A 43,658-nucleotide genomic window follows, 5' to 3' on the forward strand; every position below is an offset into this window, starting at 1 on the left:
TCAATTATTACCCTTAACTTAGTGTCCCACCAAATGTAGCAAGATCATTATTGTTGTATTAGAAAATTAAACAGTTCTGATCTGGGTAAGTTTATACATTATTTACCGCAAGTACGGCAGTTAATAATATAAAAATTGGTATAAGTACAGAAAATTTGACTTTAACCGGCTAATTAAATTAACATCTTGACATTCAAACCGTAGATCTCCTATAAGTCAACAATTTTAACATTTATTTTAACTTCATTTTTGATAAATCGAACCAAAAAAGCCTTCAAAATCAATGAATTTGAAGGCTTTTGATATTGTAGTGACCCCTATGGTACAAAATTCGAACCAGTTAATAGAAGATTTAAAGCTTTTAGCCGACATGCTGGCTGCTTAAAAACATTCAAATCACTTATTTACAATAGATTAAATATTTCTTAGAGGTAATTGCATCTTTATTGCCCCTTTAGAGGCCTTTTTACTCCTTTATTGCCCCTTTGGAGAATATAGTAGGTTCCCTTTCCTTTGGAACCTATTTTAGTTATAAAATTCCTATCAACAAGCATTTGTAAATCATAAAATACCATCCTTTTTGAGATTCCAAAAAGTTCTTGATATTCTTTATTATTAATCCTGCCATTTTTTTGTCAATTGTCAATTCTTCTGGTAAAGTTCGGATTCCATAAGCATAATCGATCATCATAAACACGAAGAAAAGTATAAGTACTTGAATAATCTTTATGAATAATAGCATTCAATACTGCTTCCCTTAAGGCCGTTTCAGGATATTCTAATGGTTCCATCCGTTCCAATCCTTTATAAGAAATAGGCCTAACCAAATATTTGGTTTTAAGGATTTCGATTACCTTATCAGCCATCTCAAAAATATTGGTTTCAACTATGTCTTGGAATAAAAGATCATGGCTGGACTTTCCAAATCGCCCAATCTTGAAACTGGCCGTTACTGACACTTTAATTAAATTTTTTCCAAAATAATAGGACGGCAGCATTTGTTAGTTACCCTTGATCTGTGAGAAGTCCAAGATTTTTAAATAAAGTTTTTTTGCCAATGTTTAATGTATTCGGAGGAATTCGATCTTTTTTAATCGCCTTTATAATAAATGTTTGGATACTATTATCATTAAGGTCGGAAAAAGTTATTTCTTCAACAGCCATATCCTCCCATTTCTTTCCCATTTTATTCAGTAACAGATTTTGCAATGCAATTCCTTTAAGTTCTTGTTTGGAGTCGTAACCGAAGGGACGGCTGGGCGGTAACTCAAAGCCTCATTTTATGTAATACTATTATTGTGAAACTTTAAAAATAAAAAACTATGTTGATTTAGTCGAATACTTTAATCAATAAGTTTCATTATCGAACGGCCGAAGACGAGACCCGGACGCACGGTGATGTGAAAAGCGCATCCTGTCAATTACTGGCGGAGCCGTCTACTCGATTACCTGACGCCATCTTTTAGAAATTTCTTTTTGATATTCTGTAAATGTGGTTTTCGTAAGTTCGAGACTACCGTTCCACAGATCTTTTTGAAAACGCCTGTTGTAAGAATCAACTGATGTTTTAACCACTTTTCCGTCAGAGAAATAAATTCCTTTTAAATCTTTGTATTTCTCAGAATACGCAAGGTTTGCTAAATTTTTACCTGCTTGTGCTGGTGTATGGACATTGCTTTTGAATAAGGTCAGAATAGGGAAGACATTATTCCATAAAAATCGCATAACAGGGGTGTAAGTTCTTGCAAGCCCCGTACCTGGTGTTAACCCTGGGTCATAAGCATTTACCCTGATATTTGTAAGCTTTAAACGCGCTTGTAATTCGTATGTCGTCATTATGTTGCACAACTTTGACGTGGAATACCTTCTTTGCCCTACAATATTTTGTTTTTCGGAAGTTTCTTTTGGGAAAGCAAGTTCTTGAGTACTTGTGTAGATTGGTGGTTCTATAGGTGTTTTTAATGCAGGATCGTGAGTCTCGCTGGATGTGAATGTTATATGTCCATCATTTTTCATAAAGGGCAGTAATTGTATTGTCAAGGCAAACGCACCTAAATGATTTACACCAAACGTCTGTTCGAATCCGTCTGTGGTATATTGCGTTTTACCAATATTCTGCACGCCTGCATTGTTTATCAAAATAGAAATGGATAGATTTTTTTCTCTTGATAATTTCTCTGAAAATTGACGGATAGATTGTAATGAAGCCAAATCCAATTCCAAGGAAATTAGATTTTTATGGCGTGTTTTGTCCTTTATCTTTTCAATCACTTTTTTTCCTGCCTTTACATTCCTAGCAGGAATAATAATTTGTTCGTTTTTGGCAATTTCAGCCATTCGTAAGGCACATTCAAAACCAATTCCGCTGGTTGCACCTGTGATAACTATTGAATTCATAATTTTTTGCTTTTTATTTAAATGATGAAGTAAAGTTCAGCACTTCAAAAGCAAAAACTTTTGCCATTTGGCAAATAATGAATTCAGATGCTTTTTCTAATTCTACTTAATGATGATTGTGTGATTCCCAAGTAGGATGCGAGATAGGAAAGTGGAACTCTATTAGCCAAACTTGGGAATTTCTCTAAAAAATTTAGATACCTTGTTGTGGCATCTTCGGCTAACATTGGGCTTAGTTTATTTACTTTTTCAACCAATGCTTTTTCGGTTATTTTGTTGATAATACCGTCCCATTGAATAATAGTAGCTGATAAATCATTAAGTGATTCTGTAGAAAATACAAGCAGGGTACAATCTATTACGGCCTGTACGTATTCCGAAGATGGGATTTTTTGATTGAAGCTGTTTATGTCCACTGCAAAATTGGTTTCATCAACAAAGTATTTAGTGATTTCGTCTCCTTCGCTGTTGTAGTAACATACCCGTAAAATACCTTCTTCAATAAAAGCAACTTGTTTTGGTATTTTTCCTGCTTCGGAAAAATAATTGCCTTTATTCAATTTCAACACCTGTGCTTTTCTCGTTATCAAATCAATTTGTTGTTGATTTAGCTGCCCAAATGCCAACAGATAGTTTATTAATTTGTCCATGGTCACAAAGTGGTAATTACATTTTAATCGAAATTTGTCAAATGGTAAAAAATGGTTGATGATTTTGGTATTGTTACATTGGAATTGGTTTTCCGTTTGCAGGTAACAGTAATTATAAAAATAGTATCGAATTAATAACCAGTTGTTTTCGAATAACAAAATACTTAATTAAAAACAAAAAACGGCTTGAGTATGCGCCCACCCTACTATTACTTTTATACATCTTTGTTAGCAACTAGCTATTTAAATGTTTTCTTCATAAATGCTCTATTTTTTTTCGATAATTTCAGTTCCATCTTCTTCCAAGCAAAATATCCTTTATTATAGATATTATAGTCTAATTTTTTACATCTTTTTTGAATGCTTCAGCACCTTGTTCTGGAAAATATTCATCGTTTTTCCCCCATACGATAAGCATTGGTGGTTGATTATCTCGCAAGTACTTTTGCCATCCAGGTTTATTTTATGTGCATTAGGTCTGGACATTCTTAGATAATCCAAGTGCCAAGTATCAGGATTTACGGTTTCCGGATTTCTGGCTCCATGGGTATATTACCCCCTTAAACCATCCAAAGTAAAAGCAATATCTTATTTCTTTTGACCTCCCAATTGATTCCTTTTTCTAATTCAATTTTTCCTCCGAGAGCTCTGATATATGATATTGTGAGTTATTATATTACAAATTGTAAAATAGTGAACAATTTAACTATAATCATGTACCCTAATTCATAAATGGTAGCACTTCGATAGTAATTCAAATGTGAATGACAGTAAAAAATACTTTAATATCTATTTTCATTAAATTTTAATTCATTTTACCCTGGCACTTAACTCAAAAATTTGTTAATATCTCCTTCTAAAACTTCATTTTGGATAATAAGTCACTCCATTTGCCATTTTTTAAGGGGTTTTTTATAAAAATGAATATTTCTCAAATTATTTTTTTCATCGGATGAAGAAAAAGATATAATCGTAAGAATAATTGCAAATTAAGATATTCTTCATTTTAGCGAATATTTAAATATAACCCTTGTCTAAAAAATATAGTTTAAAAAAGCAATTTATCAAAAAAAAGAACCTGCATCAGCATCAAATGCATCAGCAGGTTCTCGCACAAACTAAACTAAACACAGGTTTTTATTTTGGCTCTTCTAACCTATAACTACTTGTAGCAGTATGAGTATTGCCAAACATATCAGTGGCTTTTACTTCAATTTTATGTTCTCCGGTTTCCAGTTTATAGGGAATATCACCCCTCCACAAATGTTCACTCTTTATGGGGTTTGATGATCGTCTCCCAGGCATCAAATCTTCCGCGAGATCCCATTCGTATACCATTTCCAGGTAAGAAGGATCGTAGTCTTCTACATAATCCATTTTTTTCCATTTTCCATCATCTATTCGGTACATCACTTCATCCCCCTCGGTTCCCATAAAGAAATTTACAAATATTCCTGCCTGCGTCCGGCGGTTATTTGCCACAACTTTAGGCGCGAAAATTTCCATTTGGTAGGAATTAGGCTTTCCGGCAACCTTATAATCTATACTGTACTTATTTCCATCAAAATTGATAAAGGCGTAACCCTTTGGCGTTCCATCACGCATTGTGGATATCGGGATGTTATTTTCATCTAGTTTTCCGGAATACCAGTCGCCAGAGGTGGTTCCTACGTTGTAATGGTGATGTAATTTTTCCTGTTGCCATCCTTCTTCTTTTCCGAAGAAATCCTGCCGCTGAATATGAGTGTGAGCTGAAAGTGAAAGTGTGTGTGGAAAATCTTTTAGAAGCTTAAAAAGCTTTTTTCTATCTTCATCCCGAAAGGTATCCTTCCCACCGGGTTCGCTAAGCGGAATATGCATCGCAATAACTATAAGGTGGTCTTTTGGAACTTGTTTTAGATCGTTTTTTATAAACTCAAACTGATCTTCCCTAAAACCTCCCCAGTATTTTTTGCCGTCACGAGGGTCTGGGTAGAGCACATCATCTAAAACCAAAAAATGTACTTTGCCATAATTAAATGCATAGTTGGCAGGACCAAAATGTGCTTCGTAAGTTTCATCAGAGAGCATATCGGTTTCCACCTCAAAATTGATATCGTGGTTCCCCAGTAAATTGTACCATGGAATACCTGCCTTTTTCACAGCCTTTATGTAGGGATTGAATAGATCCAGGTCATTTCCCACCAAGTCACCAAGACTTAATCCAAAAGGTACATTTTTAATATTTTCTACTTCGGTTACAATTCCTTCAGCAAAATAATCTACTTCTTGTTGCGTATAGGGCTGCGGATCCCCAAAAATTAAGGCGGTAAATTCTTCTTTTTCTTCAGAAATTACTAAAGCAAAATCAATAGATTTTGGCAATTTTCCTGTAGCCTTAACACCTTTGAATTTGAGAGCTGGCGATCCTTTTGGTTTATGGATATAGAAAAACTGTGGCAGGTTATCTTCATTGGAGCCAATCTTATAACCGGAAGGTTTTATTACCGAGATAATATCATCTTCCCCCACAGGCAATTTATACTTTCCTTTAGAATCTGTTAGCACTACTTCCCGTCCATTGCTAACAGCTACATTGGTAATTCCTTTTTCACGGTGGTCCTTTTTGCCATTTTGATTATTGTCTTCAAATACATAGCCTGTAGCATGATCCTGGGCGGATAAGATTGAAGAAAAGCCCAGTACTAAAAGGGTTATTAAAATTTTCATGTTATTTTATTTAAATCTGTTTATTATTCAGGGTTTGACTACCTGAAAAACCTGCTATCAGGCTAAAAGCATTGACAGCAAGTTTCATTTAAATTCTTTTTATTTTAGAAAAATTTAATTTTGAAAAACTATGTCCTCATAGTTTTTAGAAAGTCTAATATGGTCATATCCTATTGAAGCATTATTCCTATAGTTATTCCCAATTCTAATCCTGTTAAATCCTTCACTACCGTCAGGCCATGGAAAATCCAGGTCGGCATCTTCTATATTAGGTTCACTGTTAGGATCAGGATTTCTCCATAAGTAAAAATGCGGAGTACCTCCGGCACCACTCATTTCCATTTTGGCTACAAACCATGTCTTGTCGCTGGAATTACTTCCCTCAATAGTTAAGTTAGGACCTTGCATACCAGCCACTCCCTGCTGTTCTGTATTATAAGGAGTTCCAATTAATGCTAAAGAGATGTCTCCTTTATAAAGCCCAAGTCCAGACCAGGATGCTGGTTGCTCTGGGTTAACATAGAAGCCGAGCCAATAGGTGGTATTCTCATAATTACCCCAGTTATCAGCCAGGGAACGGTAATAGTTTATGTTTTCTTCTCCAGATGTAGTAACGGCATGGTTCCCTCCGTCTTCTCCATCGGTGGGGATGTTACCGTTTTGTAACAGGAAACTACCAGAATCTTTTTCCCAGGAGTCTCCCCATCCATTGCTTGCATTTCCGAGACCATTTAGATCTGTGCTTTCTCCGGCCAGGTCGTAAGTATCAAAGTCTTCGGTCACCAGATAATTCATATCAGGATTTTCCTCCTCTTCTTCTTCATCTTCATCCTCTCCTGAACAGCAAATCCCCGGTAATAATTTTAGTTCTTCAAAATAATTCCTGTAGGCTTCAAAAAATTGATGATCCTGAAACATAAGAGTTGTTTCATTATTATATTTATAGGCGTTATTAGTGAAATTCTGACTGCCCATTAAAACGAGGTCTGTCTGCTGACCATTCCAGTTACCTTCAATAATCATAAATTTTGAATGAATGTTGATATCGTCATATATTTTGACAAAAGCTCCATCGCTGGCAAAATTTCTTAACTCTTCCTGAAGTGATGCGTTTAAATTACTTTTAGTTATAATCTCTACTGTTGCCCCTTCATTATGTAGCTCTTCGAGTTTACGTAAGATAGATATACGTGAAGGAGACCAACCGGACATACCAATCTTAATACTGGTTGAAGAGGGATTGGTAATATTATTCAATACCCCAATTATGTTATCGTCCCCTATTTGCCCTCCATTTCTGCGCGGGTAGAAAAATGCTGTTATATCTTCTTCATATTCCCGGTATTCATAATTTTCCATTCCCTGCCCCGCTAATTGTTTGGTATCATTGTAATAATCGAGATAAGCATTATACAATCCTTCATTAGAAAGGGTAACAGCATCCTGAATCCTGCGGGTATCATATTCTGTAAAATTGTGTGAGGATTGGTGAACAATATTATTTATGCTTCCACCTTCTGCTTCAATTTCAGAAATCAACATAAATTTGTTGTGATTAATCGCTATAGCACCGGCAGTGTTATTTACTCCAACAAAGTTAACGTTAGCAAGATTCTCCATTTCTTCCATATAAGTTCGATTGTTCTCTACATGATTTTGATCATGCGCACTCACATCTACCATAATATTGACAGATACCCCTCTGCTATCTGCTCTTTCTATGGCGCTTACAAACTGTGGGAAATCGTGAAATGAATAGACTGAAATATGAATAGTTTCTCCTGAAGGAGTGGCATCTACCAATTCAATCATCCTGTTCATAATAGTTAATGAAGGATTTCCTGCAGCAATTTTGATGGGATCTGTAAAGGTTACTTCTGGAAGATCAATCACTATTTGTTTTACAGGGTGATCTATTACCTCTTGTTCCTCAGTACCTTCTTCTGTATTAAAACCATCATCGGTCTCACATGATGAAAAAAATGTGAGTACTAAAAACAGGTAGAAATAATTTCTTGTGATAATTCGTTTAATGTTCATAATTCAGAATTTTTAGTAACCAGGATTTTGAGTTAAGTTTGGATTAGCATCTAATTGTGGTCTTGGTATTGGAAAAATATTTACATGATCGTTGGGATCTGCTTCTTTCTCCCACCACGCATCATTAAATTTATTAAACCGAATAAGGTCTGTCCTGCGCTGTAATTCCCCAAATAATTCCCGACCTCTTTCAGCCAGCAAGTTCTCTTCGGTTAACTCTGAAAACAAGTTATTATCCAGTCCTGCCCTTATTCTTATGCGATTTACAAGTTCAAGTGCTTCCCCGGTTGTTTCCCCTTGCCAGAACCTGGCTTCCGCTTTCATCAAAAGAATGTCCGCATACCGGAATATTGCAAAGTCGTTGTTTAGATTTGCTGTTGAACCTGGTGCTATTTCCCATTTGCCTATTCTAGCACCCTCTTGTCTTAAAGCATCATCTAAAGCGGTAATTTCTGGTGTAAAAGTTATTGGAGGACCATCGGGATCACGTGGCTCTACTCCCGGATCTGTCAAGCGTTCTCCTGTTGAAGAATACTGAGGTCCTACAATAAATCCTTCTTTTCTAATATCTTCTTCGCTATAAGAATTATAGAATTCCTCTAAAGTGGAGAAGCCATTCCAGGGTTGGACCGTTAAATTATAGGTGTCCTGATTTTCATAGTGCAGGCTAATTCTGTGATATTTAAAAACCGGCATAAAAATTTCATCGTATGGAATGGCAAAAATAAACTCGGGAGAAGCTTGATTATTTGTAACAAAATTGTTGAAAAAATTGTCAGCCAGGCTAAATTCACCGCTATTGATAATTTTATCGCATGCTGCTTCAGCCTTGCTCCACTCTGGAGTATTTTTGTATACTTCAGCATTTAGGTACAGCTTAGCCAAAATAGCCTGCACAGTATAATAATTAATCCTACCGTAAGCATTACCTCCAACATCCTGTGTTACTAAATCCTCAATTTCCATAAGTTCACTCTCAATAAAATCAAATACTTCTTCCCTGGAATTTGTTTCCGGAGCAAAATCATCGGGAACATCAAATTCAGTTACTATAGGTACATTCCCAAAAAGATCAATTAATTGCCAGTAAAATAATGCTCTCAGCCCTCTGAGTTCTGCTATGTATCGATCAGAATTTTCAACATCTTCCAAATTTTCGAATTGAAAAATTAGACGGTTCACTGTACTAATGCCTCCAAATAAAAAATTCCAGGTTCTATTCGGCCTTACGGCATCTATATTCCATTCATGCCTATGCAATCTTCTATGACTTCCGCCATCGTTCCAATCTGAGCCTCTTGTAGGAACCACCATTTCATCTGTGGTAACTTCCTGTAATGCAATTAACCTGTTGTGGTCTGCCCATAAATCAAGATTGGCATATGCTTGGCCCAAAGCTGAAACAAATTCTTCTTCGGTATTGTAAAAATTTTCGGGAGTTGCATCGCTGTATATTTCTTCGCTAACATCCGTACACCCGTGATTAATTACAAACAAGGATGATATAAATAGAAAGCGCGTAAGTGTTTTATTAATCAAATTCATAATTAATTAGCTTTTTAAAATTGTACTTGTAATCCTAGGGTATATGTTTTACTGCGTAACCAGGTATTTCTCCCGTCTATTCCAGCTGCCAACGGATTATCTTGTCTTACTTCCGGATCCACTCCGGTATAGTCTGTAATAACAAATAAATTCTGTCCGGTGAGATATAAGCGCAAATTAGAAAAGAAAGAATTCGCTATTGAAAAATTATATCCCAGGGTAGCATTATCCAGCATTACAAAATCCCCATTTTCAACATAGAAATCGCTAAAGGTTGGCACGTCTTGTAGCTCTTCATTGAAATACTTTGTTTTTACAATATTATAGCCTCCGCCAGACTGGTTCTCATAAAAGGCTCTGTTGGCATTAACTAGATCGTGACCAAAAGACCCTCTGAAAAAGACATCCAAATCGAAGTTGCCCCAAGTAAATGTATTTCTAAAACCTAAATGAAAATCCGGTAAACCATTCCCGATAATAGTTTCATCATCTCCATCGATTATCCCATCTCCATTTAGATCCTGCATTTCCCATAAGCCCTCTTCGTTTAAACCGTTGTTGCGATAGCCCCATAATAGACCAAGTTCTTCGCCTTCAATAGCTATAGTAGCAGGAACGTTACCTAATCCCGGTACTCCCAAAGTTGAAGTATATCTTCTTCCTCCAAAATCAAGACCGGCTTCTTCATCTGATAGGGAAACTAAAGTATTCTCCAAAAGGTAAGCTCCGTTCAAACTTGTAGTCCAGCTAAAATCTGTGCTCCTAATAGCATCATATTCAATTAATGCTTCTAAGCCACTTCCTGTAATTTCTCCAATATTTAATTCAGTTATATCCACCAGGTTCGGTGGTACCGGGACACTAAGCGGATAAATAAGGTCTGTGGTAGATCTTTTGTAATAATCAAATGATCCTGATAATCTGTTATTTAACAACTGGAAATCGACTCCAACATCAAATTCGGCTTTTTTCTCCCATCGTAAATTTGGATTTGGATTCGAGGATGGTCCATAAGTAGGTATCCATTCTCCATTATAGTAAAAGTTACCTTGCGGACTTAAGGTTTGTAAAGAAAGATAAGGGCTTGAAGGAGTATTTCCTGTTACCCCGTAGCTAGCTCTCAATTTGAGGTTATTAATTTGTTCCTCATTAATCAAGTTCCCAATATCTATACCACCGCTAACAGCAGGGAAATCGCCCCATTTATTTCCCTTTCCAAACATGGTTGAGCCTTCTCTTCTCAAGCTGGCCGTTAAAAAATAAGTATCTTGGTAATCGATATTTAACCTACCGAAAAAACCAATTATTTTGCTTGAATTTTGATAACTATAGCCATTCGCCAACCCGTTTTCAAAATCTAATGCCGCGCCTAAATTATGATATCTAAAAATGTCGGTAAGGAAATTCCCGGCATTTACGTTAAAACCATTGTTTACAAATTCTTGGTAAGAGTAGCCTACTAAAGCTTTAACATCAAAATCACCAAATTCATCATCAAAGGTAGCGGTAGATTCGAAAAGATAGTTATTACTTTTATCTTCGTCTCTCGAGGCGTAACCATTTCTATTTAACCCGGTGCCTAAACTAAACTTTGAAGTATAGCTAGCATTTTCCCTCATATAGCGCTGCCGGCTATAACGTGCCAGGATGGATAAATTATTCAAAGGCTTTAACTCAGCTTGTAGATTTAGGTTTAATAGGTTAGTTTGTCTCTCATTTCTGTCTTGCTCCAAGAGCGCTACTGGGTTAAAGTAGTTGTACAAGGTTTGCTGAAAGTAACCCCCATATTGTTCGTATTCTGGATCATCAGAACGTACCGGTGCTGTAGGATTATATATAGTTGCCTGTCTAAAAGCTCCAGTATTTGCACCCTCCGAAGTTAACATGGTACCTGTAAAATTCATGGTGACTGCAAGGCGGTCATCCCACGCGTTATGTGTGAGATTTAGTCTTGCATTTAACCTGTCAAATCCTGTGTTTAAGGCTATACCCTGAATATCGCGATAATTTAAAGAAGCGCGATAAACTGTTTTTTTACTTCCTCCTGTCAAAGCCAAATTATGAGAATGGCTTATCGCCGTTCTCGAAATTTCATCGGTCCAATTGGTATTGTAGCCAAAATCTGGACCAATTTCACGCTCTCTGTATTCCTGAGCGCTCATAACAGGAATGGTATTGGCAACTTCCTCTACAGATACGTATGTATTATATTCTATTCTATCTTTGCCTTCTTTTCCTTTTTTGGTAGTGATTAAAATCACCCCGCTTGAAGCCCGACTACCATATATTGCAGCTGCCGAGGCATCTTTTAGAACTTCTACAGATTTAATATCGTTAGGGTCTACCCCGTTTAAATTCATGCCTATAACCCCATCTACTACTACTAAAGGCTCAGAATTGCCTCCTAGGGTAGATACGCCTCTAAGCCTTATAGTTGATCCTGCATTAGGATTGCTGCCTACTTTACTAATGCTTAATCCAGGTATTTTACCCTGCATTAAAGTATAGGCATCGTTTACATTTCCCCTGTTAAATTCTTCTTCTGAAATTGATGATACAGCACTTGTAACTTCTGATTTTTCCTGGGTTCCATAGCCCATAACTATCACTTCCCCTAGCGCATTAACGTCTTCCTGTAGAACTATTTCTATTTCTCTATCGGAAGAATTAGTTACAGTGTACTCATGCCTTTTATATCCAATCATGGAAAAAACCAGGGTATCCTGAAGTGACGCCTCAATTTCAAAATAGCCCCCCATATTGGTAATGGTTCCTTGCGCTTTATTTTTTATAGAAATATTTACACCTGGAAGAGGCTCGTTCTTTTCCTGAGTTTCATAAACTCTTCCTCTAACCTCAATTAATTGTTGAGGATTGGTAGCAGATATATTAATATTCCTTCCTTCTATCCAATATTTAAATCCAGCTTCCCTGGATAAATCGTTCAGAATAAATTTTAGGGATTTATCTTTAAAGATGGCATCATATCTGTTATTGTTATTGTTTACATTATTTCCGTAGTTGAAAGTATAACCGGAAATAGTATGTAGTTCTGAAAATATTTCTTTCAGCAGTGCTTTTTCTAATTTAATATTTAATTTTGCTATATTAGAATTGGCCTGTGCATAAGAAGTGTACATAGTAATACACGTCAGTATCAGGTAAAAGGATTTTCTGATATTCATAATTGTTTTTAAATATTGTTTTCTACATTCAATGTTTAATTTGAAGGCCTGTTCCCGCAGGCCTTTGTTATTGATCTTTGACTTTTATCTCATTTTTTTCGTTTTTTATTATTTGAATTTGACTTATGTAATTAAACCTTTTTAGTACCTGTTCTAAGGTGTCCGACTTATTTATTCGTATTGATATTTGATTTTCTTTAAAAGATTGACTGGGTTCTGACAGCTCTATATCAAATCTTTCTGAGAGGAACTTCATAAAATCAGAAACATTGATATTTTCAAGTTTAACTTCTTCCTTCCACCAGCTGGTAAATAAATCGGAATTTATTTTTTCTTTAATAAAAACGCCGGAACCGCTCACTTCTACTTGTTCTTCCGGAAGCAATAAAATGTCATCTTTGTTTTTCTTATTTACCACTTTTACCTTTCCAGAAACCACTGTCACCCTTACATTATTACTTTTTTCCTGAATATTAAAAGAGGTACCCAATACGATGGTTATAATATCTCCATTGGATACTAAAAATGGTTTGTCTTCATTCCTTGCGACATCAAAAAAGGCTTCTCCCGTCAATTTCACCTCTCTGGCTTTCTTATTGTATTTACTCTCATCGTATTGAATCTGGCTTCCTTTATTTAGGATAACCTTAGTCCCATCCAGAAGCCTTATATGTTTTACCTGAGTGATGTTATTCCTGTAAGTTTTAATATGGGAAGTAGTACCAAACCATAACCCCAGGATTCCAAGTCCAACTACAATTAATACGGAAGCGGCTATTTTAAGCCATTCGCTGTTCGTACCAAATAAATCCTTTCGAATATTGCTAAAAATCCTGTCCCTGATTTCCTGAACAGGTTCACCATAATCAAGAGTGGTGGATTTTTTCTTTAATTCTTTTTCAAACTTTTTAATAAGTTCGACTTCTTGCTGAGAAGCTTCCCCTTTCAAATATTTCCTAAGTAAGAATTTAAATTCTTTTTCTTTCATTGCTGTCTTGCTGTTATTAGTATATACCATCTTGCATAGCATACACCTACTCTAAAGTGCAAAGACAACAATTGGTTAATACGGGTAGGGCTTTACTAACATTTTAATAACAAACAGTGGCTGTTTTGTTAAATAAAGAAGAAGATGTAACTCAAATTTTGTTTCATCTTTTTGATCGCCTTTGAGATATGGTTTTCAACCGTTCGCTGGCTTATATCAAGATGAGCTGATATTTCATCATTTTTAAGGCCTTTGAAACGACTCAGTATAAAAATCTCTTTGCATTTCGCAGGGAGGGTCTCCATGATATTTTCAATTTTTTTTCTGGTGTCGGCCAAATAAAGTTCATGATTGGACTCCAGGGGAGTAGGCAATTGTTCTAATATTTCAAGTTGTGAGGTTGTAAATTTAGTATCTCTAAGTTCCTTATAAACCTTATATGTAACTGCTTTATAAAGATAAGCTTCTACATTGTCATTATTAATTTTATCGCGGCGTTTCCAGAAATCTATCCAGACGTCCTGAACAATATCTTCAGCAATATTTTTTGACCCCAGCAGTTTAAGGGCATGGGTAAATAAGGACTCCCAAAGTTTGTCAAATAGGATGGCAAAAGCATTTTCGTCTCCTTGCCTAATCAAGCCCATTAGTGTTCCAACACTTTTTTTATCTTCTGAATTTTTTTTCACGACAGCAAAATAAGAGAAGAATTTTTGCAGAGGTATTAATTAAAAGTAAATAAAGTTTAAAGTTTTAGTTGTGGATTTCAGGTTTAACTCCCAATCAGAAGCAATTTCTGAATAATCCTGCCAAGAGTTTTCTTAAATATTATTTCCAGGTTTAAATTCTCGTCAAAATAGGCCTTAACATCAAATTACCACCGACATAATAAGTTGCGCTAATTCCTTTTCATAAAAATACTCCAATGCTTTTTGATAGGTTTTAGTACGTAACCCTTGATGATGTATGAGGGTTATCTCCTCAGTCATCTCAAAAGTTTCTTGTTCTTGAGTGTATAAGAGGATGAAGCCAACAAATATTGTGGGATACGTTGTATAAATTGCGGATAATTGTTGGTAAGATGCAGGTACAATTTTCTCTTGATGTATATTTGTTCAATAGAATATCCTCAATGTACATTTCCAAAAACCTACTTGAAAATGGGCGTGCCGTGTCTTAAAAATGAGCAAGAGTGTGTTTTATTATACTCCTCTCCCTAAAGATGACAAGCCTATAGAAGAAGCCTTACAGCAAAAGGCAGAGAAGTATAGTGAAGAAGGCTTTTGGATGGCTTATGAGCGACTGCGCAAGGAAGGGAAGCCATGGAAATCCATTTGGTATTGTTTTCTTGGAATGGGTAGAATTTCTGATAGGAGATCAGCCCCAAAAACTAGCATGAATAGTCTTGGGAAGTTTCCTTGAGCCTATAGGGCACCTTTGTTAAAAAATAGAAATAATTTGATCTAGATATAATCAGGAAGAAACTTTAAATTTTAAAAGGAAATCACCCAATTAATGCCGGGGGAGCCCGAAGCTGAAATAATCGAAATGGAAAAGGATTTACTTTATCTTCAAGAGAAACTATATAAATATCTTCCTTTAGGGGAATGCATAAAGTATAAGAAAAGAATTCAGGGAAATCGGAAGTAGTAAGGTGAAACAAACACAAATCACAATCTCCTTTGGCATCCATTTCGGAATAAAGTATTGAACTTATATCTTTACCGCCAAAAGATGTTTCGTGGGAAAGCGAATGTAACGCAGGTAAAATGCAGGCAGAAAGGATAATACCTCCCAGTAGTAAGCATATTTTTGTTCTCAACTTTCCCACAGATCACAAATCTAATCAACTGGTTCGTATAAAACTCCATTTCTATTCATAAATTGTATATAATCTAAGAAGTTTTCATTGGAAATATATAACAAAATGATTTATGATATCTCCCTAAATTATCGCTGAAAATGTGTGAAATTTTCTTTCAATTGAGATAGCACTTAAAATTTGACTTTAAAAATGTCGTCAAGGTTTCAAAAAAAAGTTCCTATTTCTTTGAAGTATTGTCATTGTTATTAACTGGGACTTGATTCGAACCAATGACCTCGGATTATTATTATAAATTGGCTTATTAACCTCTTGGTATTCGAAACACTAAACTACTCACTTCAATAATTTAATATTTACACTAATTTCATTTTTCATATTTCGAACCAAAAAAGCTTTCAAAATCAATGACTTGGAAGGCTTTTGTAATTATAGTGAGCCCGGCAGGATTGAAACCTTTTTACGCTCTTCCTAGTATTAGCAGCATATTCAGCCGATTAGATGTTGTAGGTAACCTTTTAGCTATCCTTAAATTTGAACTTGTTTGGTTCTGATTAGCTTCAATTGTATAAAAATACACATTTTTAATTCCTGAGAAAAAATTTCCTGCAGTAATCGAGGCACCAGTAATTTTTAGCCGATCATCATTGCCTTTCCCCCACCAGAAACAGTTTTTAGCACTTGCTGTATTCTCATTTATAATTATGTAATTTCATTTTAAGAATTTTGTCTGCTTTAGCCAATAAAGAACACCCAGGTTATGAAATCATCAGAAAATTCAATAAACCTATTTTCGTCCTGGGCGGGCACATAGAGAAAATCGCCAGGTTTAAAAGCTGCTTCCTGATAAAGAAGTTGAAATTTTCCCTTTCCTGATATTACCATACAAAATTCATCACGATTATGGGGAGTTTGTTTATCGATCAGGTTTGGTTTATAAATTTCTACGGAAAGTATATCTTTTTGAAAGAGGAGATAAATTCTTTTCCTGATGGCTCCAACAACTTTATTGCCTGGTGTTTTTCAATCCTATTAGTAAAATCCATAAATAATCAGTATTTACAAATCTTCTGTATAATGTCTTTTTATTTTCTCCTGGGAAAATTTCCTTTTATTATAGTCATTGGTTTATTCCGTGGAATGGATAAACTTTCCCACTTATCATTTATGGCCATTTACCTATATAATAATTTGTCCTATATGATATGGGTAATGTGCAAGTTATCGGTTAAGTGCCTCCATAATTGTATGACCATCATTTCGGATATATACTATATCTTCTAATTGTTCATCTTTAAGATTTGCGAGGGTACTAAGTAAACATTTCCACCCTTTATTCCAGTAATCTAGCAGTTCTTCCCAGGTAGTAATATCGTTTTCAAATTCGGCATCCCGATTAGGCTAGGGTTTTTCGCCGTCCGTAGTTCAAACTATTTAACAGTACTGGATAAATAACTTGTTTTCATAATAATATTATCAAAAACTACTCTGCGATATTTTGCTGGACAAACAAAATGGTAGAGCAATACCGAAACATTATTCGATTTGTGTATATACTTGCTCTCTGACATACACAAATAATATTACTTACGCTGCAAGCAGCGGGGAATTAAACCCTCAGAGATTAAATTTTAGACATAGGTACTACATATTTAGTTGCCTCCTGTTACAGCGATAAAAGTTCCGGTGGAATAGGATGATTTTTCAGAGGCTAACCATAATATAGCTTCTGCAACTTCTTGGGCCGCCCCTTCTTTTCATAGGAACATTGTTTTTAATTCTTTCTACACGCCCGGACTCTCCACCATCTGCATGGATGTCTGTGAAAATAAAGGCAGACCTTACGCCATTCACGCGTATTCCTTCAGAAAGTCCTATTGTAAAAACATCAATTGCTCCTTTTGAAGCCGCATAGTCTATGTATTCATTAGGTGCTCCCGTTTTAACCTTTTAAGTGTCTAAATTTGAACTTTTTTAGTGCCGGTCGATTTCATACTGTATAATAACATAATTAATAAATCTCCTTCAATATTTTAATCCTGAAATTCTAAATAATCTATACCGAAATTCTCACGCAGTAAACCTGGCACATTCTTCATGAATTTAATTTCAATAGTGTTAACTCCTTTCAACAGCTGAATTTCTCCCAAATATAACTTTTCCGTAACTAAATTAGGAGAATATCCATTCCAGGTCACTGGAGTACCTCCATTTACAGTAATAGAAAATTTCCCATAATCTTTTGCTTTCGTTAATTGTGCCATAGTACGTCTCTTCTCCTTCTTATCATACTCAAAACTCAATTCAAGAACTTTATCTTCTGCACTGGCAGGCCATAGAATTTGAGTATCCCCCCCCATTCCAAATTTGGATTATACTGGTAGATTAGTGCTTCTCTATTCCCATTTAGAACCTTTGTATCTTCCGCCTCCAGTCTTTTACCCGTCCATTTATTAGAAAAAAGCTGTGAACGGACTATGGTAACCTTACGTTTGGCACCGGATGGGTCTGGCTTTACCCATACTTCAGCCTGCGGATCCAGATAATAAAAGGTAGTCGGCGCATAATCTATCCGGGCAGCCTTGAACCAGTGCCACATTTCCATATCTAACTTCAGATGGTTATTGAAAGGAATCGCATCAAGTCCCCTCACCCGCAAATTCACCACGTAACCAGGTTTCATATTCCCGCTTCCATCTGGCTGACCTATATAGGGATGGGAAAAAATCTTTTCCCAACGCGACCAGGCGTACCCATAGTAATCTTCTGTTCCTGTCCCAAAATGGGAAGGGAATTCCTCGCCGTCTATATATATTTTTTCATCACCTTCTCCCCACCAGCCATTCAGGGTATTAAAAAGCGTAAGTACATCTCCAACATATACACCTTTCCCTTGAATTTCGGTATAATTAACATCAAAATGTTCTTCGTTTTTGCTGGTATAGAGCCCAGGGTAATTTTTCCAACTTGTCCCAAAATAAAGGCTGCGATTATCCCAGGCCCAAGTTTGATGCGACAGCTCAAAATCGATTAAATTCACAGTCTGATTGCCCAAATTGTGAATTTCAATTGTCGCTTTTTCCCTAAAAGGCATTATCCAGAAACAACTCAAATACCCTTCAGCATCTACCTGTTGATACCAATTTCTAACAGGCCGAACGTTATATCCTGTGCCGAAAAAGTCCCCAACCGGCGACCAGGTAGTTTTTTTGCCATCAAACTGAAATTTTACTACCGTGCTCCGAAGTCCCTGACTGAGGTCTTCAGCATCAAGTTTAAATCGAATTTTATTGATAGCCCGGCTTCCTTCAATATTCATCTTATAAGTTTCACCAGGCTTTATCCGAATATTTTCTGTCTCTTTATTTGTTTGTGTTCCATCGGCCGGGACATATTGCTGAGTATGTAAAATATCATTAGTTTTTTGAACCAGCTTAGTATTCTTTTCAAGGATCTCTTTACTGAAGGTTTCAATTGAGGTTCCTTTAGGATAACTCCGATAGTTTATATTATAAAAAGCAGCTTCATAATCTGGTGATTGCACTTTAATATCTACAAATTCGCTTTCATAAGTGATTTTACAGCTTTTCTCGTAAGGCAAAGGCAAATACAAATTGAAGCCCCTGAGCTTATAGGTAGATTCCTGCGGTTCTGAAGCGCTCAACGGATAGCCCACTAAAGTCGATTCCCCCAAAATCATTCGAGGATCTCCTTCTATTTCCGGAGTATCAGCATCGTCAAAGTAAAAGCGTAAAGTTCCATTTCCTCCGGTTTTGTTTCCGAAGGTGGCCCAAAACCTGACAATAGCATCGGGTCCTTTCTCATCTAAAAGCACATGTTCAGTCCTGCCATTATTGGTTTCCTTCCGAATAAAATTTGAATTATCCTTGTTGGCATACCACTCGCTACCTTTAGGAACTTTAGATCTCCGATCATAGCTACTGGCCTGACCCAGTTTAAACTCTGGGTTAGGAAATCGTGCTACAGATTCCCGGTGAGTCATTTCAGATAATAAACTCTGAAAACTAATTCTTTCCTGACCCAGAAAATCTGCAGAATAAAAAATAAAAAGAAAGAATATAAAAATTTCAATGAAGTGTTTATGCATGAATTGTATGTTTTATAAATCTGACTATGAAATTTTCATAAGAATTTATGCATTTAAAGAGCTCTGCTTATATCAAAATGAGCTTTTCCGTGAATATCAGTAATCTAATAATTTTCTTCCCCTGTTTTATTCTCATTAAACTGGTAGCCCAGCGACGGCAATTTATTTTCTCCAATCTCCTTGTTTTCCTCAGTCAGTGCGGCATTGTAACAGGCATGAAATCCAACAGTTTTCTCAGGCAAATTTTTCATTTCAACATAATCATAAAATCACTTACTATTTAAATTACCGCTTGATTCCAAAATTTCTTTTATTAGCATTTTCATTTCTTTTACCACCTTTGGATACTTTTCATAAACATTTATAGATTCATAAGGATCTTTCTCTAAGTCATAAAGTTGTGCGGGAGGGGCATTGTCCTTAATTATACCATTTTCGATATCACTGTTTTCTTGTCCTGTAAAAGGAAAGGCAGCAGCCCCGCCGAATGCATGGGCTCCAACCTTCTGCGCTGCAAAACCACCACCACCCTGTCCATCTATAAACATCCATTTACCTTTGCGAACAGAAATATGGTTTTTACTGGAAGGGCTTATTAGAAGTTTATTACGGATAGGTTTAGAAGATGCCCCCATAAATGCAGGTAACATGTTATAACTATCAGGTCCTTCTTCCTTTTTTAAATCATAATTTACCAGCGCGGCTAAAGTGGCAAGAAAATCTACATTAGATAATATCTCGTCTGATACTGTTCCTGCCGGAACCTTATCTGGCCAGCGAATAATTAAAGGCACACGATGTCCTCCTTCCCAGGCATCAAATTTGAAGCCCAGAAGTTCTCCATTTTGATGGTGACCTAATTCGTAAGCATGTTGACCTCCCTGATTTAACATACCGCCATTATCACTGGTAAGAATCAATAAAGTGTTATCGGCAAGGCCCTCGTCATCCAAAGTTTTCATCACTTCCCCCACCATCCAGTCCAATTCGTGAATAAAATCACCGTAACGCCCCGCCTCACTTGTTCCTATAAACCTGGGTGCCGGAGTAAAAGGATGATGAATATTAGTAGTAGCAAAGTAGAGAAAGAAAGGGTGATCTTTGTTTTCCTTAATATAACCAATAGCTTTATCTTTTAAAGTTGTCCCAACCATACGATCATCATATAATTGATGGGCGGATCTTCCGCCTCCTATTTCCTCCAGTCCAAATTTCTCCGGGAACCAGCGGGTTTCAGCGTGGGTACCATATACCATTGGATCGTTTGGAGTAAGTCCTACCACCTTATGGTTTTCTACATACACGAAAGGAGGGTGACTATTTAAAACGGGAACTCCAAAATAATAGTCAAAACCTAACTCTAAAGGTCCTGGTTTTAATTCTTTATTCCAGTCTATAGGAGTTTCGTTACCAAAGCCTAAATGCCATTTCCCTATGATTCCTGTTGAGTAACCTGCATTTTTCATCACTTTACCAACAGTCATTTGGGTAGTATCAATCACTAAGGAGGTCCTTAAAAAAATTGGCGACCACAAATCTTTGCGTGCCGGGTATTCTCCGGTAATTAAGGCATATCGTGATGGGGAACATACTGCTGAGGCCGAATGAAAATCTGTAAATCTTCTTCCTTCGCCCGCCAGCTTATCAATATTTGGAGTTTTTACCTTAGTTGCTCCATAGACCCCGGTATCTCCATACCCTAAATCATCTACATTTATAATTATAACATTGGGCTTGGTATTATTATCAATATTTTGAGCTTTTACATAATCCGCCCCATAGGTAAAAAGTAGAGCACACAACCACAATAGGCGTTTGTTTCTCTTTGCTTGTTTTCTCATTCGATAAATTTTGAACATTTTCATTTTTTTAATAACCAAGATTTATTTCCAAGTTAGCGTTCAATCCATTTAGTATACTGGGAAAGAACACCTGAAAAATCTGAAGCGGAAGGCATTCTTCTTGAGACCTTTCCTCAAACCTTCAACATGGTTCTTGTACGTTGTTAGGAATTAAAATAACCTCCATGTACCATACAAAGTTTAGGCATCATCATAAAACATATAGTCTGGATCTTTGAGTGTTTCAAACCCCAAAAATGTCCTTTTTTCACTAATCCCTGAAATCATCTATTTTTCTCCTACTGATTAATTTCCTTTAAAGCCGAATAATGTTTCCCTATTCGTTTTTTTATTTTTTACTATACTTTAAATAATCCAGACGTAGGTTTTTACCATCTTCTTTTTGGCCTTTCCAGTTTATTACGAGGTTTTGGATTCCAGGTTCTAATTGTACTGTTCCCAAGACTATCCTTTCAGTCTTTTGCTCATCAGAATCAGAATAAAAATTTATTGGTTGCAAATCTGTCCCATTTAGTTTTAAAGTGAATTCTCCACCTTGTTTTGATTTTATAATATTAGCTTCCACTTCATAAGTCCCTTCTTCAGGCCATTCAAAGTTGGTTACAAGCTCATTTTTATTATTGGGATTGGCATTCCATATAAGGATTTTATGTCCACTTACTTCTTTAAATAAATCCTCGTGAGTCCAGACATCAGAACCCCAACCGCCAGTGTTCTTTTCAATTTTCAAATCCTCTCCTTCTACCACACTTTCTTCCCTGTAAACCTCAAAAGGTGTTTCGTAGCCATATCTTTCCTCTACCGCAACTTGCCCCAGAGGATCCTTACCTCCTGGCTCTAGGTACCAGTATACAACTGTCGCATATTGAGTGGGCCAATGGTTAGGAAAATACTTTTCCAAATAACCATCAAAAGATTTCTGAAAAGGGATATTATCAATCACATGCCAGCGGTTCATAGGTTGATACCCCATATTGTCATTATCCTGTGTTTGACTATGAAAAGCATGTGCAAATACTGAAGGAATACACCAGGCATAACCAAAATAATCTTCAGTACCGGTTCCAAAAGTGGAAGGAAAATCTTCACCATCTATAAAGAATTTTTCGTCACCTTCACCCCACCAATGTTGCCCGGGTCCTCCTAAACTACAGCTTCCCCCCTTTGGGCTCCAAACATTTAAATGAGTACCAACAAATCTTCCTCTTCCTTCAGTTTCCAAAAGTGTCCAATCTGGCCAGCGTTCTTCTTTCAAAGGTTCAAGGTCACGGTGCCATTTAGCGTGAAATCTTCCCATACCCTGAACTTCCTCCAAAGATTCATGTGCAATCTCCATTTCAATTTCTACGTCTTCGCCATATTCGTTGTGAATTATAATTTCAGCTCCATCTTCATAAGGCATATACCAGTAACTGTACATCCAATCTTTTGTCATCCCCATAGGAAGAGTTTTATATTCGTTCCAACCCGGAGAAGTTCCAAAAAAATCGCCTAAAGGAGACCATACTGCAGCTTCTTCTTCTCCATCCCATTTAATTTTTAATACAACCTTACGCAATATTTCTTCTGTTTTTGAACTATCCTTAATGGTCACTCTAGCTTTTAGTGACGAGATAGCCCCGGCATCATTGAGCTTATAAACCTGTTTTTCTTCTCCCGCAGAAACCTGTTCTTGAATTTGAGCAACGGGATTTTCAGATTTATAAGGTGATTCACCCATGTCTTCAGCAAAAAATGAATTAACTTTTTCTAAGGCTGCGCGATTGGTTTCTTTTAACTGAGAATCAAAAGGCTCTACTTCTGTTCCCTCGGGAAAACTGATGTAATTAAATTGATAATATTGTCCCCATCCCGGTTCAGCAACCACCTTACAAGATTTTTTATATGTTATTGGCACATAATTGTTGAATCCCCTGGCATTGGTTTCGTAAACCAGTTCGGAGAAATCGAAGGCGGGAATAGAGGGCTTAAAATAGTCGATAAAAGGCAGGTCTACAACCGGTTCTTCCTGTCCATCTATATAAATTTTCACCTGTCCATTACGTGGACTTGCCGACCATATACGCACAATTGCACCTGGCCCTTCCATTTCTGCCAAAACTTCTTTGTCCCCTTCTTTCCTTATGAACTGCGGTTTTAAGCCATCGTTATTTGCATCCCATTTAATAAATTCTCCCGTTTCGGGATCTATTTTACTTTCGCGATCATAACTGGACCACATGGCACTATTTTCTCCCGACTCCGGCAATTTTGCGAGTGCTTTTAGATCTGTCAATTTATTGACCACTTCCAAATAGCTAACGCTTTTCTTTTCCTCTTCACAGGCTAAGAAAACAAAAACTATTAGCCATAAACTTAACTTTCTCATATTTAATTTTCTTATTTGGTATATGAACAGCATCCCTGTTCCTATTTTTATTATTGATTTTAATTATTTGAATTAGATATAATATTACTGCATGATAGATAAGTAAATTTGTTTTAAATCTTACCTATAAAAAAAGAGCTTGATAAAAGCCAAACCTTCCACACACTGTCTTCAAAAGGCCAGTTGTGCTATTATATTAATTATACCCAGGATTTTGCACCAAATTTGGATTTTCTGTTATATGGCTTCTTTGCAGAGGCATATAATAATGATCTTTCATAAAACTCCGAACTCTATCACCTTGTGCATTCTGAATTAAATAACCATAAGTATCACGAGATCTTATATAATAGGCTGTAAGCTTGTGAAACACACCACTTAGTTTTTCTTCTGCAGTCCTCCATCTTCTTACATCCCAGAAGCGAATTCCTTCGAAGGCCAATTCAATTTTTCGTTCATGTCTAATTTTTTCGGAGTCAATAGAAGTATGGAGTGGCATTCCCGCTCTGCCTCTAATCATATTAATGGCTTCCTGAGCCTCTGCAGGCCGATTTAATTCATAAGATGCTTCACCGAGGTTTAAATATATCTCACCTAAACGAAAAACAATGAAGTCGGTATCCGAATACCCACCAAGAGGAATTCCCCTTTCAGGCTGTAAATATTTCTTGACAAAAAAGCCGGTTTGAGTAGCACCAGCGTAGGGATCGGTATTAACATCTTTGCCCCTTCCGGAAAGGGAATTATCTCTGGGATCAGAACTAATATCTGAATCAATTGAAAAGTAAAATGTTTCTATTTCACTATCAATCCACGGAGCCTCATTATATAAAATGGATGCATGAAAACGAGGATCTTTATCCCTATATAACTCAAGGGTTGAAATTTCCTGATCATAATTAATAGAAGAACCAGGAGATCCGTCTATAAATTCATAGGAATCTACCATTTCCAGTGTAGGGTTTATAACACTGGCAACAAAAGGCTTATAAGATAATGGTTGATTATAATAGTCATAATCATGACCATAATCTTCGCCCACATATTTTTTCACAAAGATTACTTCAGAATTATTTTCTTCTAAAAATAAAGATTGATAATTCTGAACTTTATCATTAGGATACCGATTAAATAAAGCAAATCTTCCACTTTCAACTATTTCTTTCGAGGCATTATAAGATTCTTCATAGAAACGAGATGCCTCTGAAGAAGGAACACCTAGAATGCCGTCTAATTGCATAGAACCGTTTTTTGCAATACTTCCCGCATATAACATTGCTCTACTTTTAAGAGCTAAGGCCGCATATTTGCTAACTCGCGCATAATTTTCTGCATTGTATTCTTCTGGTAGTACTTCAATAATCTCATTTAATTCTTCCAAAATAAATTTATAGATCTCCAATTCTGTATTTCTACTCACAAAAAGATTCTGATCATCAACTTCTTGAGGTTCCGTAATTAGGGGAACTCCCCCGTAGCGCATTGCCAAATTGTAATAATGAAAAGCCCTTAAAAATCTCACTTCTGCAGAGCGATTTTCTACAAACTCTGGAGACAAATTGCTATTATTAATTTGCATGAGGAATTCATTATACCCCCTAATGATATTATATTCCCAATAACCTAAATAATCTCGATTAGCAATATTATCAGGATTTATAACGCCTAAAGTAAATACATTGAGAAGGCTACTCCATCCAAAACATGTTCTTGCTTCATCTGTAACAACAACATTTTTGTACTGAAAATCACCAAATACATCATTAAAATTCGTCACACTATATAAATGGGTTAAATAAGAGTCAACAAGATCTTCATCATTCCACACCTGGGCATCAGAAATAATATCTAAGGGCTCTTTATCTAAAGGATCTTCACAAGAGATAAACCCAACTATCGCTATGAACAATATGATTAATTTATTTTTCATGATTATTATTTTAAAATTTTAAATTTGCACCAATACTTAAAGTTCTCTGATGGGGATAATTTCGACCTGAACTATTATCTGATTCCGGGTCACGATATCTCACATTTGTTATCGCTGCTAAATTATATCCTTGAGCATATAATCTTATATTTTGGAATCCAATACTTTCTACTATAGAATTAGGTAATGTATAACTCAATTGTACATCTTTTAAACGTATAAAATAGGCATTCTCAACTATCCAGAAATCTGAAGCATATCCATTAGGATGAGTCATCTGAGCTCCATACCTTATTCTAGGCAAAGAACTTTGAGGATTTGGATTCTCGGTAGTCCAAGCATCTTCCCAGAATTGAAATGGAACGAAATTAACTCCAAAGGGAGCCTTGAACTGGTCACTATAAAAAACTGAATAGTTGGCTGCACCCTGTAGCAATGCTGTTAATCCAAAGTTTTTATATTCTAAATTTAAATTCATTCCATAGAATATCTCAGGTTGAACGGTTTTACCTAACTGTACTTCATCCATCCAATTAATGACCCCATCCTCGTTTTGATCTATATATTTTATATCTCCAGGGCGTATGACATTATTATTGGCTCCATTGGTTATATCCGCCCAATTGTCTATTTCTTCTTGTGTAGTAAACAAACCATCGGTTTCATACCCCCAACTAATATTGGTCCACTGCCCGCTTAACTGTCGTCTCCTTCTTTCTTCTTCTGAGACAAATTCTGGTTCTTCAAAATGTATCCATTTGCTTCGCGCCCATGAAAAGTTTGCACTCACATCATAATTAAACTCACCTATATTACCTGAATGTCCTAATAGTAATTCAAACCCCCTATCATCCTGGCTGTTAATATTTTCCTGAGGTAAACTCGCACCAAATGTACTTGGAACGGAAAGAACTCTGGTTGCCAGGATATCACTTTTTCTCCTATAAAAAGCATCAACTTCGAAATATAAAGCACTTTCATCAATATTACCGTCAAGTCCTATATTGTAGGTTGTGGTTTGAGCCCACCTTGCTGCAGGATTTGCTAATCCCCTGGAAGCAATCCCTCTTTCAATTGTCTCATTTTGACCAAAGACATATGATGATGCAAATTGATAACCGGTAAGGTAATTAAACATTACAGTAGCCTCATCGCCCGCTTGACCATAACTCATCCTTAATTTCAAATTATCGAAAGAATCAATGTTATTCTTAAAAAAATCTTCTTCATTTATTCTCCACCCTACAGAAATAGCAGGAAAATAGCCCCAACGATTGTCTTCATAAAATCTTGAAGAACCATCAGCTCTTAGCACAAAATCGGCTAAATATTTATTTTTGAAGTTGTAGCCTAAAGTTCCTACATAAGACATTCTTCCATCTTCAGACGCACCTCCATTGTTATCCTTATTTTCATCGCTACCGGCGAAGAGTTGATCAATTTCATCTGTAATAAATCCTTCACGGTATGCACCAAAATAATCGGCTCTACTTGCCAGGGCTTCGCCCAGAACCATAGCAGAAATTTTATGATCATTAAAAGACCGGTTATAATTGAATCTTAGATAACCGTAGGCTAACCAATCTTTTCTATAATTTTGATTTAAACTCGTTCTTCCACTATTGAATACAGAGGATTCTTGATAAGTATCTTCTTCATAATTATAATTATAATAGGTAAAAGGAGTACTCCAGTTCTTAATAAAAGAATCATTGGCCCTATAATCAGCTTTAAGCTCCACATTTAATCCTTTTATAAAATTCACCATATCATAATTCATGTTAAGAGTTCCTCTTATGGATTGAAAATTATCATTTGTATAACCTGAATAGTCTCTGTTTGATATAGGAAGTGGATTTGCCCAACCAGCATCATATCCAGGATAAGTTGGTCTACTACTATCGGGAAAACTCGCAGGTTCAGTAGGTTTGGCCGCCTGAACCGCTAACATAATTACATCAATCCCCCTGCCTGGGGTATTTCTATATTCTTTTCTTCCACTTATATCAACACCAATTTCAAAGGTTTCGGAAATTTGGGCATCTAGATTGGACCTAAAACTGAATCTTTCGAAATTAATATCATTGGTGCGCAGGATACTTTCCTGATTAAGGTATCCTGCTGATAAGAAATATTTTACATTTTCAGTTCCGCCCCTTACGTTCAAGTTAAAATCATTCATTGGAGCCCATTTTCTAAAAGTCTCATCCCACCAATCTGTATTTGGGTACTGTGGGTTGGTACCTTGCTCAAAAAGACTTATTTCTTCTTCGGAATAAGTAGGTTCCACACCATTAGATAAATCGGCTTGGTTAACTAAACGTGCATATGTAGGGGCATCAGCCAATTCCACTATTTTTGTAGGCTCAGAAATACTTGAAGAATAATTGAAACTAAATGTAGGCTTTCCAAGCACACCCCTTTTTGTAGTTACCAAAATAACTCCATTTCCAGCCCGAGCCCCATAGACTGAGGCTGAGGCATCTTTTAAAACATTTATACTTTCTATTTCATTCGGGTCAATATTACCTGGGTCTTGTGGCACCCCATCAACCAGAATAAGAGGGGCGCCAAACCCCCTAATATTTAAAAAAGCACCATCGGCGCCCGGCTGGCCCCCGCGATTCATCACTTGTAATCCCGGTACTCGTCCAGCTAAAGCAGACGTAATATTTCCAACTGGTACATCTTCGATCTCTTCTCCTTTCACACTGCTAACAGCACTTGTAGAAGTAATCTTTCTTTGAGTGTCGTATCCTACAACAACAACTTCTCCCAACTCCGAAACATTTTCAGTTAAAACTATTTCAATATTAAATTCATCGGCAACCGCAATTTCCTGATTTTCAAAACCTATAGAAGAAAATACTAAAATATCATTGGTGGAAGCTGTAATCTGAAACTCACCATCCATATTGGTCATTGTACCTTGATTGGTGCCCTTTATTATAACGTTCACACCAGGTATAGGAATACCTGCACCATCCTTGACTATACCAGATACATAATCCTGGTCAATAATGTTGTGTGCACCAAAATTAATTGAGGTGGAGGTCGGGGATGAAAAAACTGTCAAATGAATCCCCAAAATTAATGTAGATGTTAAAAGTAATAGCTTTATCTTTTTTTCATATAGACCCGTAAGCCTACCATAAGAGTTAATTGTTTTCATCATTTTTATAATTAATTAAAAAATTACTGTATCGTTATTTAATCGATTAAGCATTGGCATATTAACTTTTCTATAACTTTTTAAAGATAGCATTTATTTATAGTTAAACAAATTTAATCGTTTAAATTTTACTTTATAGTTAATAACAGTGGAATTAGTTTACCTAAATCGTAAATAAAACGTTTTCGCTATATATTTTTCATCGAGTAATATTTCTTCTCTTTATTTCCGTCTTACCTGTGCTTTTTGCCAAATTCAATTTTAGTTCATGAAATGCTTTCACACATCCGCAACATTGGTACTGTTTTGGAAATTTTACTGAAATGGAACTCAACTTGGTGCAATCAAACAGAACAAAAATTTTTATGTCTACAAATTTTAAGCGACAGTGGACTTCTAAATTACTGATCTATCAAAATATACAGTTCTATATTTCTCGTACCTGAGATTATGAACCTTCATGTTTTCTATCATCGGAATAATATTCTTTCTCAAATCCTTGCCCCAGCTTCTCCATAGCATCCTCTACTTTTGGATATATTTGCCACTGTTGCAGCAAACATAGATGCCCCCAATGCAAATGTTTATTCAAATCTGTGCATTTTTAGGCATGCGGTAAATATGGTCCAAAGGATGCTGCCGAAACTGGTTTTTTGAAGCATCACAAAAACGGCTTTCTTTCCATTTCGGATAAAAACATTCTGACGCTGCTTTTTCTTTGCCGGTATGGACATCAGTAAGAATAGCACGGACAGAACTTGTACCGAAATCTACTCCAATCACATATTTTCTTTTAATACTCATAAAAACAAATTGTTGATACAAACTATACTGCTTCTAATTTTCTTTGAATCACTGCATACGCTGCTACTACGACGAAACAAAACAAGGGCATATAAAAGGAAAGATTTATATTTTGAGTAATGTCAGAGATTTGCCCCTGTACCGCAGTTAAAACCGCTCCTCCAAGAATAGCCATAATAAGGCCGGAACCTCCAATTTTACTATCCTGTCCTAGACGCCTCATTCCTAAACCATATATAGTTGGAAACATAAGCGACATAAACCCGGATATTGCCACTAAGGCCCAAACCCCCAGATATCCACTGCCGTATATTACCAGAAGGGTACAGATTCCGCCACCAAGGGCACTTATTAAAAGTAAACTTCTAGGGCTAAAGAATTTCATTAAACCTGTAAAGACGAATCTAGAGGCCGCAAATAATATTAAAGAGGCGAGATAATATGTGGAAGCATCATCCTCATTAAGGTTCAGTTCCTGCATTACATATCGTATGGTATATGACCATACTCCAATTTGGGCTCCCATATAAAAGAACTGTGCGATTACTGACCATTGGTAATTTGCATTACTTAAAAGTCTTTTTAGGCTTGGCACCAGGTTTATATTATTCTCTTCTTCTGAAGCTTTAGGCATTTTAGTAAATTTCACCAAAAGCCATATAATAATCAACAGAAAAGCCACCCCTACATAAGTACCCATTACCGAAGTAAGCTCTTCAGATTGGATAGCTTTAAGCTCCTGTGCATTCATTGCAGCTCGCTGCTCCGCACTGGACAGGTTTAAATGAGAAAGAATAAAAAATTTACTTAATAACACTCCGGAAATGGATCCTATGGGATTAAAAGATTGCGCCCAATTGAGCCTTCTCGTACCAGTTTCTTCCGGCCCCATGGCTATGATATAGGGATTGGAAGCCGTTTCCAGGATAGATAATCCCCCTGCCAAAATAAACAAGGCCGCTAGAAAATGCCCGTAAACCATCGTGATGCTGGCGGGATAAAAAAGTAAAGCACCAATAATAAAAAGCCCCAAGCCAACCAGAACACCTGACTTATAAGTATACTTCTTAATAAGAATAGCTGCCGGCAGGGCAAGCAAAAAATACGAACCGTAAAAGGCAAGCTGAATCCAGGAAGTTTGAAAATCTGACATGCTCATTATCCGTTTGAAAGCGGCTAATAAGGTGTCTGTCATATTATTGGCTAATCCCCAGAGAAAGAAAAGGCTGGTAACAAGTATAAAAGGCCAGGTATTTCCTGGTCTGATTAAAGACACTTTTGATGCTTTACTTTTCATGAAATAATTTCTTATTAAGTTTTTAAATACTGAAATGCAGAACTAAATAAACTATCCTTTATAAAGGGGGCCGTAAGTTTGGCAGGCGCGATAGTCTGATCCTTCTTTATCCATTCCAAAGGAATTCCATGCGGTAGGCCTGAATATTTCTCCCGGGGCTACATTATGCATACACACCGGGATCCTTAACATAGAAGCCAGGGTGATAAGATCCTTTCCAATATGTGAATACGAGATTGCTGCGTGGTTAGATCCCCAGTTATTCATAACCGAATACACATCGGAAAAAGCTACATCATCAGTCAAACGCGGAACGAACCAGGTGGTAGGCCATGTTCTATCGGTTCTTGCATCTAAAGTATTATGTGCATTTTCCGGCAGATCAATACTCCAACCTTCCGCAATTTGTAATGTAGGGCCTATTCCCTTTACCAGATTGATCCTGCACATTGTTACCGGCATTCCCCCTTTAGTAAGAAAATTTGAAGAATACCCCCCTCCTCTAAAATAGCCTAAGCTGGCGGGGTACCATGTTGTCGCCTCCAGGCAATCCTCAACTTCCTCTTCGGTAATTTCCCAGTGAGGTTTCATAACAGGTTTCCCGTCGCGGGTCTGCCTTCCGGATCCATCAAGGGTAGCCGATCCCGAATTTATCAAATGTATAAATCCATTTTCTGCTCTTCCTTCCGGTTTCCATCCGGTTACCCGTTCTACAGCCTCAGGACTCCAATAGGTTCTAACATCAGCAAATATTTGCGCTGTATTGGTCAATAAATAATTAAAAAGCATGGAGACTCCATTTAAAGCATCATTTTCTGTAGCCACTAAATACGGAGAACGAATTCCATTCCAGTCAAATGAAGAATTAAGGATAGCTTCAGAAAAATCTCCGTTGGGCAGAAAATCCGTCCATTGCCGCTGTCCCTGGAAACCAGATACAATTGCTTCATGTCCAAAAGATTCTTCTCCAAAACCAATTTCCTTAAGCTTAGGATTCCCCTCCATTAAATCACGAATAATCAGGGTCATTTTTACTACAAATTCCCAATCTTCATCTTTTTGCTCCCGTGAACGCTGTTTTTCTTCTTCGTTATAATCTTCACCTTCCCTGCAATTCTTCTTTGTCCAGGCAAGTGCTTTTTCATATTCTTCCTTAGCGTAAATGCCCTTCTCTATCCGTCTTAAAACTTCAGTGGAATCAACATATTCGTTTCGCATGCCAAGGAATGTTTGAAAAAAGTCAGGATCAACGGCAGAACCAGCGATACCCATAGAAACACTTCCTATGGCCAGATAGGACTTTCCTTTCATGAGCGCTACGGCCATACCGGCCCTTGCAAAACTAAGTAGCTTCTCCTGCACATCTTCAGTAATATCTCCGTCATTCAAATCCTGCACATCTTTTCCGTAAATTCCAAATGCCGGGAGTCCTTTTTGATTATGAGCTGCCAGAGTAGCCGCTAAATATACTCCTCCCGGTCTTTCAGTTCCATTAAAACCCCAAATAGCTTTGGGAATGTGAGGATCAAGATCCATTGTTTCAGTGCCATAAGCCCAGCAGGGAGTAACGGAAAGGGAAACACCTACGTTCTCTGCCTTGAATTTTTCTTCGCAATTAACTGCTTCTTTTACCCCTCCTATACAGGAATCGGCTATCACGCATTCATAAGGTTTACCATCTGGATACTTTAATTCTTTTTTAAACAATTCCGCTACTGCTTTAGCCATAGACATTGTTTTCTCTTCTAATGATTCACGGACTCCTCCAAGCCTTCCGTCAATTATGGGGCGAATCCCTATTTTAGGATATTTGTTGATTTTCAGCATAATTTTAAATGATTATTTCTCTGTTGAATTTTTATTTTGAAAAGCATTTTTGATTTCTTCCAGGCTTACACCGAGCACTGCTTGTGAAATTTGATCAAGTTGTTCTTCATTACCTGTGAAATGAAAAACACTATGTTGGTGTGTAAGCTTTTCATCAGGCTTTAGAAAGGCGGCAGGTGACACGCTTTCAATTTCATAAAACGGCCCCATTTGAGAATCATCTTCCAGCGGCCCGTCGTTATAGGCATTTACGGCATCTCCCGCTAAGGGATCTTTCTCCGGCGTCCATTCCTGGTTCAGGTAAACTCCACCATTATCTACTTCAAAAAGAGTAATCGTTAGTATTTTATTTAAGGCATCGTAGCTTCCGGCGGTGGTTTTAGCCCTTTGCGGAGGAATCCCGAGTTTACCTCTAGACTTCCCATCGGCCTTAAAAAACAGCTTCCCCCCGTCATAATTAATCCTTTCATCCGGGATCTGGCCAAAATAATCGGTTGTAGCTACCTTGCCTTCGGCATCTTCATTATATGGAATTACAATGACAGTTTCTTCTGAAGGTGTAAACATATCCAATATCCATATGCAGGGAGCACCGGTTTCTTCTGTCCAGGGGTTCTCTCCGCTATTCGTAATTGTGTTTTCTGTTTTAAACCCCACTCCTTCCACATTGTTATTAACTTGAACATTCAGCAGCTCTTCCATCGCCTGCTTATCAAGAATACTTATATCTCGAGTGGCTTTAATGTTAAGCGAAGTCCCTGCATAATTCACCAGAGACATTTGCTTTTGCATTGCAACTCTTTTGGAGCTTTTATCCGTCACTTCCCAGCTTTCGGTATCAACTGCAGCAGGAGTTTTCCAATTTTCAAAAGTCATTTCACTGTTAGGCATAAAAAATAGAGAAAATTTGCTGCCCTCAGGTCCTAACCAAAACCTGTTTTCTCCCCCGTATGCATTCATATGCGGGTCTTCTTCTCCATCAAAAGCTTCATAATTGATCCATCCGAAACTCCTGCCGTTTTTCCCTGAGGCAGACGAAGTAAATACCTTACCCTGATATTTAGGAGAAATAATCACATAGCTACTATCCTGTGACAGCGTAATAAGTTGCTGGTCTTTTTCTTTTAGAAATTCCAGATCATAGCCCAGGCTTCCTTTTTCAAAAGTTTTTCCCTGCATCCCTTTTTCTTCCTGTTTAGTTTGATTACCACACGAGATCAAAAACGAAATCGATATAGCTTTTAATAGTGTTGAATAGCGCATTATTATAATATTTAATTTACCTCTAGATCATCTTTGGAAGGAAGGGCAGGAAAAGAAGCATGTGGTTCTAACTGGTACCAATACACTACTGAACTAATATCAGATTTCTGCTGAAGATAGCGATGGTCACTTCTCCACCCCAAATCCTGGATAGTTACTTTCAATTCTTTATCAAACCTTATTGGATCCTGAATATGCCAACGATACATTCCAAAGCGCTGTTGAGAATTATAATTCCCATCGGGGCGGATAATTTGGTGTAGGCCAGCAAACGGGGTCGAAAAATATTGGTATTCCCCATTTCGATCAAAATTATACGAACCCAGGAAATAATCTTCTGTACCCGTTCCTGCTATAGTTGGGAATTTTTTATCCCCATCCATATAAAACTTTATTTCTCCTTCACCCCACCAGCCTTTATTATTAACCTGCCATGCCAGATAAGTACCTACATAGTGGCCTTTACCCTTTATACCATCTACTAAAGTATGAATGGAGCCTTTAGTTGGATTACTTCTTCGAAATTGTGCATGTAGGTAAGCCGCATCTTCAGGAACATCTGTCAATGTATAATCTATTTGATAATACAAGAACATTTCACGTGATCCTATATTTTCCATTGTGATTCTACATTTCTTCCTAAATGGCATCGGCCAGTAAGAATTAAAAGCACTTCCTGGATTTACAGTAACAGGTTGAGAATTTAGGTGGGCATATTCGCCCCATCCCATACCGAAAAAATCACCTACAGGAACTTCGATCGAGGGTTCTTTTTCATCATCCCAGTAAAAACGTAAAATTGAAAATCGCCAGTTCCCTGTGGGTGTCATCCAGATATGTTGAATTACACCCTCATCGGTGATTTCAGCCAAAGTGAAAGTTCCCCCCGGTTCTATCTTGACGGATGGACTTACCTTCCACCCTTGTCCTAATTCACGGGCAGGTTCACTACCTGTACCTTCTCCCAATTCAGCCATACCTCCTTTTCCGGGTTCTCCCGTAAAGTTTTCAGGACTAATCGATCTGGTTTCTGCATCCGAAACTCGATATACATTTCCCAGGCTCATATTTAATCCGTTAAATCTTCCTTCTTGAGAAGAACCGATAAAAGAAATAATATTAAATACCAGTAATAAAAAAAATTGAATCCTCATAAATGAAATGTTTAAACGATTAAATCTGTTTATCCAAATATAAATTTAATCGATTAAATAGAAAAATTTATTTTTAATTACTTTTAAATACTCCACCTAAAAGAAAAGAATTTCGCAAAATTAGCAGTGGATTCTTACATCATTAGGAATTGCTTCTTTGACAGGATTCCCTAATTACCAATTCCGCTTCAAGACAAACCTGTTCTTCTTTTGCCTCGTGATCAGAAATTTGCTTGGTCAGTATTGCTACAGCATTCTCGGCAAGTTCTGACAAAGGTTGTTTTATATAGGATAATGGACAATAGTAAAAATCAAATGCTTCCCCCTCATCAAAACTTACTATAGCTAAATCTTCCCCAACTTTGAGATTTAATTCATCTATATATTTCAGACCGTGAACAGCGAGAGTGTTAGTGGCAAAAAAAATAGCTTCTACAGGTTTTTTTTCTAATAGCAGCTCATCAATTGCTTTCTTCACACCAAGCTTTATATCGGAGAAATCAATTTCGTGAAGCCATTCATTTTTTACTTCTAAAGTATTATCCCCCATAGCACTTTTATAACCTCTCACCCGTTCCCTCATATGGTACAGAGAATTGGAATAGGCAACAATCCCTATTTGCTGGTTACCTGTTTCAATCAAGCGGTTAACTGCTTTATACGCTGCCTTAAAATTATCAATAACTACATAATTAGATGAAATTTCCGGAAAATATCTATCAATTAACACAAAAGGTATGTGCTGCTCTTTTAAGTATTTAATTTGCTTTTCAGAATTCTCGGTAGGAGCAATAATAAAACCATCTACCTGGCGATTTGTTAGAAACTGGATTAAATCCCAGGACTTATCCGATTTTTCATCAGAACTTCCGAAAATCACCGTGTAATTAAGCCTGGTCGCTTCATCTTCTATTATACGTGCTATATGAGCAAAAAAAGGATTCGAAATATCAGCTACTATTAATCCAATAGTAAAGGTTTTACCCATTTTGAGGCTTTTGGCAATCTGGTTAGGCTGATATTTCAACTCTTTTGCGGCCTTTTTTACTTTTTCTGAGACTTCTGCACTAACCCCACTTTCCTTTCCCTTCGATAAGACATAAGAGACTGTAGCTGTAGAAACACCAACTTTTTTTGCTATATCCTTTAAGGAGACTTTTTTCTTCATTTTAATCGATTAATCAGAGCCAAATATACACTTCCTGATAGGATAATAAGCATATCTATGAAATAGGTTTAGACTTTTTATTCCCACTATGTATGCCCATTTTCTAGCAAATAAAATATGAGGTGAATTATTCTTCAAATGATAATGGGATTTTCCATTCATAAAGATAAATCTAAACACTGAATATATTTTAATTTTATAAATGAGCTGTTCTGTTCATCCAGAATACAAGTGACTCCCCCTTTTACTCCAGGTATGCTTTTCCACTTAAGTCCGCCAAAGTGGATTTCCATGTTTTATTTTAATTCCGCTTCCTGCTTTTGTTTGTATTCTTCCTTTTCTCATTAGAACTCCTGCCCGGCCTCCCACTGCCACTACCTTTTTTTGTGATGCGAAATACCAAAATTCAGAAGTTAGTCCGGACTGCATAAAGCCGGTCCCTTCGCTCCCTATTTATAAGTCCTCCCTAATTCTAAATTTTGAAAAGGTATTGCATCAAAAAAAGGAAAACGTTCAGGATGCAATAAGTAAATCATTAAAAATCAATTATAAATCTTTAAATCTTATCATTATGAAAACGCTTAGAAACAAAGTGCAGTTAATTGGACACGTGGGAGAAAATCCTAAATCCCACAGGTTCGAAAAGGGAAATCTTGTGGTTCGGTTCTCCCTGGCCACCAATGACAACTATCTTAAGGATGGAGAAAAAATCCAGCAGACCCAATGGCATAACCTCGTGGCCTGGGGCAAACAGGCACAGCTTGCCCAAACTTACCTCACTAAAGGAAAAGAAGTTGCTATTGGAGGCAAATTAACCACCCGCACCTATGAAAACGAGGCAGGGGAAAAACAATATATCACCGAAATCCTGGTGCATGAGATCCTGTTTTTGGGAACATCAACTAACAAACAAGAAAACTAAACTACAAAAACAAAGAGGTTCTCTGGTGCTTTCGCACAATCATCCGTCAGGAACCCTTCACCCCAGTGAACCGGACAAAGCACTAACCCAGAAGATTAAAAAAGCCGGGGAACTTCTCGATATCAAAGTCCTCGATCATCTAATTTTGACTCCTGAAGGGGATTACTTCAGTTTTGCCGATGAAGGATTGTTGTAATCTTTCTTCCTTTTTAAAAAGCCTTTGTTACACAAGGGCTTTTTTTATGGATCGCATCCAGCAGCTTTCTCCATTTTTGTTTGTCGTCCAGGTAAATAATCTGGTTTACAATATGGTTCTCCTTTAAATTCAGTCCCAGCCCATCTATAAAGCCCTGGTGGAAAACAAAATCATCAGAAGTAAACCTGTCATTGGTTTTACTGGTCTGAACACTCTCTCCAAAACATAATTCGCTGTTTACTGCCAGGACATCAAAATTATGATCACCAATACTGATATCATTCTTTTCCAAAAGAATGTTGGTATCCATTCCTTCATTAAACCCGTTGAAATATCCCCGGGTAAGCCAGGTTATTTCCTCCTCTTCAAGAGGAAGAAGTTCCAGTTTCCTGCTGTTGTTCAAGAAAGAAACAGAATCATTAACGGCATTTTGAAATCTCCTGATGTTTTCATCCAGATCAGCAGTAATTTTCTTACTGATCTTTTGAAATGGATTCACATATTTTGGATTGTTCAGCGACTTGTTCTAATAAAGAAAAGATAACTTCGATGTTCTGTATATTCCCGGTCTTTAAAGTGTGACCACGTGGCCTTTTCCAGGAAAGTTTTATTGGGAAGCTTTTCTGAAGAATAATTCCGCTTTAGATAAATATCCTGCTTATGCACTACCATTCCTGTGGGGAGGGATTTCATTTTCAGACAAGGAGTAGATTTCTGGAAGAACAGCTTCATAGGCTAACACGACATTGCCATTGCCGGCAAAGATGGTATTAGCCTGAACATCTGCTATAGGATGGAAAGCTGCGAGGTTAATCTTGCTCATAATAAACCTGGATTGAACGTTTAGCTGTAACTGAAGAAGGAAATACCCTCGCAAACTGGAATAACTGCGGCTGACTGGCAAAGCGGGTTAGCCCTATGTACAGCAAACAATTGAAAGCAAGCGCAGTGATTACAACTCCAAAACTGAAGGAAAAGATGATTACCAACAGGGATCCTACCACTGCTATCATCATTAGGGCAAATAGGGAAACAGGCAATCCCCATATGATGGCCCGTTTCCTGATGTTTCTATAGATCTCGAAGCGTTTCATTATACCACGATACCTATTAAGTAACCAAAGATTCCAACTACTGCCCCTGCAATAAGCACAAAGACTAGCACTCGAGTAATCCCTTTTTTAAGATCTGTGTTTTCACCAAAGAAATGCCCGGCATTGAAAAGGAAGCCCACCAGGAAAATAACCCCAAGAAGAATGGGGAATATTGTCCGGATAGTATCTGCAATTTCGTTCACGGAATTTTCAATTCCGCCAATCTGCGCAAACAGAGGAATTGAAAACAGCAAAAAAACAATTGTTGGGTAGATTGATTTTTTCATAATGAATAGGATTAAAAATGAATAATTCGTTTCTCCGAAATTTATCTCAAAATCAAACCTATTTTTTTGACGACCAGCAGTTTGTGAACAAAATATTATTTATATTTAATTGTTGCAATTTGGTCTCAAATAAGAACAAATTGAAGGAGAAATTTGGAACCTGTTGTTAATAACTATAAAAGCAGGAGGAAAAGTGAGAGGAGGAAACGGCGGAATCTTTTGTATCCTGTAAAAGATTTGCTTCGCCCAATAAAAAAGACTTAGACTACTTATTAATTTATTAGAGGAGCTTTAATTAGTTGTAAATTCTAAACAAACCACTACCAAATATGAAAAAAACTAAAATGCCTGCATTTCTTAAAGCAGAGTTCACCAAAGAAAACGAAATATGGCTAACCAACAGCAAGACTCTCAGAAAAACAATAGGTATTTTAGGAATGGCATTACCATTCATTCTTATTTTTTCGCTGTTTATCTTCTCTGGTTTTGCAGGTCCTTTGAATTCTATTAGTCATTACTATTACACAAGAGTTTCAGGAATATTAATCGGAGTTATGAGCATATTATCAATTTTCCTTATAATCTACAAGGGGAAAGAACCTATCGACCTTTTGGTATCACTTATAGCGGGCATTACAGCACTTTTTGTAGTTATGTTTCCTACTGGAAATATAACTGAAATTTGTCAAGATGCAACGAAATCATACTCTGTAACTATTCTCTCAAAAAATGAACTTCGAGAAACCTTTCATTATATATCGGCAGCCGTGTTTCTTGGAAGTTTATCCTTTATGTCAATATGTCTTTTTACAAAATCAAATCAAACAAAAGATGAACGAGGAACAAAAAAAATACTTAGAAATAGGATATACAGAGTGTGCGGGGTAATCATGATAGTTTCAATGGCTGTAATTTTCTTAGGAGACTTTTGTGGAATGATTCCAGAAGATTTTTACCAAGAGCATCAATTAACTTTTTGGATGGAAGCTTTAGCAGTTGAGTGTTTCGGCTTTTCTTGGCTGGTAAAGGGAGAAACAATTTTTAAAGATAAAAGTTATGAATGTGAAAAAAATTCAAAATAATATGGCAGCAAAAAATGAAATAATAGTAGACATTTTAATTGAGGTAATACCAGTTCTTACAATTCAACAATAATTAACGTCAAAAAAGAAATTGAACACGACAACCTAATTGAGGAGTAGAATCAACTAAATGTATCTTCTTTGGCATACAACCCCTTTGCAGTGGAATTCTTTTTAAATGAAGCTACACAGCTATTTCAAAGGTGTTTTGAAAAAAGAAGTGAACTAAAAATTTACAGTTCACCTTATCAACTGAGCATAAACCGATGATTTTTTCTGAAAGATTATCAGCCAGTTCCGGTTGGAAGCTGCTATGACGATCTTCAGAAGTTTCAATAGCAAAAGATCCAAAGCCACTTTAAACTTTTTCCTTCCCTTGCCATTACGTTTATTCCCTTTAGCTCGCTCATCGCTATCCAAGGGAGTTCATTTCTTCCTGAAGGGCTTTCTCTATAACGTTCTTTAGCATCGTTCAAAAGCCTTGTCTGCACCAAAAATGACTGTTGCCCGACATGAACTGGCCAAGTACCATCTTCTCAAATTGTTGTTGTCCTTTTGTTGTCATAATTCTATCTGAATGAAATTATTGATTAATTTCATTCAGACAGATTTATTTACACCCTCTTTTTTTTTAAAAGTAAAGAATTGATCTAAAAATAAGTCATATTTTTCTGACAACCAGCATCTTATAAATATTTATTTTTTAAATTTAATTATTCGAATTTGATTATAAATTTAAGAGAAATTCTAGTTGAATTGAAAATTCTATTGTTGATAAACATTGAAGAAAGAGGGAAGTGGGGAAGAAAAGCGCGCTCGGAGTTGCAGGGAAAGATTAGATTATCACCTAATCTATAATGCTCATTGTATATATAGTCATATTAAAGTTAGCCGTTAGTTGGTAACATTATTAAAAAAATTCATCATGAAACATCTCTTCAAAACATTAAGTCTTTCCAATTTTAATGAGCAAGATATTTTAGAAACTCTAAACGAAGAAATGAATAAGTCAGACGTTAGCCTAACTTTTAGGTGGACAAAAAACCGACAAATTCTGTTTTATAAACTTCATTTAAAATACAACGAAAAGATTACTGACTTGTTAAATGGGGCTAGTTTAAATAACTCAAGTGGAGCTTATACTTTTCATATTGGGAATTTTCAAGAGAATACAGAAATTGAAGTAAGCTTCGGAGTTTTCGCTATTGTTTCCATTCCAAAATTAATAGTAATATTGTCTCAAACTAATCCAACTATTGGTTTTCAAGCATCACCCAAAGACACAGGAAAAACAAACAAATTGGATTCAGGAAGTAGGCTCGAAGAAACCATTAAACACAAAATCCAATGAGTAGAAACCTTTTGATATTGACGATAATGTTACTAACTTTAAAAGGGTATAGTCAAGAAATGCCGACCAAAGGACATATTTTTAATTCTATTCTTGGGAGTAATAGTGAGCCCGCTATCTATAATGCAGTTAATCTGAATACATACGAACTTCTAACTACAAACATTCAGGTAAGCAAAGAAGATAATTTGCAAAAAATAGTTTTCCTTCCCCTTAAATTAATGACTTCTAAAAATATTGGATTTCTTAGGGAAACAAAAATTAATATTGCTCAAAAAAATGGCATTTCAACATTTGGTTTGGGTATTGGTTTTGATAGTTCTTCTCCATTTTCAAAGAGAGGAACGAGAATCTTAAATGAAGCATTTAGTGGATTCCCTGCCCAAAGGCCAAAAGGCGAAACGGAGAAAGATTATGAATACGAAATTTACAAATCAAAATACTACTATTCAATGGATTCTACTTATGCTGAAACTTATGAAAAGCTATTGAGAAAAAGTTTTAAGGTAACGATCGGATATAATATATCACTTTTTGAGGTTATTGGTGGTGATAAGGTTGATTTGGACAATGACGATGTCATTGATAACTATTTTGTAACGGAAAGCAATAATTTTTCAATGTACCTTACCTATATTTTCTCTTCAAAAACAGCAATAAGTATTAATGGTCATTACAGTTCTGCCTTGGCAAGCCCCAAACAAAATGAAAAACAAGTTGAATATTTGGGCGGAAGTTTTTCATTTGCCCAAAGGCTTTGTGTACTCAATAAAAAGTATCGTAAAACTCCAGATTATCTTAAAACATTATTTGTTCCTTCGATTGTAGGGGGGGCGTCAATTGAATTTAAAGATGCTGTTTCCAATATAGATTTTGTAAAGAATGGCATCACAGAAACATTAGCCATTACACCATATTTGGAATTTAAAATAAATCCTAAAAATCAGTTTAGAGCTGGTGTACCTATCAAAAAATTTGAAGGAATAAAAGAAGAAATATCCTTTGGACCATTCATTCAGTGGACATTACAAATAGCTAAGGTGGACTAACAAAATACAACTGATAATAACTAAAATTTTGTGAAGTAGATGATCCGATAATAAAATCAAATGTCATGAAATATCCTATTGATTTTAATACTGCAAATTTCATTCAATTCTCATTATCTCAAGGAAAAAAATTAAACGAAATTCTCTCAAGTCCTCAAAAATTGAGTGATGAAATGGGGACAAGTCTAGGAGTGAAAGAGATTGAACAGTTAAAAGGATTAGATGAGAACCCAATTAAAAATCAGTTAAACTCCTTGAGTAGTGGTAGTAAAGATTTTATCAAAGAAGTTTTGAAGGATGGCAGATATGTTCTTGACTGGAAAGATAAACCTAGGGAAGTTGCTAATGAATTAGGTTTATCAATATCCCCAGATATAGAAGATGAATTAGACAAAATTGATTTACGAGATTTTATTAATCCAGATATCAACCCTGTAGCTGGAGTCAAGATTGCTATTATTTCAGTAGCTATTGCAGTAGTGTTAGGAGCTAATTCCATTGGTGATGAGCAACTACCCGTTATCGATTTTTCAAATGTGGAAAAATTATAATGTTATGTTATGCCCCAAAGTATTATTGGTTTCAATGCCTTGGGCACCTTATCAAGAACCATCATTAGGGCTTTCAATATTAAGTGCTGTTCTAAATAATGATTCTATAGAAAATGATGTAAAATATTTTAACATTTTCTTATTTAAATATCTAAAAGCATCAACATATAGTTCTTTAGCAGATATTCAAGGTATAAATGAGTTTTTATTCTCAGGAATATTTGAAAAAAACATCTCATCTGACCAAATTCAGGTCTTAGATAGAACATTCCACTATCTTTTGAGAGATGGCAATGTACTATCTAATTTGAATACTCGTGCAGAATATTTTGATTTTATTTTTAAAATAAGAAATGAAATAATGCCGAAATTTTTGAATGACTGCGTCAAAGTCATAGAAGAAAATCAGTACACCATGATTGGTTTTACATGTATGTTTGATCAAACCATAGCCAATTTGGCTCTTGCCAAATTAGTTAAGGAGAGAATGCCAAAAACACTAATTTGTTTTGGGGGTTATGGACTTGAAGGGATTGTTGGTCATCAAATTCTAAATTCATTTCGTTTCGTAGATATTGTAGCGCAGGGCGATGGTGAACCTGTGATTTCAAAATTGGCTTTTCTATCTGTTGGTAAACAACCAATAGATCAAATTCCTAACGTCGTATTTAGAGATAATGATAATAATTTAACAACTACTCAAAGAGTGAAAATTCAGTTGAATGATAGTCCTGATCCTAACTACAGAAGCTACTTTCAAAATCTTGAAATACTTAAACAAGAGAATAAAGTAGAAATTAGACCAAATGTTTTATCAATTGAATCTTCAAGAGGTTG

At 36.4% G+C, this 43,658-nt stretch carries 35 protein-coding genes and 4 pseudogenes; 8 read left to right on the forward strand and 31 right to left on the reverse strand.

Annotation, left to right across the window (positions count from 1 at the left end; translation table 11 throughout):
* Positions 1-635 precede the first annotated feature (635 nt).
* The 10 genes from RM539_RS18035 to RM539_RS18080 all read right to left on the reverse strand — a co-directional run bounded on the left by RM539_RS18035 (position 636) and on the right by RM539_RS18080 (position 14,203).
* The gene (locus RM539_RS18035) at positions 636-866 is read right to left on the reverse strand and encodes a hypothetical protein (protein WP_311504821.1); all 231 of its coding nucleotides are present in this window, start codon (positions 864-866) and stop codon (positions 636-638) included.
* Between the two features lie 139 nt (positions 867-1,005).
* On the reverse strand, positions 1,006-1,164 hold the full coding sequence (locus tag RM539_RS18040) for a hypothetical protein (RefSeq protein WP_311504822.1): 159 nt from the start codon (positions 1,162-1,164) through the stop codon (positions 1,006-1,008).
* 273 nt (positions 1,165-1,437) lie between these two features.
* Positions 1,438-2,397 carry an SDR family NAD(P)-dependent oxidoreductase gene (locus RM539_RS18045; protein WP_311504823.1) on the reverse strand — a complete coding sequence of 320 codons (960 nt, stop codon included), beginning with the start codon at positions 2,395-2,397 and terminating at the stop codon, positions 1,438-1,440.
* An 83-nt stretch (positions 2,398-2,480) separates the two neighbouring features.
* Complete coding sequence (locus tag RM539_RS18050) at positions 2,481-3,047, reverse strand: Crp/Fnr family transcriptional regulator (protein ID WP_311504824.1); 567 nt, start codon at positions 3,045-3,047, stop codon at positions 2,481-2,483.
* A gap of 1,137 nt (positions 3,048-4,184) precedes the next feature.
* The gene (locus tag RM539_RS18055; protein WP_311504825.1) at positions 4,185-5,756 is read right to left on the reverse strand and encodes a calcineurin-like phosphoesterase C-terminal domain-containing protein; all 1,572 of its coding nucleotides are present in this window, start codon (positions 5,754-5,756) and stop codon (positions 4,185-4,187) included.
* A gap of 114 nt (positions 5,757-5,870) precedes the next feature.
* The gene (locus tag RM539_RS18060; RefSeq protein WP_311504826.1) at positions 5,871-7,796 is read right to left on the reverse strand and encodes a phospholipase D-like domain-containing protein; all 1,926 of its coding nucleotides are present in this window, start codon (positions 7,794-7,796) and stop codon (positions 5,871-5,873) included.
* A gap of 12 nt (positions 7,797-7,808) precedes the next feature.
* The gene (locus RM539_RS18065) at positions 7,809-9,341 is read right to left on the reverse strand and encodes a RagB/SusD family nutrient uptake outer membrane protein (RefSeq protein WP_311504827.1); all 1,533 of its coding nucleotides are present in this window, start codon (positions 9,339-9,341) and stop codon (positions 7,809-7,811) included.
* Positions 9,342-9,355: 14 nt separating this feature from the next.
* A complete protein-coding gene (locus RM539_RS18070; RefSeq protein ID WP_311504828.1) occupies positions 9,356-12,526 on the reverse strand; it encodes a SusC/RagA family TonB-linked outer membrane protein in 3,171 nt (1,056 codons plus the stop codon).
* A 67-nt stretch (positions 12,527-12,593) separates the two neighbouring features.
* Positions 12,594-13,514, reverse strand: coding sequence for a FecR family protein (locus tag RM539_RS18075; protein ID WP_311504829.1), 921 nt, complete (start codon positions 13,512-13,514; stop codon positions 12,594-12,596).
* Positions 13,515-13,642: 128 nt separating this feature from the next.
* Positions 13,643-14,203, reverse strand: a complete 561-nt coding sequence (locus RM539_RS18080; protein ID WP_311504830.1) for an RNA polymerase sigma factor — start codon at positions 14,201-14,203, stop codon at positions 13,643-13,645.
* Positions 14,204-14,678: 475 nt separating this feature from the next.
* Between RM539_RS18080 and RM539_RS18085 the strand changes: the two are divergent.
* Positions 14,679-14,903: pseudogene (locus RM539_RS18085) on the forward strand (IS3-like element ISLbl2 family transposase); the annotation flags it as partial.
* Positions 14,904-15,018: 115 nt separating this feature from the next.
* Here the strand turns inward: RM539_RS18085 and RM539_RS18090 are convergent.
* The 18 genes and pseudogenes from RM539_RS18090 to RM539_RS18165 all read right to left on the reverse strand — a co-directional run bounded on the left by RM539_RS18090 (position 15,019) and on the right by RM539_RS18165 (position 36,289).
* Positions 15,019-15,345 carry a hypothetical protein gene (locus RM539_RS18090; protein WP_311504831.1) on the reverse strand — a complete coding sequence of 109 codons (327 nt, stop codon included), beginning with the start codon at positions 15,343-15,345 and terminating at the stop codon, positions 15,019-15,021.
* A 726-nt stretch (positions 15,346-16,071) separates the two neighbouring features.
* Complete coding sequence (locus tag RM539_RS20160) at positions 16,072-16,329, reverse strand: cupin domain-containing protein (RefSeq protein ID WP_432264644.1); 258 nt, start codon at positions 16,327-16,329, stop codon at positions 16,072-16,074.
* Between the two features lie 228 nt (positions 16,330-16,557).
* Positions 16,558-16,722: pseudogene (locus RM539_RS20165) on the reverse strand (DUF1572 family protein); the annotation flags it as partial.
* 89 nt (positions 16,723-16,811) lie between these two features.
* Positions 16,812-16,907, reverse strand: a pseudogene (locus RM539_RS18095) (IS200/IS605 family transposase); the annotation flags it as partial.
* A 462-nt stretch (positions 16,908-17,369) separates the two neighbouring features.
* Positions 17,370-17,696 (reverse strand): hypothetical protein, encoded by a 327-nt coding sequence (locus tag RM539_RS18100; protein ID WP_311504854.1) that lies wholly within the window; start codon positions 17,694-17,696, stop codon positions 17,370-17,372.
* The gene (locus tag RM539_RS18105; RefSeq protein ID WP_311504832.1) at positions 17,636-19,444 is read right to left on the reverse strand and encodes a glycoside hydrolase family 172 protein; all 1,809 of its coding nucleotides are present in this window, start codon (positions 19,442-19,444) and stop codon (positions 17,636-17,638) included. Before RM539_RS18105 ends, RM539_RS18100 begins: the two co-directional genes overlap by 61 nt.
* Positions 19,445-19,548: 104 nt before the next feature.
* Positions 19,549-19,695 (reverse strand): hypothetical protein, encoded by a 147-nt coding sequence (locus RM539_RS18110; RefSeq protein ID WP_311504833.1) that lies wholly within the window; start codon positions 19,693-19,695, stop codon positions 19,549-19,551.
* A gap of 18 nt (positions 19,696-19,713) precedes the next feature.
* Positions 19,714-21,285: a sulfatase family protein gene (locus RM539_RS18115; RefSeq protein ID WP_311504834.1), complete on the reverse strand. Its 1,572-nt coding sequence runs from the start codon at positions 21,283-21,285 to the stop codon at positions 19,714-19,716.
* A 349-nt stretch (positions 21,286-21,634) separates the two neighbouring features.
* Positions 21,635-23,674: a glycoside hydrolase family 172 protein gene (locus tag RM539_RS18120; RefSeq protein ID WP_311504835.1), complete on the reverse strand. Its 2,040-nt coding sequence runs from the start codon at positions 23,672-23,674 to the stop codon at positions 21,635-21,637.
* Positions 23,675-23,870: 196 nt separating this feature from the next.
* Positions 23,871-25,604: a RagB/SusD family nutrient uptake outer membrane protein gene (locus RM539_RS18125; protein WP_311504836.1), complete on the reverse strand. Its 1,734-nt coding sequence runs from the start codon at positions 25,602-25,604 to the stop codon at positions 23,871-23,873.
* Between the two features lie 10 nt (positions 25,605-25,614).
* Positions 25,615-28,779 (reverse strand): SusC/RagA family TonB-linked outer membrane protein, encoded by a 3,165-nt coding sequence (locus RM539_RS18130; protein WP_311504837.1) that lies wholly within the window; start codon positions 28,777-28,779, stop codon positions 25,615-25,617.
* A gap of 445 nt (positions 28,780-29,224) precedes the next feature.
* Positions 29,225-29,368: a hypothetical protein gene (locus tag RM539_RS18135; protein ID WP_311504838.1), complete on the reverse strand. Its 144-nt coding sequence runs from the start codon at positions 29,366-29,368 to the stop codon at positions 29,225-29,227.
* Entirely contained in the window at positions 29,365-29,580 is a 216-nt protein-coding gene (locus RM539_RS18140; RefSeq protein WP_311504839.1) for a hypothetical protein, read from the reverse strand. The genes RM539_RS18135 and RM539_RS18140 overlap by 4 nt, the downstream gene beginning before the upstream one ends.
* A 22-nt stretch (positions 29,581-29,602) precedes the next feature.
* Complete coding sequence (gene fucP / locus RM539_RS18145) at positions 29,603-30,877, reverse strand: L-fucose:H+ symporter permease (RefSeq protein ID WP_311504840.1); 1,275 nt, start codon at positions 30,875-30,877, stop codon at positions 29,603-29,605.
* Positions 30,878-30,928: 51 nt separating this feature from the next.
* Positions 30,929-32,704 (reverse strand): L-fucose isomerase, encoded by a 1,776-nt coding sequence (locus tag RM539_RS18150; RefSeq protein WP_311504841.1) that lies wholly within the window; start codon positions 32,702-32,704, stop codon positions 30,929-30,931.
* Between the two features lie 12 nt (positions 32,705-32,716).
* Positions 32,717-33,967: a DUF6786 family protein gene (locus RM539_RS18155; RefSeq protein ID WP_311504842.1), complete on the reverse strand. Its 1,251-nt coding sequence runs from the start codon at positions 33,965-33,967 to the stop codon at positions 32,717-32,719.
* An 11-nt stretch (positions 33,968-33,978) separates the two neighbouring features.
* On the reverse strand, positions 33,979-35,121 hold the full coding sequence (locus tag RM539_RS18160) for a glycoside hydrolase family 172 protein (protein ID WP_311504843.1): 1,143 nt from the start codon (positions 35,119-35,121) through the stop codon (positions 33,979-33,981).
* Between the two features lie 142 nt (positions 35,122-35,263).
* On the reverse strand, positions 35,264-36,289 hold the full coding sequence (locus RM539_RS18165; RefSeq protein ID WP_311504844.1) for a LacI family DNA-binding transcriptional regulator: 1,026 nt from the start codon (positions 36,287-36,289) through the stop codon (positions 35,264-35,266).
* A 571-nt stretch (positions 36,290-36,860) separates the two neighbouring features.
* Between RM539_RS18165 and RM539_RS18170 the strand changes: the two genes are divergently transcribed.
* Together RM539_RS18170 and RM539_RS18175 are read left to right on the forward strand one after the other, a co-directional pair.
* Positions 36,861-37,211 (forward strand): single-stranded DNA-binding protein, encoded by a 351-nt coding sequence (locus RM539_RS18170; RefSeq protein WP_311504845.1) that lies wholly within the window; start codon positions 36,861-36,863, stop codon positions 37,209-37,211.
* 25 nt (positions 37,212-37,236) lie between these two features.
* On the forward strand, positions 37,237-37,407 hold the full coding sequence (locus RM539_RS18175) for a JAB domain-containing protein (protein WP_432264643.1): 171 nt from the start codon (positions 37,237-37,239) through the stop codon (positions 37,405-37,407).
* Between the two features lie 55 nt (positions 37,408-37,462).
* On the opposite strand, the pseudogene RM539_RS18180 reads toward RM539_RS18175, so the two are convergent.
* From RM539_RS18180 to RM539_RS18190, 3 genes and pseudogenes are all read right to left on the reverse strand, one after another.
* Positions 37,463-38,230: pseudogene (locus RM539_RS18180) on the reverse strand (TraG family conjugative transposon ATPase); the annotation flags it as partial.
* Positions 38,217-38,501 (reverse strand): hypothetical protein, encoded by a 285-nt coding sequence (locus RM539_RS18185; RefSeq protein ID WP_311504847.1) that lies wholly within the window; start codon positions 38,499-38,501, stop codon positions 38,217-38,219. The pseudogene RM539_RS18180 and the gene RM539_RS18185, both read right to left, overlap by 14 nt.
* On the reverse strand, positions 38,501-38,788 hold the full coding sequence (locus RM539_RS18190) for a hypothetical protein (RefSeq protein ID WP_311504848.1): 288 nt from the start codon (positions 38,786-38,788) through the stop codon (positions 38,501-38,503). Before RM539_RS18190 ends, RM539_RS18185 begins: the two co-directional genes overlap by 1 nt.
* Positions 38,789-39,117: 329 nt before the next feature.
* Here RM539_RS18190 and RM539_RS18195 point away from each other — a divergent pair, with 329 nt between their 5' ends.
* From RM539_RS18195 to RM539_RS18215, 5 genes are all read left to right on the forward strand, one after another.
* The gene (locus tag RM539_RS18195; protein WP_311504849.1) at positions 39,118-39,870 is read left to right on the forward strand and encodes a hypothetical protein; all 753 of its coding nucleotides are present in this window, start codon (positions 39,118-39,120) and stop codon (positions 39,868-39,870) included.
* Between the two features lie 925 nt (positions 39,871-40,795).
* Positions 40,796-41,221 (forward strand): hypothetical protein, encoded by a 426-nt coding sequence (locus RM539_RS18200; RefSeq protein WP_311504850.1) that lies wholly within the window; start codon positions 40,796-40,798, stop codon positions 41,219-41,221.
* Complete coding sequence (locus RM539_RS18205; protein ID WP_311504851.1) at positions 41,218-42,270, forward strand: hypothetical protein; 1,053 nt, start codon at positions 41,218-41,220, stop codon at positions 42,268-42,270. The genes RM539_RS18200 and RM539_RS18205 overlap by 4 nt, the downstream gene beginning before the upstream one ends.
* Before the next feature lie 65 nt (positions 42,271-42,335).
* On the forward strand, positions 42,336-42,821 hold the full coding sequence (locus RM539_RS18210; RefSeq protein ID WP_311504852.1) for a hypothetical protein: 486 nt from the start codon (positions 42,336-42,338) through the stop codon (positions 42,819-42,821).
* 4 nt (positions 42,822-42,825) lie between these two features.
* Positions 42,826-43,658 (forward strand): RiPP maturation radical SAM C-methyltransferase (locus RM539_RS18215; RefSeq protein ID WP_311504853.1); only part of this gene is annotated, 833 nt, incomplete at its 3' end.

The sequence above is a fragment of the Autumnicola musiva genome (assembly GCF_031846585.1).
GTDB classification, from domain to species: domain Bacteria; phylum Bacteroidota; class Bacteroidia; order Flavobacteriales; family Flavobacteriaceae; genus Autumnicola; species Autumnicola musiva.

What these genes read in the sequence shown, in the direction of transcription:
- RM539_RS18205 (WP_311504851.1), top strand. Translation starts at nt 41,218, where the DNA reads ATGAGTAGAAACCTTTTGATATTGACGATAATGTTACTAACTTTAAAA.
- RM539_RS18150 (WP_311504841.1), bottom strand. Translation starts at nt 32,704, where the DNA reads ATGCTGAAAATCAACAAATATCCTAAAATAGGGATTCGCCCCATAATT.
- RM539_RS18210 (WP_311504852.1), top strand. Translation starts at nt 42,336, where the DNA reads ATGAAATATCCTATTGATTTTAATACTGCAAATTTCATTCAATTCTCA.
- RM539_RS18185 (WP_311504847.1), bottom strand. Translation starts at nt 38,501, where the DNA reads ATGAAACGCTTCGAGATCTATAGAAACATCAGGAAACGGGCCATCATA.
- RM539_RS18165 (WP_311504844.1), bottom strand. Translation starts at nt 36,289, where the DNA reads ATGAAGAAAAAAGTCTCCTTAAAGGATATAGCAAAAAAAGTTGGTGTT.
- RM539_RS18100 (WP_311504854.1), bottom strand. Translation starts at nt 17,696, where the DNA reads ATGGGGGGGGATACTCAAATTCTATGGCCTGCCAGTGCAGAAGATAAA.
- RM539_RS18125 (WP_311504836.1), bottom strand. Translation starts at nt 25,604, where the DNA reads ATGAAAAATAAATTAATCATATTGTTCATAGCGATAGTTGGGTTTATC.
- RM539_RS18065 (WP_311504827.1), bottom strand. Translation starts at nt 9,341, where the DNA reads ATGAATTTGATTAATAAAACACTTACGCGCTTTCTATTTATATCATCC.
- RM539_RS18045 (WP_311504823.1), bottom strand. Translation starts at nt 2,397, where the DNA reads ATGAATTCAATAGTTATCACAGGTGCAACCAGCGGAATTGGTTTTGAA.
- RM539_RS18160 (WP_311504843.1), bottom strand. Translation starts at nt 35,121, where the DNA reads ATGAGGATTCAATTTTTTTTATTACTGGTATTTAATATTATTTCTTTT.
- RM539_RS18130 (WP_311504837.1), bottom strand. Translation starts at nt 28,779, where the DNA reads ATGATGAAAACAATTAACTCTTATGGTAGGCTTACGGGTCTATATGAA.
- fucP (WP_311504840.1), bottom strand. Translation starts at nt 30,877, where the DNA reads ATGAAAAGTAAAGCATCAAAAGTGTCTTTAATCAGACCAGGAAATACC.
- RM539_RS18110 (WP_311504833.1), bottom strand. Translation starts at nt 19,695, where the DNA reads ATGAAAAATTTGCCTGAGAAAACTGTTGGATTTCATGCCTGTTACAAT.
- RM539_RS18060 (WP_311504826.1), bottom strand. Translation starts at nt 7,796, where the DNA reads ATGAACATTAAACGAATTATCACAAGAAATTATTTCTACCTGTTTTTA.
- RM539_RS18200 (WP_311504850.1), top strand. Translation starts at nt 40,796, where the DNA reads ATGAAACATCTCTTCAAAACATTAAGTCTTTCCAATTTTAATGAGCAA.
- RM539_RS18115 (WP_311504834.1), bottom strand. Translation starts at nt 21,285, where the DNA reads ATGAGAAAACAAGCAAAGAGAAACAAACGCCTATTGTGGTTGTGTGCT.
- RM539_RS18105 (WP_311504832.1), bottom strand. Translation starts at nt 19,444, where the DNA reads ATGCATAAACACTTCATTGAAATTTTTATATTCTTTCTTTTTATTTTT.
- RM539_RS18190 (WP_311504848.1), bottom strand. Translation starts at nt 38,788, where the DNA reads ATGAAAAAATCAATCTACCCAACAATTGTTTTTTTGCTGTTTTCAATT.
- RM539_RS18040 (WP_311504822.1), bottom strand. Translation starts at nt 1,164, where the DNA reads ATGGCTGTTGAAGAAATAACTTTTTCCGACCTTAATGATAATAGTATC.
- RM539_RS18055 (WP_311504825.1), bottom strand. Translation starts at nt 5,756, where the DNA reads ATGAAAATTTTAATAACCCTTTTAGTACTGGGCTTTTCTTCAATCTTA.
- RM539_RS18035 (WP_311504821.1), bottom strand. Translation starts at nt 866, where the DNA reads ATGGCTGATAAGGTAATCGAAATCCTTAAAACCAAATATTTGGTTAGG.
- RM539_RS18075 (WP_311504829.1), bottom strand. Translation starts at nt 13,514, where the DNA reads ATGAAAGAAAAAGAATTTAAATTCTTACTTAGGAAATATTTGAAAGGG.
- RM539_RS18140 (WP_311504839.1), bottom strand. Translation starts at nt 29,580, where the DNA reads ATGAGTATTAAAAGAAAATATGTGATTGGAGTAGATTTCGGTACAAGT.
- RM539_RS18155 (WP_311504842.1), bottom strand. Translation starts at nt 33,967, where the DNA reads ATGCGCTATTCAACACTATTAAAAGCTATATCGATTTCGTTTTTGATC.
- RM539_RS18170 (WP_311504845.1), top strand. Translation starts at nt 36,861, where the DNA reads ATGAAAACGCTTAGAAACAAAGTGCAGTTAATTGGACACGTGGGAGAA.
- RM539_RS18070 (WP_311504828.1), bottom strand. Translation starts at nt 12,526, where the DNA reads ATGAATATCAGAAAATCCTTTTACCTGATACTGACGTGTATTACTATG.
- RM539_RS18195 (WP_311504849.1), top strand. Translation starts at nt 39,118, where the DNA reads ATGAAAAAAACTAAAATGCCTGCATTTCTTAAAGCAGAGTTCACCAAA.
- RM539_RS18120 (WP_311504835.1), bottom strand. Translation starts at nt 23,674, where the DNA reads ATGAGAAAGTTAAGTTTATGGCTAATAGTTTTTGTTTTCTTAGCCTGT.
- RM539_RS18050 (WP_311504824.1), bottom strand. Translation starts at nt 3,047, where the DNA reads ATGGACAAATTAATAAACTATCTGTTGGCATTTGGGCAGCTAAATCAA.